The sequence below is a fragment of the Pseudomonas sp. NPDC087804 genome, from assembly GCF_044742965.1.
GTDB classification, from domain to species: domain Bacteria; phylum Pseudomonadota; class Gammaproteobacteria; order Pseudomonadales; family Pseudomonadaceae; genus Aquipseudomonas; species Aquipseudomonas rustica.
The window spans coordinates 2,802-55,016 of sequence record NZ_JBIUVN010000034.1; the positions used below are offsets into that span (position 1 = coordinate 2,802).

A 52,215-nucleotide genomic window follows, 5' to 3' on the forward strand; every position below is an offset into this window, starting at 1 on the left:
GGCATCCAGAGCAACCTTCATTCATTACCGGGGTCAACATCCTCGCGGCAAAAGAGCACTAGAAGACGTCGGAATTTATGGGATGCGTATGTAAACCACTCATCGCTCGGAATGCAAAGCCTCTGATCGAAAACCGCTGGTCGGGGCATCACGTGGCGACTATTATGCGCGCCTTCGAAGTCAGCCTAAACAAGGCGCAAACCCATGCTAGTACTGGGATTAGAAACCTCCTGCGACGAAACCGGCGTCGCATTATATGACAGTGAGCGCGGTCTGCTGGCCGACGCGCTGTTCAGCCAGATCGACCTGCACCGCGCCTATGGCGGTGTGGTGCCGGAGCTCGCCTCGCGTGACCACGTCAAACGCATGCTGCCCTTGATTCGTCAGGTGTTGGCCGAAGCGGACTGTGTACCCACCGAGATCGACGCGATCGCCTATACCGCGGGCCCTGGCCTGGTTGGCGCGTTGCTGGTCGGCGCTTCCTGCGCTCAGGCGCTGGCGTTTGCCTGGGGCATTCCGGCGCTCGGCGTGCACCACATGGAAGGGCATTTGCTCGCACCGATGCTGGAGCCAAAACCGCCGGAATTCCCGTTCGTCGCTTTGTTGGTCTCGGGCGGTCATACGCAGCTGGTTCAGGTCGATGGCATCGGTCAATACACCTTGCTCGGCGAGACGCTCGACGACGCTGCCGGCGAAGCATTCGACAAAACCGCGAAAATGATGGGCCTGAATTATCCGGGCGGGCCGGAAATCGCCAAGTTGGCGGAGAAGGGCGTTGCAGGACGTTTTACCTTTCCGCGTCCGATGTGTGATCGCCCGGGTCTGCAATTCAGCTTCAGCGGTCTGAAAACCTCCGCGCTCAACGCCTGGCAGCAGTGCGTCAGCGCCGGGGACGACAACGAGCAAGCCCGTTGCGACATCGCGCTGGCGTTCCAGCAGGCCGTGGTGGAGACTTTGACCATCAAGTGCAAGCGCGCCCTGAAACAGGCGGGCATGAAGCGTCTGGTGATCGCTGGCGGCGTCAGCGCCAACAAGGCTTTGCGCGTTTCGCTGGAGAAAATGCTCGGCGACATGAAGGGCGATGTGTTTTATGCGCGTCCGGAGTTCTGCACCGACAACGGCGCGATGATCGCCTTTGCCGGTTGTCAGCGTTTGCAGGCAGGTCAGCAGGAAAGTCTGGCGATCAGCGTGCAGGCGCGTTGGCCGATGGAGCAGTTGTCCCGGCTTTGATGAGCGGCGCTCATGGACGGTATTTAAAAATGCCGTTCGCGCCCGGCAAACAGGTCGCGTAGATTGCCGCGGTGGCGCCAGACGATCAGCAGTGTCAGCGCGCTCATCGGCAACAGCGCCTCCGGTTCTTGCCAGGCCAGCAGTGGCAGGGTCAGCGGCGTGGCGATCAGTGCCGCCAGCGAGCTGGTGCGGGTCAGGTAGAACGTCAGCAGCCAGGCACACACGGCCAGCAGCGCGGCGGGCGGATACAGGCCCAGCAGCATGCCGGCGGCGGTGGCGACACCTTTGCCACCACGGAAGCGGAAATACAGCGGGAACAGGTGACCGATCACGGCACACACGCCGATCCACGCCTGCTCCTGCAGCGAAAGGCCGACAGCCGAGGCAATCAGCACCGGCACCAGGCCTTTGCACAGATCACCCAGCAGGGTCAGGATCGCCAGTTTGCGACCGACCAGGCGGAGCATGTTGGTGGCGCCGGCATTACCCGAGCCACTCATTCGCGGATCTGGATTTCCGGTCAGGCGGCTGAGCAAAATGGCGAAGGACAGCGAGCCGAGCAGGTAGGCGAGAGTCGCCAGTAACCAAAACATGCTAACTATTCCGGGCGAGGACGCCCTGATTCTAACGGCGCATTGCGCCCTTGTCGTGCAGCGGAGAGAAGTGCTTGGACAGAGTGTTTATCGAGGGCCTGGAAGTCGATACCGTGATCGGTGCCTACGACTGGGAGCGCGGCATCCGCCAGTGCCTGCGTCTTGATCTGAGCTTCGCCTGGGACAATCGCCCGGCCGCCGCCGGTGACGACCTGACCCTGGCGCTCGATTACGCCAGCGTTTCCACACGGATTCAGGCTTTCGCCGAGCAAGCGCAGTTTCAACTGGTCGAGACGTTCGCCGAGCGTCTGGTCGAAGTGCTGATGAGTGAATTCAACATCAATTGGGTTCGGCTGAAGCTGACCAAGCCTGGCGCGGTGCCAGCGGCCAAGGGCGGCGTGGGTGTGGAGATCGAGCGCGGATGTCGCTGACTCAGGTCTACCTCGGGCTCGGTAGCAATATCGAGCGCGAAACCCATTTGCGTGCAGGTCTCGATGCATTGGCGACATTTCTGGTGGATATCCGCTGTTCGGCGGTGTTCGAGAGCCAGCCAGTCGGGATCAAAAGCGGGCCGTTCTTCAATTTTGTGGTGTCGGCGTTTACCGATCTGCCATTGATTGAACTGGATCGTCGCTTAAAGTTTATTGAGGCGAATAACGGTCGATATGCCCCGGATCGCAAGGGCTTGCCGCTGGATATCGACGTGCTGTTGTACGGCGATCTGGCGGGCAATTTCGACGGTCTGGTGTTGCCGCGTGCGGAAATTCTGAAAAATGCTTTTGTGTTGTGGCCGTTGTCGCTGATTGCGCCGGATCGCGTGCATCCGGGTGTGGGAAAAAGCTTCGCGACGTTGTGGGCGGAGGCGCAGATTGATCAGGTGTTGGCGCCGGTCGAGTTTGAGTGGCGCGGGCAGCAGCTCACGCCTTCGGATCTTTAAAAGCAAAAGATCGCAGCCCGCGGCACCTCCTACAGAGAAACGCGTATTCCCATGTAGGAGCTGCCGAAGGCTGCGATCTTTTGATCTTGCTTCAGGCTTTCTCTTTGTAGGCCTTCAACGCTTTCAGTCGCTCACGCTTCAGCGCCTCACCCAACTCCGGCCCCTTGAATCCCTTCTCCAGCAACGGCTGAACCGCAACCTCCCGTGCAACCTTCGCTGCACCGCGCAAATAATCCGCTTGTGGATAACTTCTCTGCTCCAGCCCCTTGCGGCCCCGGGCATCCATTTCGCACGCAGCGATAAATTCTTCAAACCGCTGCGGCCGGCGATACACGTCAAAACTCTGCAACAACTCCAGCAACGTCGAAGCCTTCAGCTCCAGCGCTCGGTGCCCATGGGTGTGGTATTTGCCAACCAGCAAGGCCAGTTCCTGGCAATCCTTCGGCGCTTTAAAGCGTTCATTGACCGCTTTGATCAGCTTCAGCCCGGTGTGCTCATGGGCGATATGCCGTGGCCATTCCTCTTCCGGTGTCAGGCCTTTACCAAGATCGTGCAGCAGACAGGCCCAGCGTACGGTCAGCGGTTGTTTGTGCTGCGCTGATTGCTCCAGCACGCTGAGCGTGTGCAGCCCGGTGTCGATTTCCGGGTGATGCGCTTCCGGTTGCGGCACGCCGAACAGCGCATCCACTTCCGGCATCAAGACTTTCAGCGCGCCGCAATCACGAAGCACCTGAATGAATACCTGTGGTTGCTCTTCCATCAGCGCGCGGGAGATTTCTTTCCAACTGCGCTCAGCGGTCAGTGCCTCCAGTTCACCGGACTCACTGAGTTGACGCATCAACTCAAGCGTTTCCGGCGCAACGCTAAAACCGAGCCCGGCATAACGCGCCGCAAAGCGGGCTACACGCAGGACACGCAGGGGATCTTCGGCGAACGCCGGGGATACGTGACGCAGGATTCGCGCTTCAAGATCGCGCTGACCGTGGTATGGATCGGTCAGATTTTGCTGATCGTCTTCAGCGATGGCGTTGATGGTCAGGTCGCGACGAATCAGGTCTTCTTCAAGCGTCACTTCGGGACTGGCGTGAAAGGTGAAGCCGCCATAGCCGCGACCGCTTTTACGTTCGGTGCGGGCGAGGGCGTATTCCTCGCCGGTTTTCGGATGAAGAAACACCGGGAAATCCGCGCCGACCGGACGAAACCCCTGCGCGAGCATTTCCTCGGTCGTGGCGCCGACCACCACTCGATCGACATCTGTAACCGGCAACCCCAGTAGACGATCACGAACCGCGCCGCCAACCTTGAAAATCTGCATAAAAAACCTCCGTTAGCCCGACAGGATAACCCTTGCGCTGGACTTTCGGAGGCCAGAACCGTTTCAAAGATGAATGACGGCCAGGTCGAGCCGACCGTAATCCCCTTCGCTGTGTTCACTGCGCGGCGGCACGTGATGGGTTTTCATGATCTGGTCGCCCTGCAGCGTTTCCAGATGAATATCGAAGCCCCACAAACGGTGCAAATGTTTGAGCACCTCTTCAGTGGAATCGCCCAACGGTTTGCGGTCGTGCTGCTGATGACGCAGGGTCAGTGAGCGGTCGCCACGTCGATCGATGCTGTAAATCTGCACGTTCGGTTCACGGTTGCCGAGGTTGTATTGCGCGGCCAGGGTTTCGCGGATGATCCGGTAACCGGGCTCGTCATGGATCGCCGGCACCAGCAAATCGTCCTTCTGATCGTCATCCATGATGCTGAACAGTTTCAGATCGCGAATCACCTTCGGTGACAAATATTGCAGGATGAAGCTCTCGTCCTTGAAGCTGCTCATGGCGAATTTGATGGTCGACAGCCAGTCGCTCCCGGCGATGTCCGGAAACCAGTGGCGATCCTCTTCGGTAGGTTCTTCACACATGCGCCGGATGTCGCGGTACATGGCGAAACCCAATGCGTACGGGTTGATGCCGCTGTAGTAAGGGCTATCGAAACCTGGCTGGAACACTACGCTGGTGTGTGAGGTGAGGAACTCCATCATGAAACCGTCGGTGACCAGGCCCTCGTCGTACAGGTCGTTCATCAGCGTGTAGTGCCAGAACGTTGCCCAGCCTTCGTTCATCACCTGTGTCTGGCGCTGTGGATAAAAATACTGGGCAATCTTGCGCACGATACGCACGATCTCGCGCTGCCAAGGCTCGAGCAATGGCGCGTGTTTCTCGATGAAGTAGAGGATGTTTTCCTGCGGCTCGGCCGGGAAGCGTGCGTTGTCCTTGTCGCTGTATTTGTCCGCGCCTTTGGGAATGGTGCGCCACAGATCGTTGATCTGCTTCTGCATGTGTTCTTCGCGATCCTTTTGCCGCCGGCGTTCTTCTTCGGCGGAAATAGGGTAGGGGCGTTTGTAGCGGTCGACACCGTAATTCATCAGCGCGTGGCAGGAGTCGAGCAAGTCCTCCACCGCGTCGATGCCGTGGCGCTCTTCGCACTGCATGATGTACTGCTTGGCGAACACCAGATAATCGATGATCGAACTGGCGTCGGTCCAGGTGCGGAACAGGTAATTGCCCTTGAAGAAACTGTTGTGGCCATAGCACGCGTGCGCCACCACGAGCGCCTGCATGCAGATGGTGTTTTCTTCCATCAGGTAGGCGATGCACGGATCCGAGTTGATCACGATCTCGTACGCCAGGCCCATCTGCCCGCGGCTGTAGGATTTTTCGGTGCTGAGGAAGTGTTTGCCATAGGACCAGTGGTGATAACCCAGCGGCATGCCCACCGAGGCATAGGCGTCCATCATCTGCTCGGCGGTGATCACTTCGATCTGGTTGGGGTAGGTGTCCAGCGCATAGCCGGCCGCGATACGGGCGATTTCGCGGTCGTAGGTCTGGATCAGCTCGAACGTCCATTCAGAGCCGGTGGAAATGGGTTGGCGCTTCTGCTCTTTGGCGGTCATGTCACTAACCTGCGCTGGAAGAGTTCACGGAAGACCGGATAGATATCCCCGGCCGAGACCAGTTGCTGCTGGGCAAAAGTGTCAGAAAAGGCGTCGGCGATGCGTTCGTACTCGTACCACAAAGCCTGATGTTCGCGCGGGGTGATCTCCACGTAAGTGTAGTACTGCACAAACGGCATGATCTGATTGATCAGGATGTCGCGGCAGATCGGCGAGTCATCGTTCCAGTTGTCGCCGTCGGAAGCCTGCGCCGCGTAGATGTTCCATTCGTTGCTCGGATAACGCTCGGCCATGATCTCCTGCATCAGTTTCAACGCACTGGAAACGATGGTGCCGCCGGTTTCCCGTGAATAGAAAAACTCTTCTTCGTCGACTTCGCGCGCACTGGTGTGGTGACGGATGAACACCACGTCGATCTTGTCGTAGTTCCGCTTGAGGAACAGGTACAACAGGATGAAAAAGCGTTTGGCGATATCCTTGGTCGCCTGGGTCATGGAGCCGGACACGTCCATCAGGCAGAACATCACGGCTTTCGAGCTGGGATTTGGTTGCTTGATCAGCAGGTTGTATTTCAGGTCGAAGGTGTCGAGGAACGGTACGCGATGAATGCGCGCGCTGAGTTTCTCGATTTCTGCTTCGAGTTCCTGAATATCGCCGAAGTTATCTGGCTCTTCGCGTTTCAGCCGCTCGAGTTCTGCTTTGGCTTCGCGCAGTTTCGCCCGGCTACTGCCAGACAAAGCAATGCGCCGCGCGTGGGCCGAACGCAGGGTGCGGATGATGTTGATCCGGGACGGGTTGCCTTCGTTACTGATGCCGGCGCGCACGGTTTTGAAAGTGTCGGTGCCGCTCAGGTTGCGTTTGACCAGGTTCGGCAGTTCGAGATCTTCGAACATGAATTCGAGAAACTCTTCCTGAGTGATCTGGAAGACGAACTCGTCCATGCCTTCGCCGGAATTACCGGCCTTGCCGGGGCCGCGCCCGCCGCCACCACCCGGTGGCCTAGCGATGTGTTCGCCGGCGGTGAACTCCTTGTTACCGGGATGAACCACGGTCTGCTTGCCGCCGCGCCCGTGGTGAAGCACCGGTTCGTCGATGTCGCGACCGGGAATACTGATCTGTTCGCCATGCTCCATATCGGTGATGGAGCGCCGGCTGACTGCCTCTTCGACAGCCTTTTTGATGTGGTCACGGTAACGCCGCAGGAAACGCTGGCGGTTTACCGTGCTCTTGTTCTTGCCATTCAATCGTCGGTCGATCACATAACTCATAGGAAGCCCTCCGGGCAGCTTCAAGTTGTGAGCTTCAAGCTGCAAGTAAAAGCAGGTTCCCGGGCATCAGTGGGTTACGCGCTTTGTTCTTGCAGCTCGTAGCTAGAAGCTTGCTGCTGCTTCACTGCGACTTCCGTACCCGTAGGTACCATTCGGAAAGAAGCCGTACCTGTTTGTCGGTGTAGCCGCGTTCGACCATTCGAGTGACGAAGTCGTTGTGCTTTTGCTGATCCTCCTTGCTGGCCTTGGCGTTGAAGCTGATGACCGGCAGCAGATCCTCGGTGTTCGAGAACATTTTCTTCTCGATGACCACGCGCAGTTTTTCGTAGCTGAGCCAGGTCGGGTTCTTGCCGTTGTTGTTGGCCCGGGCGCGCAGGACGAAGTTGACGATTTCGTTGCGGAAATCCTTCGGATTGCTGATGCCGGCCGGTTTTTCGATTTTCTCCAGTTCTTCGTTCAGGGCGACCCGGTTGAGGATCTCGCCGGTTTCCGGATCGCGGTATTCCTGATCCTGAATCCAGAAGTCTGCGTACAGCACGTAGCGGTCGAAGATGTTCTGGCCGTACTCGCTGTAAGACTCGAGGTAAGCGGTCTGGATCTCCTTGCCGATGAATTCGATATAACGCGGTGCCAGGTATTCTTTCAGGTAGCGCAGATAGCGTTCGCGGGTTTCGGCCTGGAATTGTTCCTGTTCGATCTGCTGTTCCAGCACATAGAGCAGGTGCACCGGGTTGGCGGCGATTTCATGCGGATCGAAGTTGAAGACCTTGGAGAGGATCTTGAACGCAAAGCGCGTCGACAGACCGTTCATGCCCTCATCAACGCCTGCCGAGTCGCGGTATTCCTGAATCGACTTGGCTTTCGGATCGGTGTCTTTGAGGTTTTCACCGTCGTAGACGCGCATCTTCGAATAAATGTTGGAGTTTTCCGGCTCCTTGAGGCGTGACAGCACAGTGAACTGCGCGAGCATTTTCAGGGTGTCGGGCGCGCAATGCGCTTTGGCCAGAGAACTGTTGAACAGCAGTTTGTCGTAGATCTTCACTTCGTCGCTGACGCGCAGGCAATACGGCACTTTGACGATGTAGATCCGGTCGATGAAGGCTTCGTTGTTCTTGTTGTTGCGGAAGGTGTGCCACTCCGACTCGTTGGAGTGAGCGAGCAGGATCCCGGTGAACGGAATCGCGCCGAGGCCTTCGGTACTGTTGTAGTTGCCTTCCTGAGTCGCGGTCAGCAACGGGTGCAGCACCTTGATCGGTGCCTTGAACATTTCGACGAATTCCATCAGGCCTTGGTTGGCCCGGCACAGCGCACCGGAGTAGCTGTAAGCGTCGGCGTCGTTCTGTGGGTATTCCTCGAGTTTGCGGATATCGACTTTACCGACCAGCGCCGAGATGTCCTGGTTGTTCTCGTCCCCCGGTTCGGTTTTGGCTACGGCGATCTGATTGAGGATCGACGGGTACAGTTTGACCACGCGGAACTGGCTGATGTCGCCGCCGAATTCGGCCAGACGTTTGGTCGCCCAGGGCGACATGATGGTGTTCAGGTAGCGCCGTGGAATACCGAAATCTTCTTCGAGGATCGCGCCATCTTCGGTGGCGTTGAACAGACCCAAAGGCGATTCGAATACCGGCGAGCCCTTGATCGCGTAGAAGGGCACTTTCTCGATCAGCTGTTTCAGCTTCTCGGCCAGGGACGATTTACCGCCACCGACGGGGCCGAGCAGGTAAAGGATTTGTTTCTTCTCTTCCAGGCCTTGGGCGGCGTGGCGGAAATACGAAACGATCTGGTCGATGCATTCTTCCATCCCGTGGAAGTCTTCAAAGGCCGGATAGCGACGGATCACCTTGTTGGAGAAGATGCGTGACAGCCTCGAATTGGTCGAGGTGTCGAGCAGTTCCGGTTCGCCGATGGCCAGCAATAGACGCTCGGCGGCGGAAACGTAGGCGCTACGGTCTTTCTTGCACAGCTCCAGGTACTCTTGCAGCGAGAGTTCTTCCTGGCGTGTGGACTCGAAGCGTTGTTGGAAGTGGCTAAAGATACTCATGACGTCACCTCGCTCGATACGTGGAGCCGACGCCGGATCACTCAGTCGATGCTGGCAAACAACCGTTTTGGCAGCTGTTTGTTTACCCCCCAGAACACTTCCACGATCGACAATCGCGAAAGTCACTCCCGATGACCCGTGCGCCGGTGTACCGGCTCTCCCCTGTTTTGGATGGCCTGGGCTTAAGGATAGTTGGGAATTCAGGAGGTAAAGGCGAGATACGTAATTAGTTGTGGCAAGACCGTTCGTCTGCCCGCGCAGGCCCACGGCAGCCGGGGCCTGCGCGTGACAAAAAAATTATTCGGCGGTGCCTTGCGCGGTTTCCGCAGGATAAGTCGTACGCCACAACTCGAAGCCGCCGTCCATGCTGTAGACGTCGGAAAAGCCTTGGCTGATCAGGTAGGCCGCAGCGCCCTGGCTGGAATTGCCGTGGTAGCAGACGACCACGGTCGGTGCATCAAGGTCAGCGCCTTGAATGAAGGCGTGCAGGGAATGATTGTCCAGATGCTTCGAGCCGCTGATGTGCAGGGCAGCGAAAGTCGCCGGATCACGGACGTCGACGACGACGGCACCTTGCTCACGCAGGGCCTGGGCCTGTTCCGGGGGGATTCGTTTGAATTCGCTCATGGCGGGTTCCTGTTGCTCGGCTGAAAGCGCAGTTTAACGCGGTGCGTTGACTGGCGAAGTTTCGGGGATAAGTGGTGCGACGGTTGGCGCGAGACCACCGTGTTCATCGCATTTGCATGACAGGCGTTCGCCGCTGTCGACGTTCATCAGGGTCAGGCTGCCGCCCCAGACACAACCGGTGTCCAGCGCCGAGATGCCTGGCTCATGGATATTGCCTTCAAGGGCCGCCCAGTGACCAAAGATGATGCGCAGGCCTTTGGTCTTGCGCTCTTTGTGCTGGAACCACGGTTTGTAGCCGGGCGGTGCAGTATCGAGGCCTTCCTTGCTCTTGAGGTCGAGCTTGCCCTCAGCGGTGCAGAAACGCATGCGCGTGAAGTAGTTGGTGATCACGCGCAGGCGAGTCACGCCTTTGAGGTCGTTGTCCCATTTCGCCGGATCGTTGCCGTACATGCCGTCGAGGTAGGCGGGGAACAGGTTGTCGTCGCGCAGCGCTGTTTCGACTTCATCCGCGCACTTCAAGGCGCGGCGCAGTGACCATTGCGGTGGAATGCCGGCGTGAACCATGGCGACATCACGCATTTCGTCGTAGTGCATCAGCTTCTGCTGACGCACCCACTCAAGCAGTTCGGCACAGTCCGGTGCGTCGAGAATCTCGCGCAAGGTGTCGGACTTCTTCAAACGCTCGATATTTTTGGCGGCAGCCAGCAGATGCAGATCGTGATTGCCCAACACGCAGACCAGCGACTCGCGCATGCCGTACAGAAAGCGCAGGGTTTCCAGCGACTGCGGGCCTCGGTTGACCAGATCGCCGACCAGCCATAGCCGATCGAGCGTCGGGTCGAACGCGACTTGCTTGAGCAGACACTTCAGCGGTTCGAGGCAGCCTTGCAGGTCGCCGACGGCATAGGTTGCCATCAGTGCAAGGCCCCGGGCACGGCCAGGCGGAAAGGTTTGATGATGGCATCGAAATGTTTGCCGTCGTCGGCGACCATTTCATAAGTGCCTTGCATGGTGCCGACCTTGGTGGTCATCACCGTGCCGCTGCTGTAGGTGTGGCTTTGCCCGGCATTGATCAGTGGTTGCTGACCCACCACGCCGGCGCCGCGTACTTCTTCGACGTGGCCGTCACCATCGGTGATCACCCAGTGCCGCGACAGCAGTTTGGCCGGGATCGCGCCATTGTTCTGCACGGTGATGGTGTAGGCGAAGGCGAAACGGTCGTGCTCGGGTTGCGATTGGTCTGCCAGATAGCGGGTAACGACGCTGACATCGACCTGGTAACGGGAATCGGACATGCAAGGGGCCTTAACGAAGCGGAACGCGGGGCGTAGCTGATGGGGAATCAGTCTAGGCAAGTATCGGGCAGTAAACCAGAGTGGCGTCCTGCCCGATAGCGTTCATCGTATGTCAGTCGGCGGCGGGGGAGGCCGGGACTTGTACTGCGAGCTGATCGGCCAGGCGCACGAATGCGGCCAGATCCAGTTGCTCCGGACGCAGGCTGCCATCAACGCCAGCGGCTTCGATCTCGGCATTGCTGAGCAATTGTTTGAGGGTGTTGCGCAGGGTTTTGCGACGCTGGTTGAAGGCTTCGCGTACAACGCGCTCCAGCAACTTGTGATCCTTGGCCGGGTGCGGCAGCACGGCGTGCGGCACCAGACGAACAATCGCCGAATCTACTTTTGGCGGCGGGTTGAACGCGCCCGGGCCAACGTTGAACAGATGTTCTACGCGGCAGTGGTACTGAACCATGATCGACAGACGACCCCAGTCACCACCGCCAGGGCCTGCGGCCAGACGCTCGACCACTTCTTTCTGCAGCATGAAGTGCATGTCGCGAATGATGCCGGCGTTGTTCAACAGGTGAAAAATCAGCGGCGTCGAAATGTTGTACGGCAGGTTACCGACCACCCGCAGGCTGTTTGGCGCGGCGTTGAGCGTGTTGAAGTCGAACTTCAGCGCATCGCCCTGGTGCAGGTTGAAATTGCTCTTGCCGGCGAATTGCTGATTGAGGATCGGGATCAGATCCTTGTCCAGTTCCACCACGTCGAGCTGCCCGCCGGAATTCAGCAGACCGGCGGTCAGTGCGCCTTGGCCCGGGCCGATTTCCAGCAAGCGATCGTCAGGCTTGGCGCTGATGGAGCGCAGGATGCGGTCGATAACGCCGGCATCGTGCAGGAAGTTCTGGCCAAAGCGTTTGCGCGCCTTGTGTTGGTATTGCTCGGTCATAAACGGGTCTCGGCCATCTGGTAGGCGGTTTCCAGGGCGACTTGCAGGCTGCCGGTGTCGATCTTGCCGCTGCCGGCCAGATCCAGGGCAGTGCCGTGGTCGACCGATGTGCGGATGATCGGCAGGCCCAGGGTCACGTTGACGGCAGCGCCGAAGCCTTTGTACTTAAGCACAGGCAGGCCCTGGTCGTGGTACATCGCCAGCACTGCGTCGCAGTGCTCCAGATATTTGGGGGTAAACAGAGTGTCGGCAGGCAGCGGGCCACGAAGGTCCATGCCCTCGCCGCGCAGGCGCTCTAATGTCGGTTCAATGATGTCGATTTCTTCATGGCCCAGGTGGCCGCCTTCACCGGCGTGCGGGTTGAGTCCGCACACCAGAATGCGTGGCTGGGCGATGCCGAATTTGTTTTGCAGATCGCTGTGCAGAATTCGCGTGATCCGTTCCAGCCGTTCCGGCGTGATCGCATCGGCAATCTCGCGCAGGGGCAGGTGAGTGGTGACCAGTGCCACGCGTAAACCGCGTGTCGCCAGCATCATCACAACCTGTGCGGTATGGGTCAGGTCAGCGAGAAATTCCGTATGCCCGGAGAACGCGATGCCCGATTCGTTGATCACGCCTTTGTGTACCGGTGCGGTGATCATCCCGGCGAAATCGCCGTTCACGCAGCCGTTGCCGGCACGGGTCAGGGTTTCAAGGACGAAAGCAGCGTTGGCCTTGTCCAGTTGCCCGGCCACCACGGGGGCGCTGAGCGGTGTATCCCAGACGTACAGGCTGTTGGCGGGCGCCGGGGCGTCCGGCCAGTGATTCGGGCCGACATCCAGCAAGTTGACGGCCAGCCCCAGCTGCGCGGCCCGCTCATTGAGCAGGTCGCGGCTGGTGATGGCAATCAGGGGATGTGGCTGGGCTTGCGAGGCGAGCAGCAGGCACAGGTCGGGACCGATGCCGGCTGGTTCGCCGGGTGTCAGCGCGAAACGCTTGGGTTTCACTGCGCTGCCTGGTCTGCACCAGGGAGTTTGATCTCTACGTACGCTTCGTCACGGATCTGACGCAACCAGGTTTGCAGCTCTTCGTCGTATTTGCGGTTACGCAGTACGGTCATGGCTTGCTGCTCGCGGGCCTGTTCGGTGCTGTCAGTGGCACGACGGCCAAGGACTTCCAGAACGTGCCAGCCGTATTGGGTCTGGAATGGCTTGGACAGCTGACCTTGTGGGGTCTTGGCCATCACTTCGCGGAATTCCGGCACCAGTGCGCCCGGATCGATCCAGTTCAGGTCGCCGCCGTTGAGCGCCGAACCCGGGTCTTCGGAGTAGCTTTTCGCCAGTTCAGCGAAGTCTTCACCGGCCACGATGCGGTCATACAGCGACTGCACCAGGGCTTTGGTTTTGGCTTCGTCGCGAATCGGGCTTGGCTTCACCAGAATATGGCGGACATGCACTTCGTCTCGCATCTGGGTCTCGCCACCACGCTTGGCCAGCAGCTTGAGGATGATGAAACCACCCGGTGTGCGCGCTGGTTGAGTGATGTCGCCTACGGCCATACTGCTCAGCTCGCGGTCGAACGGAGGTGGCAATTGAGCAGCTTTACGCCAGCCCATGTCGCCGCCTTCCAATGCGTTGTCGCTGGCGGATTTGGCCACGGCCAATTGACCGAAGTCGGCGCCTTGCTTGAGTTGCTGGTAAACATCCATGGCCTGACGGGCAGCGTTCTGAATTGCTTCAGAGTTAGCGCTTTCCGGGGTTGGAATCAGGATATTGGCCAGGTGCAGTTCTTCGGACAGCTGCATTTTGCCCAGATCGGAAGCGAGGAAGTTTTTCACTTCCTGCTCGGAGACCTGGATGCGTTCTGCCACACGACGCTGACGTACACGGCTGATGACCATTTCACGGCGGATCTGGTCACGGGCGTCGTCGTAAGACAGACCGTCGTGAGCCAGGGCAGCGCGGAATTGATCCACAGTCATATTGTTGCGTTGAGCAATGGTGCCGACAGCCTGGTTCAGCTCTTCATCGGTGATGCGGATACCGGAACGTTCGCCGATCTGCAGTTGCAGGTTTTCGACGATCAGGCGCTCAAGCACCTGTTGATCCAGTACGCCCGGAGGCGGCTGGCCGCCTCCACGCTTGGCGATGGTCTGCTGAACTTCATGGACGCGTTGATCCAGTTGGCTCTGCATGACCACGTCGTTGTCGACGATCGCGACCACTTTATCGATGGACTGAACGGCGGCGTTACCCGCCGTACTCAGGAACAGCGCGCCCAGCATCAGCGGGCGCAGACAATCAGAAAGCTTGGTCTTCACGTTGACGATAACCTTGGATGCCTTTGTCGAGGAAACTCTCAGCCTTGGCGCCAGTCAGGCCGCCCAGTCCCTTCAGAACAATTTGGAGGAAGACGCCGTGGTCGCCTTTTTCGTTTTGCGGAGCTTCCTGACTGAATTCGTCGTAGGAAACCCAGTAACGGTTGATCAGGCGCAGTTTCCAGCAGCAGTTGTCGTATTCGAAACCACCGAAGGCTTCCAGCGTACGGTTGCGGTTGTAGTCGTACTGCCAGCGGCTGATCGCGCTCCACTGCGGAACGATCGGCCAGATGACCGAGAAATCATGCTGCTGGATCTTGTAGTAGTCCTTCACGTAGCCAGGCTGCCCCGGAGTACCGTAATCGCCGCCGCCCACAGTCCATTTACCGGTGTTCTGGTCGAAACGAACCTGGTCATTACGGTAGCGATAGCCAAGGTTGACGATCTTGTTCGGATTGTCTTCAGGCTGGTAGTGGAACATCGCACTGCCGGAGCGTGGGCTGCGGCTGTCCGGATCCCAGTTGTAATCGGCAGTGGTGCGCCAATCGCGGTTCCAGCGGTATTCATATTCCAATGCGTATGGCGAAACGTTGGACTTTGCATCATCACGGTCAGCAAAGTTGATGCCTGGCAACTGAACCTTGCGATCCTTGAAGTACAGGGCCTGGCCGACGCTGACGCGTTGACGCTCGAAGCCGTCGTCTTCAATCCAGCGACTGGTCACCCCTAGCGACAGTTTGTTCTCGTCGCCGACACGGTCGGAACCGGAGAAGCGGTTGTCACGGAACAGCGACGCATAGTTGAAGGTGTATTCGCTGGTATCGAATACCGGAATATCTTCCTGATCTTTCTCTGGTACGTAGAGGTAGTACAGGCGTGGTTCCAGAGTCTGATTGTAATTCTTGCCAAAGTAGGAAGTCTTACGATCGAAATACAGGCCGCTGTCGATGCTGGCGATTGGCACACCACGGTTTTGATTGCTGTCGAACGTGCCGTTCAGTTTGTCCTGCTCAGCATTTTGCGCGGCAATTTGCGATTTGCCGGTGTTGTCCAGATCAAGTTGATACTGGGTGTACTGGTACTTCAGCGATGGCTTCACGAAGCCATAGGTCCAGTTCATCGGCAGGCTGATGCCAGGCTTCAGGTTCAAACGGTCTCCGTTTGCGCGAGCCAGGCCTTGAATGTTGTTATCCAGTCGAGGCTGCGGGTCTGAGCCATCCTTGTCCGTATAAGTGCCATTCAGAAGATCCCGATCAAAACGAACCAGCTCGGTTTCGTAATCGAAGTTCAAGCCTTCAGGATGAACCGGCAACTGACCATTGAAAGTGATCTGCGGCAGACGATCATACGGTGTGGTGTTCGCTACGGTGGCCAGTTGATAAGCCTGGGCATTCAAACGCGCCGTGTAGCTGTCGCCACGATAAGTGACAGAACCCTGCTGGTTTACGTAGTCAGCACTTTTCACGCCGATCTGATCGGTTTCCAGATCCTGAAAGTAGTAAGGATCGCTGATCTTGGTGTAGTCGACTTGCGTCAGGATGCGCGAATCCAGGCCACCCTTGTGTTGCCAGTTGTACATGTAGCGGGTCGACTTGGAATCCGTCTGCTTGTCGCGATCGTCATCCTCGTCGTTGAGGAACGCCGCGCCGAACTGACCTTCGCTCGACTTGGTCAGGTAGCGGAATTCGCCTTCGACCAGCATGCCGCGCTTGCTCATGTAACGCGGATACAACGTGGCGTCGTAGTTTGGCGCCAGGTTGAAGTAGTACGGGGTTACCAGCATGAAGCCGGTATCGGTGCCTGTGCCGATGGTCGGCGGCAGGAAACCGGACTGACGACGGTCGTCGATCGGGAAGTAGATGTACGGGGTGTACAGGATCGGAATGTCCTTGACCCGCAGTGTCACGTTGGTCGCGGTACCGAAACCGGTGGCCGGGTTCAAGGTGATGTTGTTGCCCTTGAGCTGCCAGGCGTTGCTGTTCGGTTCGCACGTGGTGTACGTGCCGTCCTTCAAGCGGATGATCGCGTTCTCGGCGCGCTTGGCGTACAACGCGCTGCCGCGGATACGCGATTTGTGCATCACGTATTCGGCGTTGTCGACCTTGGCTTCACCGGTGTCGAGCTGTACATCGGCGTGGTCGCCGACGATCAGCGCGCCGTTGTCGCGGATACGAACATCGCCCGCGAGTTCGGCGCGGCTCTCGGCCTGGTACAGGCTCGCCTCGTCGGATTCAACCTGCATGCTGCCCTGACGCAAGACTACATCACCGGCCAACGTACCGACTTGATCATCGGTGTTATAGCGCGAGGCTTTTGCGCCGATAAAGGTAGGCGCATCGCTTTTGCTCGTCTTGTCATTCATGCCAGGACGAGTCGGCTCGATGTAGGCACCGGAGCAATACGGGCCGGTTTCGGCCAGTTGCGCGGCAGTCAGCTTCTCGCGCGGAACCCAGTCGAGGTGACTGTAGTCTTCGCTACGGGCCTTCAGGCCGCGGCCTTTGGCTTCGGTGACGAGTGCTGTTTTAGGGCCGGTGTCGGCGGTCGAACCGTTATCGGTCGCAGCGTCGCCGGCAGCGCTGACGGCACTGCCGTCATGCACTGGGCGCGGAGGCAATGCAGCCGCCGTCGCCTTGGGCGCACAGGCCCAACCACCCGTTGCCGAGACGGAGCAGTCATACTGCTCGGCGGCAACAACGAATTGACTGGCCAGAGGTTGCATAGCCAGCAGACTGCCGGTTACCAACAACGGAAATTTTTTACGAAACGCGGGGGATTTCAATGCCATCTTATTAGTCCGGGCTTCCTGCGTGCCATCTGCCCGCGGTGTGGGCCGCACGCCTCTCGATGGTCTGAAAAAGATGCTGGATAATAAAGCATGACCCGCTTGACGGCTAGCGCCGTCGGAGACCCTTGCAATGCCTGACCAAGATGTACGCTTGCAACACCTGAAAGTTTGGCTCGATGAACAGCTGGCAATCCTCTTTGCAGATCAGGGTTGGGGCGCTGTGCCCCCGGCCACGTTGACTGCGGCCAGCAGCGACGCGAGTTTCCGCCGTTACTTCCGTTGGGAAGGCGAGGGCAAAAGCTTTGTCGTCATGGACGCTCCGCCACCCCAGGAAAACTGCAAACCGTTCGTGGATATCGCTTTTTTGCTGGCGAAATCCGGAATAAATGTGCCGATAATTTACGCAGAAGACCTCGAGCGCGGTTTTCTTTTGCTCAATGACCTGGGCAACAAGACCTATCTCGACGTGATCGATGGCGGAAATGCCGACGCATTATTCAGCGATGCCCTGCAAGCACTGCTGGCATTTCAGCAACTGCCGATGGTCGCGCCGCTGCCGAGTTACGACGTCGCCTTGCTGCGCCGTGAGCTGGAACTGTTCCCCGAGTGGTATGTGAAGCGTGAACTCGGCGTCGAATTCGATTCGGCCCAGCAACAACAGTGGCAGCAGATCAGCGATCTGTTGATCGACAGCGCCCTGGCCCAGCCGAAAGTGCTGGTGCACCGCGACTACATGCCGCGCAACCTGATGCGCAGCGAGCCGAATCCCGGCGTGCTGGATTTCCAGGACGCGGTCTACGGCCCGGTCACCTACGACGTCACCTGCCTGTTCAAGGATGCGTTCCTCAGTTGGCCTGAAGAACGTGTGCGCGGTTGGCTGGAAAATTACTGGCAGCAAGCCTCGGCATTGAATATCCCGGTGCAGTCGAACTTCGAAGACTTCCTGCGCGCGAGCGACCTGATGGGCGTGCAGCGGCATCTGAAAGTCATCGGCATCTTCGCGCGCATCTGTCATCGCGATGGCAAGCCGCGTTACCTGGCCGACGTGCCGCGCTTCTTCTCCTATATAGAAGCAGTGATCGCCCGTCGTCCGGAACTGGCCGAGTTGCAAGCGCTGTTCACCAGCCTGCGGGGTGGAGCCACAGCATGAAGGCAATGATTCTGGCGGCAGGCAAAGGCGAGCGCATGCGCCCGCTGACCCTGACCACTCCTAAACCGCTGGTGCGCGCCGGCGGCGTGCCCTTGATCGAATATCACCTGCGCGCCCTCGCGGCCGCAGGATTCAGCGAGATCGTGATCAACCATGCCTGGCTCGGCCAGCAGATCGAGGATCACCTCGGTGACGGTTCGCAATTCGGTCTGAGCATCCAGTACTCGCCGGAAGGTGAGCCGCTGGAAACCGGCGGCGGGATTTTTCGCGCGCTGCCGTTGTTGGGTGACGATGCGTTTCTGGTGGTCAACGGTGATATCTGGACGGATTACGACTTCAGCGTGCTGCACCAGCCGATTAACGGTCTGGCGCATCTGGTGCTGGCGGACAACCCGGCGCATCACCCGACTGGAGACTTTTCTCTGGTCGATGGGCAGGTGAACGACGGCCAGGCCGATGCTGCGACTTTGACCTACAGCGGTATCGCGGTACTGCATCCGCAACTGTTCGACGGTTGCACGGACGGCGCCTTCAAACTCGCGCCGCTGCTGCGCAAAGCCATGGCCGAAGGCGAAGTCACTGGCGAACGTCTCAAAGGTCACTGGGTGGATGTCGGCACCCACGAGCGTCTCGCGGAAGCGGAAACCTTGATAGAAGCGAGTCGCTGACATGTTGTGGCCAGGGACTCTGATTGGAGCCGGAGCGGGTTTTGCGATCGCCAGCATTCCGGGGGCCATGCTTGGGGCGTTGTTGGGGCAGGCGCTGGATCGGCGTCTGCACTTGCAGAGCTGGGGGCATTTGCGCGAAAAGCTCGGCGGTCGACCGATGTTGCGCAACGACGAATTGTTGTTTGTGTTGCTCGGGCGTCTGGCCAAGAGCGATGGGCGCGTCACTGACGGGCATATCCAGCAGGCGCGCAATGAAATGCGTGCGCTGGAAATGAGTGATCCGGCAATGCGTCGGGCGATTGCCGCGTTCAATCGCGGCAAGTCGGGTAACGACAGTCTGCGCGGGTATCTGCGTCGGCTCAGCGGCCAGCCCCATGCTGCCGAAGGTGTGTTGCGCGCCTGTTGGCGGATGGTCTGGGCCGATGGTCGCGCCGGTGTCAGCGAGCGTGAATTGTTGGCGCAGTGGGGTAAGTGGCTGGGCTGGACAGTGCAGCAGGTGCAGGCGCTGGCCAGTGATTACGAGTCCGGCAAGCGGCCAATTGTCAGTGCGGCTGTGAGTTATCAGGAAGCGATGCGTTTGCTCGGGGTGTCGGCCAATAGCGAACCGGCGCAGATCAAACGGGCGTACCGGCGGCTGTTGAGTCGGCATCACCCGGACAAGATTGCCGGCACGGGAGCAACGACGGCGCAGGTGCGTGAGGCAACCGAGCGTACGCGTGAGTTGCACAATGCCTACACATTGATTCGTGAGCGGCGGGATTTTCGCTGACCGTTGAAGATCAAAAGATCGCAGCCTTCGGCAGCTCCTACCTTGGAATACGTTTCCTGTAGGAGCTGCCGCAGGCTGCGATCTTTTTGCTTTATCAGTCGGTATTCTGCGGATTCAACCAGCCGCGCACCCGGCGGAACAACTGTTCCTGCTCAGCCTTTTTATCCGGCAACGCCTGCAACGCCACCTGGCTAAACGCCGAGGTCTTCAACCGCTTGCTCGCCTGCATACGCTCCAGCGCTGCGTTGCGATCCAGTGCCTTGTCCATGTAGAAAATATCCGCGGTCGGCACTTTCAATGTCGGTGTCAGTTCCGCCAATGCCGGTTTGGCTTTGGCCGGTGTCTGCGCATCGACCATCACAAACTTCTCCACCTGCGCGGTCTGCTTCTCGCTCAGATAACGCGCCGCCCAATAAGCCCCGGTGCCATGACCGAGCACGACAATGCTGCGCGCGCTCTGCTGTTCGGCATAGGCAATGGCCGCGTCGATGCGGGCAAAGATGCGCTCGCCGTCAGCCTTTTCCTGTTCCTCCACGGTGTCGGCCGCAACTTGATCGGCGACCTCGGCTTCACCGCCGGCGGCCTGCTCAATCGGCTGCGCGGTGGTGGCATCCTTGCTGCCGGTTTCCGGCGCTTTCGGCGCGGCGACGGGCTCGACGACGCGCGGTGCGATGGCATCGCTTTGCAGATCGGGCAGGGTGATACTCAGGCTGCTCCACTTGGCGTCGGGCAATTTCTGCCGCAACGGGCCGATTGCTTGCGGCCAGTCAGCGGTTTCGCCGGCGCCGGGGATGATAATCACCGCGCCCTTGGGTTCGGCGGTGTTGGCGGTTTTCCACAGGGCGAGGAAGGTGTCGCTGCCGGCCTGCAACTGTTGCTGCTCTTGCGCCGGAACCGTACGGCCGAGTGCGGCGGCTTCTTCCTGACTACGCTCAAGCAGTGGCTGGCGTTCGACGGGTTTCGCTTCGGCAGGTTTTTCCGCCGAGGCGGCAGGCGCCGGATCGGCGGCTTCGACGGAAAACGCACAAGGCAGGATCAGCGACAGGCACAATGCTGGCATTGCCAGGCGGTAGACAGAGGGCATCGGTTATTCCAGGCCAGAAATGTATCCCGGCAGCCTAATGGGTTGGTCAGAATTTGTCAGTGTATGAGACTTCAATGAAGCGATTTTGCTGCCTCTGGTTTATCGGCTGGTTGTGCTTTCCCTTGATCGCCTGGGCGGTGCCTGAGCCGTCGGCGCACGCTGCGCAATTGACGGCGAGCCAGCAACAGTGGCTGGCGCAACACAAAGAGCTGCGCGTCGGTCTGGTGTTGCAGGCGCCGTTTGCGCAATACGACCGGCGTTTGCAAAAGCTGTCCGGGGCCAACGTCGAACTGATGAAGTCGCTGGCCAAGGTGCTCAATGTCGAACTGAGCTGGCGCAATTTTCAAGACCTCGCGCAACTGGAAGCCGCGGTGCGCGAAGGTGAAATCGACATCGCCCCCGGCCTGATGCAAACCCCGAGCGCGCTGCGTCTCTGGCAGTTTTCCGACCCCTACATGCGCGTGCCGCAACTGGTGGTCAGCGATCAGAAAGCCAGCGGCACGATCGATCTGGAAAAACTCGATAGCCAGACCCGCGTCGCCGTGCGCATGCCCAGCGCGACTGCCGATTATCTGCGCGGCAACTATCCCCACCTCAATCTGCAAGGCGTGCCGCTGGAACGTCAGGCGTTGCAGTTGCTGTTGAGTCAGCAGGCGTCCTATGCGGTGGTCGATGAAGCGCAACTGGGGCGACTGTCGGTGGAGCCGGAATTTGCCGAACTGGTAGTGGTTGGCGATATCGGTCTACCGCAATTGTTGCGGGTTGCTTCGCGACGGGATTGGCCGGAGCTGGCCGGCATCGTCCAAAGCGCTTTGCGCGCGATCCCGGCGAAAGATCTGGAGCGCCTGCACAATCAATGGCTGCAACCGAAATACCCGCGATTGTCGGAGTCGCCGGGCTTCTGGCAAAACCTCGCGCTGTTGTTTGCGGTGATGTTGCTCAGTTGCGTGGCGATCGTGTTCTGGCAACGGCGCCAGCAGCACAGCCTCGAACAACGGTTGCTCGCCGCCCGGGAAGACATTGCCTTGCGCGCCGCCAGCGAAGAAGCGCTGCGGCTGACGCAATTTTCCATCGATCAAAGCACCGTCGGCATCCTCTGGGTCAACTGGGACAGCCATGTGCGCTACGCCAATCGCGCGGCGGAAAACATGCTCGGTTATCCCTCGGGCGGGTTGATCGAGCGGCCGCTGATCGACTTCGAACCGGGTCTGCACATGGATCGCTGGCTCAATCTCTGGAAGCGTGCGCGAGCCAGCGAGGAAGGGCCGTTGAGTTTTGAAACCAGTTGCTTGCGTGCCGACGGCAGTATTTTGCCAGCGGATGTGTCGCTGAGTTTTCTGCGTTTTCGCGACAGTGAATACCTGGTGGTCTACCTCACCGACGTCACCGACCGCCGTCGCGCACTGGCCGCGTTGCAGGAAAGTGAGGCGCGGCTGCAAGGCATCGCCGCCAACGTTCCGGGATTGGTGTTCCGGCTGGAGCGCGCGCCGGTGACCGGGCAGATCGACTTTGCCTACATCAGCGAGGGTAGCGAAAGTCTGGTCGGCTACGCGCCGGCCGCCATCGCCCATCGCGACATGGGCCTGCGCAGTCTGGTGCACCCGGACGACAAGGCCAGTTATCACCGCACCCAGGATCAGGCGCTGGACACCGACAGCGACTGGTCGTGGCAGGGCAGAATTGTTACGCGACAGGGCCAGCAGCGCTGGGCCGAAATCAAGGCGATCACCCGGCAACTGGAGGATGGCGCGTACGTCTGGGACGGCATCGTCTGGGACATTACCGAGAGCAAACGCATTGAACTGGAACTGGCCGATTCTCGTGAACAGCTGCGCGAACTGTCGGCGCACCTTGAAAGCGTGCGCGAAGAAGAGAAGGCGCGCATTGCCCGCGAAGTGCACGATGAGCTGGGGCAGATGCTCACGGTGCTGAAACTGGAGACATCGATGTGCGAATTGGCCTACGCGCAACTCGACCCCGGTTTGAACGAACGGCTCAACAGCATGAAGCGCCTGATCGCCCAGTTGTTTCAGTTAGTGCGTGATGTGGCGACGGCGCTGCGGCCACCGATTCTGGATGCCGGGATCGCGTCGGCGATCGAATGGCAGGCGCGACGATTTGAAGCGCGTACGCAGATTCCCTGTCTGGTGCAGGTGCCGGAGAATCTGCCGGCGCTGAGTGATGCCAAGGCGATCGGGTTGTTCCGGATTTTGCAGGAAGCGCTGACCAACGTGATGCGTCACGCTCAGGCGCATACTGTGGAACTGACGCTGGCGCTGGAGGGCGATGAGTTGTGCCTGACGGTTGCCGATGATGGCGTAGGATTTGTCGCCGCTACGGGCAGGCCGACTTCGTTTGGTTTGGTCGGCATGCGCGAGCGGGTGTTGATCATGGGTGGGCGGTTGGTGCTGGAGAGTGAACCGGGGGAGGGTACTAGCCTGAATGTTTGGGTGCCTTTGGATCGCTAGAAGATCGCAGCCTTCGGCAGCTCCTACAGGGGAGTGCGATCAATGTAGGAGCTGCCGCAGGCTGCGATCTTTTGCCCTTAAAAACAACAACCGAGGAGAGTGCAAGTGATCCGTGTACTGGTAGCCGAAGACCACACCATCGTCCGTGAGGGCATCAAGCAATTGATCGGCCTGGCCAAGGATCTGCAAGTGGTGGGCGAGGCGAGCAATGGCGAACAACTGCTGGAAACCCTGCGCCATGTGCCGTGCGAAGTGGTGCTGCTCGATATCTCCATGCCCGGGGTCAATGGCCTGGAGGCGATCCCTCGGATCCGCGCACTGAACAATCCGCCAGCGATTCTGGTGCTGTCGATGCATGACGAAGCGCAGATGGCAGCTCGCGCGTTGAAGGTCGGCGCGGCCGGTTATGCGACCAAGGACAGCGATCCGGCACTGTTGCTCACGGCGATCCGCAAGGTCGCGGCGGGTGGGCGTTACATCGATCCGGATCTGGCGGATCGGATGGTTTTTGAAGTCGGTTTGACCGATGCCAGGCCATTGCACTCTCTTCTCTCCGAGCGTGAATTTTCAGTTTTCGAGCGCCTGGCCCAAGGCGCCAATGTCAACGACATCGCCCAGCAACTGGCGCTGAGCAGCAAAACCATCAGCACCCACAAGGCGCGGCTGATGCAGAAGCTCAACATCACCTCGCTGGCCGAACTGGTCAAATACGCGATGGAACACAAACTCCTCTGAACCCGCCCCCTGTAGGAGCTGCCGAAGGCTGCGATCTTTTGATTTTGCTGTTTATAAAGTCAAAAGATCGCAGCCTTCGGCAGCTCCTACAGTAGACCGTGTTGGCATATCTGTGAGCGACAGGGGCTTTTGCTTGTTCTTGCGGCTCGCAGCTTGTCCCTCGCCACTGCCGTATCCGTTAGCGCCATCGTTGTAGGGCAATCCCTACCCCCAACCTTCCATCCGGCTGAGGCGATTCTCTCCTGCGCCCCGATTTGCGTGCCTGTCAGCAACCACTAGGCTTAATCCACAAGCAGTCATCAACAACAAAGGTGTGGGTATGAGCCAGGTCGATTCAAACGCAGGGGCCAGTGATGTGCTGGTCAGCTTTCGTGGAGTGCAGAAGAGCTACGACGGCGAGAACCTGATCGTCAAAGACCTCAACCTGGACATTCGCAAAGGCGAATTCCTCACCCTGCTCGGGCCGTCCGGTTCCGGGAAAACCACCAGCCTGATGATGCTCGCCGGTTTCGAAACGCCGACTGCCGGCGAAATTCTGCTGGCCGGGCGTTCGATCAATAACGTGCCGCCGCACAAACGCGACATCGGCATGGTCTTTCAGAACTACGCGCTGTTCCCGCACATGACCGTCGCTGAAAACCTCGCGTTCCCGCTGACCGTCCGAGGCCTGAACAAAAGCGACGTCAACGACAAGGTCAAGAAAGTCCTGAGCATGGTGCAGCTTGACGCATTCGCCTCGCGCTACCCGGCGCAGTTGTCCGGTGGTCAGCAACAACGTGTGGCATTGGCCCGCGCGCTGGTGTTCGAACCGCAACTGGTGCTGATGGACGAACCCCTCGGCGCCCTCGACAAACAATTGCGTGAACACATGCAGATGGAAATCAAACACCTGCACCAGCGCCTCGGCGTGACTGTGGTCTACGTGACCCACGATCAGGGTGAAGCGCTGACCATGTCTGACCGCGTCGCGGTCTTTCATCAGGGCGAAATCCAGCAGATTGCTCCGCCGCGCAGCCTCTACGAAGAACCGAAAAACACCTTCGTCGCCAACTTCATCGGCGAGAACAACCGCCTCAACGGCCGTCTGCTCAGCCAGAGCGGCGAGCGTTGCGTGGTCGAGTTGGGCCGTGGCGAAAAAGTCGAGGCACTGGCGGTCAACGTCGGCAAGACCGGCGAACCGGTGACCCTGTCGATCCGTCCGGAGCGCGTCAGCCTCAACGGTTCGAGCGATCAATGCGTTAACCGCTTCTCAGGGAGGGTGGCGGAATTCATCTATCTGGGCGACCACGTCCGGGTGCGCCTGGAAGTCTGCGGCAAGACCGACTTCTTCGTGAAACAACCGATTGCCGAGCTCGATCCCGCGCTCGCCGTCGGTGACGTGGTACCGCTTGGCTGGCAGGTCGAGCACGTTCGCGCGCTTGATCCGCTTTTAGAGGCGAACTGATCGCCCCGGCAATACCAACACCAACCCTGCACGTGGAGAGAACAATAAATGTTGAGATCCCTGAAGTTCACCGCCCTGACCCTGGGCCTGATGGGTGCGACCAGCGCAATGGCCGCTGGCCCAGATTTGACCGTGGTGTCGTTTGGCGGGGCGAACAAGGCGGCGCAAGTCAAAGCCTTCTATGCACCGTGGGAAGCAGCGGGCAACGGCAAGATCGTCGCTGGCGAATACAACGGCGAAATGGCCAAGGTCAAAGCCATGGTCGACACCAAGAGCGTGTCGTGGGACCTGGTCGAAGTTGAATCGCCAGAACTGTCCCGTGGTTGCGACGAAGACATGTTCGAACAACTCGACCCGGCGCTGTTCGGCAAATCCGAAGACTACGTCAAAGGCGCGATTCAGCCGTGCGGCGTAGGTTTCTTTGTGTGGTCGACCGTGCTGGCTTACAACGCCGACAAGCTGAAAACCGCACCGACCAGTTGGGCGGATTTCTGGGACACCAAGCAGTTCCCGGGCAAACGTGGCCTGCGTAAAGGTGCCAAGTACACCCTCGAATTCGCCTTGATGGCCGATGGCGTGGCGCCGAAAGACGTCTACAAAGTGCTGGCGAGCAAGGACGGTCAGGATCGTGCGTTCAAGAAACTCGATGAGCTGAAACCGAGCATCCAGTGGTGGGAAGCTGGCGCGCAACCACCGCAATACCTCGCTTCCGGTGACGTGGTGATGAGCTCGGCTTACAACGGGCGCATCGCGGCGGTGCAAAAAGAATCCAACCTGAAAGTGGTGTGGAACGGCGGCATCTACGACTTCGACGCCTGGGCCATCCCGAAAGGTCTCGACGCCAAGCGTGCCGAAGCGGCGAAGAAGTTCATCGCCTACTCCGTACAGCCGCAGCAGCAGAAGACCTACTCGGAAAACATCGCCTACGGCCCGGCCAACACCCAAGCCGTGCCGCTGCTGGCCAAGGACGTCCTGAAAGACATGCCGACCACCCCGGAAAACATCGCCAACCAGGTGCAGATCGACGTCAGCTTCTGGGCTGACAACGGCGAGCAACTGGAGCAGCGCTTCAACTCCTGGGCTGCGAAATAAGCACTGTTTCATCTGCGAGGGATGGCGAGGGTGAATTTGTGGCGAGGGGATTTATCCCCGTTGGGTTGCGAAGCAGCCCCAAAGCCATACCCGCTCGGTGGGTCAGATAAACCGCATTCTCAGGTTTTACGACTGCTGCGCAGCCGAACGGGGATAAATCCCCTCGCCACAAGGCTCGCTCCCACAGGTAGCTGTGTTTCAACACAACAGAGGTGGTTCGCCGCCTCTGTAACGATCAAAGATTTGCGGAGTACGTCATGGCCATCGCCGTTCCCCTGAACGAGGGCAACAGCCCCACCTTGAAGCAGAAGCTCAAGCGCGCCGAGCGGGTCAACCGCTGGAAGGCTCAAGCGCTGATCGCGCCGTTGGTGCTGTTTCTGTTGTTGGTGTTTCTGGTGCCGATCGTGGCGCTGCTCTACAAAAGCGTCGGCAACCCCGAAGTGGTCGGCGGCATGCCGCGCACGGTGGCGGCCATCGCCAGTTGGGACGGCCGCGGCCTGCCCGCTGAACCGGTCTACAAGGCCGCCGGCGAAGACCTCGCCGAAGCACGTAAAAACCAGACGCTGGGCGATCTGTCCAAGCGCTTGAACATGGAGTTGGCCGGCTACCGCAGCCTGCTGACCAAAACCGCCCGGGCGCTGCCTTTCGCCAGCGAACCGGCCTCTTATAAAGAAGCGCTGGAAGCACTCGACGAACGTTGGGGCGATCCGGCGTACTGGCAAGCGGTCAAACGCAACACCAGCAGCATCACGCCTTATTACTTGCTGGCGTCCGTCGATCACCGCATCGACGACCTCGGCGAAATCGCCCCGGCCACCCCGGATCAGGCGATCTACCTCGACATCTTTGCCCGCACGTTCTGGATGGGCCTGGTGATCACAGTGATCTGCCTGTTGCTCGCCTATCCACTGGCCTACCTGCTGGCGAATCTGCCATCGCGGCAGAGCAACCTGCTGATGATTCTGGTGCTGCTGCCGTTCTGGACGTCGATTCTGGTGCGCGTTGCTGCGTGGATCGTGCTGCTGCAATCCGGCGGTCTGATCAACAGTGGCCTGATGGCCATGGGCATCATCGATAAACCGCTGGAACTGGTGTTCAACCGCACCGGCGTGTACATCTCGATGGTGCACATTCTGCTGCCATTCATGATCCTGCCGATCTACAGCGTGATGAAAGGCATCTCGCCGACCTACATGCGTGCCGCAATTTCCCTCGGCTGCCACCCGTTCGCCAGTTTCTGGCGGGTGTACTTCCCGCAGACCTACGCCGGTGTCGGCGCCGGGTGTCTGTTGGTGTTCATCCTCGCCATTGGCTACTACATCACCCCGGCGCTGCTCGGCAGCCCCAACGATCAAATGGTCAGCTACTTCGTCGCCTTCTACACCAACACCAGCATCAACTGGGGCATGGCCACCGCACTCGGCGGGCTGTTGCTGCTGGCGACCGTGGTGCTTTATCTGATTTACAGCTGGCTGGTCGGCGCCAGTCGCCTGCGCCTGAGCTAAGGGGAATTCGAGATGCTGAGTCCTTACATGTCGCCCATTGAACGGGTGTGGTTCTACAGCCTGCGGATCCTCTGCGGCCTGATTCTGTTGTTCCTGATCCTGCCGGTGCTGGTGATTATTCCGCTGTCGTTCAACTCGGGAAGTTTTCTGGTCTATCCGCTACAGGGTTTTTCGCTGCAGTGGTACCACGACTTCTTCGCCTCGGCGGAATGGATGCGCGCGCTGAAGAACAGCATCATCGTTGCTCCGGCGGCGACGGTGCTGGCGATGATCTTCGGTACGCTGGCGGCGATTGGCCTGACTCGCGGTGACTTCCCCGGTAAAGCGCTGGTGATGGCGCTGGTGATTTCGCCGATGGTGGTGCCGGTGGTGATCATTGGTGTGGCGAGTTATCTGTTCTTTGCGCCGTTGGGGTTGGGTAACAGTTTCTTCTCGTTGATTGTGGTGCACGCGGTGTTGGGTGTGCCGTTTGTGATCATCACGGTGTCGGCGACGTTGCAGGGGTTTAATCACAATCTGGTGCGGGCGGCGGCGAGTCTCGGTGCATCACCGCTGACCGCGTTTCGTCGGGTGACGTTGCCGCTGATCGCGCCGGGGGTGATTTCCGGGGCGCTGTTCGCGTTTGCGACTTCGTTTGATGAGGTGGTGGTGACGTTGTTTCTTGCGGGGCCTGAACAGGCGACGTTGCCTCGGCAGATGTTTAGCGGGATTCGCGAGAACCTCAGTCCGACGATTGCCGCTGCTGCGACGTTGCTGATTGCGTTCTCGGTCATCCTGTTGCTGACTCTGGAATGGCTACGTGGCCGCAGCGAAAAACTGCGTACTGCTCAGGTTTAAGGGCCAGATCAAGAGCTTACCCCCTCACCCCAGCCCTCTCCCCGAAGGGGGCGAGGGGGAAAGGGAGCAGATCGTTGTGCTTTTCAAAACCTGAGTTCGACTCGGTATTTCAGGTCGGTGTACTTTGAAAGTACAGCGCGGTCAGTCCCCTCTCCCTCTGGGAGAGGGCTAGGGTGAGGGGCTCTTGATCTTGCGCTCAATGCGTCATTCACCACCTGAATAGCAGACAACCCCAAATCCCCAGCTAATCTTGTGCCCAGCTCCCACATCTATAAGAGGCTGCGCACGATGAGTCTGTCCCAGTTCAAAATCGCTCACAAACTGATCACCGGCGCCGCCGCCATCGAGCAACTGGCCGCCGAACTCACGCGCCTCGACATCGACAACCCGCTGATCGTCACCGACGCCGCGCTGGTCAAATCCGGCACGGTCGAGCTGGCGTTGTGCCAATTGGGCGGGCGCGAGTACGAGATTTTCGACCGCGTATTGCCAGACCCGGAAATCGCCATCGTCGAAGACTGCATGCGCGTGTACCGCGAGGGCGGGCATGACGGCTTGATCGGCCTCGGTGGCGGCAGTGCTATCGACATCGCCAAAAGCGTCGCCGCGTACGCCGGTTACCACGGCGCGCTGGAAGATCTGTTCGGCGTCGATCAGGTGCCGCGCAAAGGCCCGCCGCTGATCGCCATCCCGACCACCGCCGGCACCGGTTCCGAAGTGACCAACGTCGCCATCCTTTCGGACAAAGTCGCGCAACTGAAGAAAGGCATCGTCAGCGACTATCTGTTACCCGACGTCGCGCTGGTCAGCCCGCAAATGACCCTGACCTGCCCACGCAGCGTCACCGCCGCCAGTGGCGTCGATGCGTTGGTGCACGCCATCGAATCCTATCTGTCGGTCAACGCCTCGCCGATCACCGACTCACTGGCGATCGGCGCGATCAAACTGATCGCCAAAGCCCTGCCCAAGGCCTACGCCAACGGCGCCAACTTGCAAGCCCGCGAAGACATGGCCACCGCCAGCCTGATGGCCGGCATGGCGTTCGGCAATGCCGGGGTCGGCGCGGTGCATGCGCTGGCGTATCCGCTGGGCGGGCGATTCAACATTGCCCATGGCGTCAGCAATGCCTTGCTGCTGCCGTATGTCATGACCTGGAACAAGATGGCCTGCGTCGAGCGCATGCAGGATATTGCCGAAGCCATGGGCGTGAAGACTGCTCATCTGAGTGCAGCCGAGGCGGCGGACAAAGCCGTGCAGGCGATGACCGACCTGTGCGCAGCGGTGGAAATTCCTGCCGGGCTGCGCAGTTTCGGTGTGCCGGAAGAAGCGATCCCGGCCATGGCGGTGGAAGCCGCGGGGATCGAGCGCCTGATGCGCAATAACCCGCGCAAACTCAGCGCTGTCGACATCGAGAAGATCTACCGCGCGGCGTATTGAGTCAGCGCCGGTCATCCGTCATGGCACAACCCAATCATCGCGGTCACGGTGCGCGCTTGGAAACTTGAGGTATACAATGCGCGCCATCGTGATTTAGCTCAGAAAAGGTGCGTCATGCAGCCCTTCGTAATTGCTCCGTCGATTCTCTCCGCCGACTTCGCCCGCCTCGGCGAGGAAGTGGACAATGTTCTCGCCGCTGGCGCCGACTTCGTCCACTTCGACGTCATGGACAACCACTACGTACCCAACCTGACCATCGGCCCGATGGTTTGCGCGGCGTTGCGCAAGTACGGCGTCACCGCGCCGATCGACGCGCACCTGATGGTCAGCCCGGTGGATCGCATCGTTGGCGACTTCATCGAAGCCGGCGCGACCTACATCACCTTTCACCCGGAAGCCACGCTGCACGTTGATCGCTCGCTGCAGCTGATCCGTGAAGGCGGCTGCAAATCCGGTCTGGTGTTCAACCCGGCAACCCCGCTGGACGTGCTCAAGTACGTGATCGACAAGGTCGACATGGTCTTGCTGATGAGCGTCAACCCAGGCTTCGGCGGGCAGAAATTCATTCCTGGTACCCTCGACAAACTGCGCGAAGCGCGGGCGATCATCGATGCTTCGGGCCGTGACATCCGTCTGGAAATCGACGGCGGCGTCAACGTCAACAACATCCGCGAAATCGCCGCGGCTGGCGCTGACACCTTTGTCGCCGGCTCGGCAATCTTCAATGCGCCGAACTACCAGGAGGTCATCGACAAGATGCGCTCCGAACTGGCGCTGGCGCGCCCATGAGCGGATTTGAGCAGCTGTTCCCGGGAAAACTGCCACGGCTGGTGATGTTCGATCTGGATGGCACGCTGATCGACTCGGTTCCAGACCTGGCAGCGGCGGTGGACACCATGCTGCTCTCCCTCGGCCGCCAGCCTGCCGGCATCGAAGCGGTGCGCGAGTGGGTTGGCAACGGCGCGCCGGTTCTGGTGCGCCGTGCTTTGGCCGGTGGCATCGATCATTCGGCGGTGGATGACGTCGAGGCCGAGCACGCGCTGGAAGTGTTCATGGAGGCTTACGGCGCCAGCCATGAGCTGACCGTGGTCTATCCCGGCGTGCGCGACACCCTCAAGTGGCTGCAAAAGCAAGGCGTGGCCATGGCGCTGATCACCAACAAGCCGGAGCGCTTTGTCGCGCCGCTGCTGGATCAGATGAAGATCGGCCGCTACTTCAAGTGGATCATCGGCGGCGATACCTTGCCGCAGAAGAAGCCTGATCCGGCGGCGCTGTTTTTCGTGATGAAAATGGCCAACATCCCGGCCTCGCAATCGTTGTTCGTCGGCGACTCGCGCAGCGATGTGCTGGCGGCGAAAGCGGCGGGGGTCAAATGCGTGGCGCTGAGTTATGGCTACAACCATGGCCGACCGATTGCCGAAGAATCGCCGGCGCTGGTGATCGACGATCTGCGCAAGCTAATTCCCGGTTGCCTCGGTTCGGCCGCTGAGATAACGTTGCCCGACGCTTCTCAATCCCATTCTGGAAACGCCATCGTGGTGGTCACTCGCAAACTCTGGATGAAAGTCATCAAGGCCCTGGCCCGCTGGCGTTGGCGCGCCTGACTTTTTTCTGGCCGGCCTGCCGGCGCGTTTGCATACCTGACTGATAGCACCTCACACCACGAGGCACCTTATGATCCGCGAAGAATTCCTGCGCTTGGCCGCTGACGGCTACAACCGCATTCCGTTGGCCTGCGAAACCCTGGCCGACTTCGACACGCCGCTGTCGATCTACCTGAAACTGGCCGACCAGCCCAACTCCTACCTGCTCGAATCGGTGCAGGGCGGCGAGAAATGGGGCCGTTACTCGATCATCGGCCTGCCGTGCCGCACGGTCATGCGCGTTCATGATCATCACGTCAGCATCACTGTTGACGGCGTCGAGACCGAAAGCCACGACGTTGAAGACCCACTGGCCTTTGTCGAATCCTTCAAGGCGCGTTACAACGTGCCGACCATTGCAGGCCTGCCGCGCTTCAACGGTGGTCTGGTGGGTTACTTCGGTTACGACTGCGTGCGTTATGTCGAGAAGCGCTTGGGCAAGTGCCCTAACCCGGATCCATTGGGTGTGCCGGATATTTTGCTGATGGTTTCCGACGCCGTCGTGGTGTTCGACAACCTTGCCGGCAAGATGCACGCGATTGTCCTCGCCGACCCTGCGCAGGAAGATGCTTTCGAACAAGGTCAGGCACGTTTGCAGGAATTGCTCGAGCAACTGCGCCAGCCGATCACCCCGCGCCGTGGCCTGGATTTCAGCAAGCAGCAATCGGCTGATCCGGTATTCCGTTCCAGTTTTACTCAGGACGATTACGAAAAAGCCGTCGACACCATCAAGGAATACATCCTTGCCGGTGACTGCATGCAGGTCGTGCCGTCGCAGCGTATGTCGATCGACTTCAAGGCTGCACCGATCGATTTGTACCGCGCGCTGCGCTGCTTCAACCCGACGCCGTACATGTACTTCTTCAACTTTGGCGACTTCCATGTGGTCGGCAGTTCGCCGGAAGTGCTGGTGCGCGTCGAAGACAATTTGATTACCGTGCGCCCGATCGCCGGCACACGCCCACGTGGCGCGACCGAAGAAGCCGATCTGGCGCTGGAAGAAGACCTGCTGTCGGACGACAAAGAGATCGCCGAGCACTTGATGCTCATCGATTTGGGGCGTAACGATACGGGGCGCGTTTCGGAAATCGGTTCGGTGAAGCTCACCGAGAAGATGGTTATCGAGCGTTATTCCAACGTGATGCACATTGTGTCCAACGTCACCGGTCAGTTGAAAGAAGGCCTGACGGCGATGGACGCACTGCGGGCGATTCTGCCGGCGGGCACCTTGTCCGGTGCGCCGAAGATTCGTGCGATGGAAATCATCGACGAGCTGGAACCGGTCAAGCGTGGTGTGTATGGCGGTGCAGTCGGTTACTTCGCCTGGAACGGCAACATGGACACCGCGATTGCCATCCGCACCGCAGTGATCAAAAACGGCGAACTGCACGTGCAGGCCGGTGGCGGCATCGTCGCCGACTCGGTGCCGGCCCTGGAATGGGAAGAAACCCTGAACAAACGCCGCGCGATGTTCCGCGCCGTCGCCCTGGCCGAACAAACCCCTGACTGATCGCAGATCCCTTATGGGAGAGGCCTTGTGTGGTAAGGGGATTTATCTGTGGTGTGGGGATTCATTGTGGCGAGGGGATTTATCCCCGATGGGGCGCGAAGCGGCCCTTAAACCTGCAACACGGATTTCTTCAGGTGTACCGTGCGCAATGGCTTTGCGACTGCTGCGCAGCCGGTCGGGGATAAATCCCCTCACCACAGGTAGATGTTCCCTCCAGAAAATATCAGTCATAAAAAAAGCGGCGCCTGTGAGGGCGCCACTTTTTTCATGCCCTGCAACAACCCCCTGTAGGAGCTGCCGCAGGCTGCGATCTTTTGCTCTACCGCTTAAAAATCCAACACCACCCCAACATTCACGCCCTGTTGGGTAAAGTCATCATCCTTGCGGAACGAATACCCGCCACGCAACGCCAGATCCGCCGTCAGCTTATGGCTAACACCCAAACTCAAACGGTTCAAATGGCTCTGCGGCGTATAACCCTCAAGTTTGAAGTCATTCGCCGGCAAGGTATTCAGCGCGATATTGACCTTCTGCACGTCATCCTCGTACTCGCGTTCATGCGCATACTCACCAAACACCTGCGTTTGCGGCGTGAAGTTGTACTTGCCCTGAATACCAACACCCAGACGTTTCGAATCGCGGGTCTGATCATCGAAGGTCAGCGCTGTAGCGCGGTTGCTCTTCTCTGAATAACCATCGACATCAACACTGGCGTAATCAGCGCTGACGAACGGCGACAGATGCCATTCGCTGCCCGGCTGGGCAATGTCATAACCGATGCGCGTGCTGAACGCCCAGAGGCTGCCGTCGGTATCACCTTTCTCCGCACCTTCGCTGGCGCCCAGATCAAACTTGCGCTTGAGGTTGTCGTAGTCGAGTTTGCCGCCGGTCAACGCCGCGTCAGCCCACCAGCGATTCTGCTGGAACTGGGCAAATGCCGTGGCCATGTAGCTGTTGAGTTTGTAGTCCGAATCGTTATGCCCGGCCTCCAGGTTCTGCCGGTAGAAACCACCCGCCACACCGACACGCCACGCGTCATTCAGACGATAGCTGCCCCCGACATTGAGGTTGTAACCGCTGCCGTCTGCACTGGCGCCGCTGCTTTGGCTGTCGACATCCAGATGCTGGCCACCGGCGGAAACGATCGCGCGCCATTGGCCGACCGCTTGCCAGTTTTCCCAATCCGCCTGCCATTGGCTGCGCAGTTCATCCTGATGCGCACGCACGGTGGCGTGGGCCATTTCCGGCAGCAGTGTCAGTTCCCAAGGCGCGGCCAGTAGGGAATAGGCGTAGTCGGAGATCAGTTTCTGCCCGGCTTCGGTCGGGTGCACGCCGTCGTTGTAAATCAGCTTGGTCGGATCTGGCGTCGCACTGTTGATGCCGTAACGGGCGTTTTCCGGGCAACCGCTGCCGCTGAAGCACGTCGCTGTGAGGTTCTGATCAGTGGCCAGACCAAAACGGCCCGGATCGGCGAACACTTCCGACAGCAATACAGGAATGTTCAGCGGAATGATTTCCGCGTTGATGCCTTGCAGACGACTGACCAACTGGCTGTTGAATTGCGCGGCGAGTTGGCTGCTGAACGCTTGCAGCGGCGTGCCGTTGATGGCCGGGGTCAGACCGACGTCAGGCAACAGCCAGACCATCACGTATTTGGCACCGGCCGATTGCAACGCTTGCACGCTGTCAGCCAGTCGATCGGCACCGGCGTTGGCTTGCGGCAGGCTGAGGATGCGGCCCTGGAGGAAGTCGTTACCGCCGCCGGAAATGTAATACAGCGCATTCGGGTCAGCACGGAAGCCGTTCGAGGGCAGATAACCGGTGCGAGTGCGTTCACCGGTGGCCGATTGCGAGGTGATCGAATCGAGAATCTGGTCGGTGCGATAACCGCCGACCGCCCAATTGTTGCCGTCGACCTGACCGTTTTCGACGCGCACTTGCGAGCTGGAAGAGGCGGTCTGATCCGGGGTGAAGCCGAGTCGGCCACCGAGCAATTGCGTGGAGTTCAGATCACGGGATTCGCCGCTGCCGTCCAGATAGATTGGCCCGGTACGGTTGGTATAGCGCTGGGTAGCGCTGGCAGGGCCGCCGGTGTCGCGGAAGGTGCCGGCATCGTTGAGACTGTCGCCAAACACCACGAAATTCGAGTAAGGATTGGGGGCGGCATTCGCCTGGGCGCAGGCCAGTGCGAGCAAGCATCCAGCCAGCGGTACAAACAACGTCTGTTTGATCATGAGCAAGTCCGTTTATTTATTGTTGTAGGTGAACGAAACGACAGTACCAAAAACTTCCGGCCTTTTGCCATCGGTCGCGAACCCTCGCGTAGATTTAACCCCCAAACGCCCGGCCATATTGCACGCTCCGCCCAGCTAAGTTACTGTGCCGGAACGTATGAACGAGACCTTCCCCGTGTTGATCACCAGCAAACTTCTGGATCAAGTCATCAAGGCACACGCCCGCTGGCGTTGGCGCGCCTGAATCTTTTCTGCCGGCCCCGCCGGATCTGTATCGCTTTGCCTTCCTTGCCTGTTTGAAATGCCGCTGTGCCGACGCGTCTACCCGCGTCCGACATCGTGCAGCGCCCTGCGGGCAAGTCATCTGAAGGCTGTCTCCAAGTCAGAATTCAAGAGGTTCGAATCGCCATGTTGCTGATGATCGACAACTACGACTCCTTTACTTACAACGTTGTGCAATACCTCGGCGAACTGGGTGCCGAGGTCAAAGTCGTGCGCAACGACGAATTGACCGTCGCCGAAATCGAAGCGCTGAAACCCGAGCGCATTGTGGTCTCCCCAGGCCCTTGCACCCCGACCGAAGCCGGCATCTCCATCGAAGCCATCAAGCACTTCGCCGGCAAACTGCCGATCCTCGGTGTCTGCCTTGGCCACCAATCGATCGGCCAGGCGTTTGGCGGCGATGTAGTCCGCGCCCGCCAAGTGATGCACGGTAAGACTAGCCCGGTATTCCACGAGGACAAGGGCGTTTTCCAAGGCCTGAATCATCCGCTGACGGTTACCCGCTACCACTCGCTCATCGTCAAGCACGATACTTTGCCCGATTGCCTGGAACTGACCGCGTGGACGCAACACGACGACGGTTCGGTCGACGAAATCATGGGCCTGCGTCACAAGACCCTGAACATTGAGGGCGTACAGTTCCACCCCGAGTCGATCCTGACCGAGCAGGGTCATGAACTGTTTGCCAACTTCCTCAAACAAACCGGCGGCACGCGCTAAGGACTTCCCATGAATATCAAGACAGCCCTGAGCCGTATCGTCGAGCACCTCGATCTCAGCACCGATGAAATGCGCGATGTGATGCGCGAAATCATGACCGGACAATGCAGCGACGCGCAGATCGGCGCGTTCATGATGGCCATGCGCATGAAGAGCGAGAGCATCGACGAAATCGTCGGCGCCGTGTCGGTGATGCGTGAGCTGGCCGATCAGGTTGAACTGAAAACTCTCGACGGCGTGGTCGATGTGGTCGGCACCGGCGGTGACGGTGCGAACATCTTCAACGTGTCGACGGCTTCTTCGTTCGTCGTCGCGGCAGCCGGTTGCACTGTGGCCAAACACGGCAACCGCGCGGTCTCGGGTAAAAGCGGCAGCGCCGACTTGCTGGAAGCTGCCGGCATTTATCTGAACCTGACTCCGGTACAAGTCGCACGATGCATCGACAACGTCGGCATCGGTTTCATGTTCGCCCAGACCCACCACAAAGCCATGAAGTACGCCGCCGGCCCGCGCCGCGATCTCGGCCTGCGTACGTTGTTCAACATGCTCGGCCCGCTTACGAATCCGGCCGGTGTTAAGCATCAGGTAGTGGGCGTGTTCAACAAGGCACTGTGCCGGCCATTGGCCGAAGTGTTGCAGCGTCTGGGCAGCAAGCACGTGCTGGTGGTGCACTCGAAGGACGGTCTGGACGAGTTCAGCCTCGCCGCGCCGACTTTTGTCGCCGAGCTGAAGAACAACGAAATCACTGAGTATTGGGTCGAGCCGGAAGATCTCGGCATGAAGAGCCAGAGCCTGCATGGTCTGTCGGTCGACGGCCCGGAAGCATCGCTGGCGCTGATCCGCGATGCCCTCGGCAAGCGCAAAACCGAGAACGGCCAGAAAGCCGCCGAAATGATTGTGCTCAACGCCGGTGCCGCGCTGTACGCCGCCGACGTGGCGAGCAGTTTGAAACAGGGCGTGGAGCTCGCGCACGACGCTTTGCACACCGGCCTCGCTCGGGAAAAACTCGAGGAGCTGGGTGCCTTTACCGCGGTATTCAGAGTGGAGAATGAGGGATGAGTGTACCGACGGTTCTGGAAAACATTCTGGCCCGCAAAGTTCAGGAAGTTGCCGAGCGTAGCGCCCGCGTCAGCCTGAGTGAGCTGGAAAGTCTGGCCAAGGCGGCCGATGCACCCCGTGGTTTCGCCAACGCGCTGCTGGCGCAAGCGAAGAAAAAGCAGCCAGCGGTGATTGCCGAAATCAAAAAGGCTTCACCGAGCAAAGGCGTGATCCGCGAGAATTTTGTTCCGGCCGACATCGCCAAAAGCTACGAGAAGGGCGGGGCGACCTGTCTGTCCGTGCTGACCGACATCGATTACTTCCAGGGCGCCGATGCTTATCTGCAACAGGCGCGTGCCGCGTGCAGTCTGCCGGTGATCCGCAAGGACTTCATGATCGATCCGTACCAGATCGTCGAAGCCCGCGCGTTGGGCGCCGACTGCGTGCTGTTGATCGTCTCCGCACTGGATGACGTGAAAATGGCCGAGCTGGCCGCTGTCGCCAAAAGCGTCGGTCTCGATGTGTTGGTTGAAGTGCACGACGGCGATGAGCTGGAGCGCGCGTTGAAAACCCTCGACACGCCGTTGGTCGGGGTCAACAACCGTAACCTGCACACCTTCGACGTCAGCCTCGAAGTGACGCTCGACCTGTTGCCGCGTATTCCGCGCGACCGGTTGGTGATCACCGAGAGCGGAATCCTCAACCGTGCCGATGTCGAGTTGATGGAAATCAGCGACGTGTATTCGTTCCTGGTCGGCGAAGCGTTCATGCGCGCGGAAAACCCGGGCACTGAACTGCAGCGCCTGTTCTTCCCGGAGCGTGGCACCTCGATCAGCGGTTCGACCCTCGACTGATTCGCTTCAGACCGAGTCGACCCTTTCGCGAGCAGGCTCACTCCTACACTTGGAATGCGTTCCCCTTGTAGGAGTGAGCCTACTCGCGAAGGGGCCATCGAAACCGCTGAAGATTCTTATGTTGCCGGAGCCTGTTATGTCGCTGCCAACCCCCCTGACCATCGAAGCCGGCCTCCAGGCCGAACAAGACTTGCTGGCCTCGGTCTGCGCCGGCGACTCCGAATTCGGCCTTCTATTCTGGCAACCCAGCGATCGCGCATTGGTCATGCCACGCCGCCTCAATCGTCTGCCCGCATTCGACCACGCCTGCGAAGTCTCCGCCGCCGCCGGCTGGCCAGTCCTGCTGCGTGAAACCGGCGGCGAACCCGTCCCGCAATCCGCCGCCACCATCAACATCGCGTTGGTCTACGCACCACCGCGCAGCGAAGGCGATCTGAACCGCATCGAAACCGGTTACCGCCGTCTCTGCGATCCGATCTGTCAGTTGCTCGATGAGTTGGGTGGCACGTCTTCCTTGGGCGAAATCGACGGCGCATTCTGCGACGGTCGTTTCAACGTCAATCTCGACGGTCGCAAAATGGTCGGCACCGCCCAGCGCTGGCGCCAGAGTCAGGGCGGACAGCGTCCGGTCGGTCTGGTGCACGGGGCGATGCTGATGGATGACGAGCGCGAATCGATGGTTGCAGCGGTCAATCGCTTCAATGAAGCGTGCGGCCTGGAGCAGCGGGTGAGGGCGCAAAGCCACATCGCTTTGCATGAAAAATTCAACGCGCCACAGGCCTTGGCGCGTCTCGATGAGCTGTTTCGTCTGATGCTGGCGCAGATGTACGCTTAGCGCGTACCGAAGACCACCATGGTCTTGCCTTTCACATCGACCAGGTTGCGTTCCTCAAGATCCTTGAGCACGCGACCGACCATCTCCCGCGAACAACCGACAATCCGCCCGATTTCCTGACGCGTCACTTTGATCTGCATGCCGTCCGGGTGGGTCATTGCGTCTGGCTGTTTGCACAACTCCAGCAGGCAACGCGCTACGCGACCGGTCACATCAAAGAACGCCAGATCGCCGACCTTGCGCGTGGTGTTGCGCAGGCGTTGTGCGATTTGTCCGCTGAGGACGTAAAGAATGTCCGGATCCTGCTGCGACAATTCGCGGAACTTGGTGTAGCTGATTTCCGCAGTTTCGCATTCGACCTTGGCGCGCACCCAGGCACTGCGTTCCTGCTCCTGACCGGCTTGCTCGAACAGGCCCAACTCACCGAAGAAATCCCCGGCGTTCAGGTAGGCAATGATCATTTCGCGGCCGTCGTCATCCTCGATCAGGATCGTCACCGAACCCTTGATGATGAAATACAACGTATCGGAACGGTCGCCGGCGCAGATGATGTTGCTCTTGGCCGCATGACGACGGCGCTGACAATGCATCAGCAGCTTGTCGAGGTTCTTGATTTTGGGTGTGGGGGTAATAGCAACCATGGTTGTATCCCGAAAAGACTGCACGGTGATGTTTGGTTTTTTTATGAGGCGCTGAAGGCGGTCGCTGCACAGCTGGCATGGGCGCCAGCGAATTGGCGCCAGCTTAACAGACACTTCGTCGCAAATTCGAGAAATTACCTACGTCGTAGACGCATCCGTCCTAGGAACGACGCGCGCTGGCGGCACAATGCCCGTGCTAAGCTGGCGACCCTTTTTTCTACAGTGGAGTCTTGGCGATGAAGGCACGCATCCAATGGGCTGGCGAAGCCATGTTCCTCGGCGAATCCGGCAGCGGTCATGTCGTGGTGATGGACGGTCCGCCGGACGCCGGTGGTCGTAACCTGGGTGTTCGTCCGATGGAAATGCTCCTGCTCGGTGTGGGCGGTTGCAGCAATTTCGACGTGGTCAGCATTCTGAAGAAGTCGCGTCAGGCCGTGGAAAGCTGCGAAGCCTTTCTTGAAGCCGAACGCGCGACCGAAGATCCGAAAGTGTTCACCAAGATTCACATGCATTTCGTGGTCAAGGGCCGTGGCTTGAAAGAAGCCCAGGTCAAACGCGCGATCGAGCTGTCCGCCGAGAAATATTGCTCGGCCTCGATCATGCTCGGCGCCGCTGGCGTGGCCATCACCCACGATTACGAAATCGTCGAACTCGGTTGAAGCGACATTCAACTATCATAAAAGCAGTGCAGACTCTGGCGATCCCCCGCTGACGTCTGCATAATGCGCCACTTTTTTCAGGGCAGTGATCGGTCAACCGACGGATCATCCGCCTGAACAGATAACCAAAATCGCCATCGCGAAGAGGTGTTAACATTCATACGCATGTTCGTTGTTCTAACTTTACGTGAATGATTGTTCTCGCTGCTGCGTCTAATACATTGAGAGTTTTTTATGTTGTATTGCTTATTATTGCTCCACGGGTTCAATAACCTGACAAAGACCTTGAGCTTCAACATCTATGACATCTGCTACGCGGAAACCCCGCAAGACCAGCAGGCGTACGTCGAGTACATCAATAAAGAGTACAACGCGAAACGTCTGACGCAGATCCTCACGGAAGTTGTCGATATCATTGGTGCCAACATCCTGAACATCGCGAGTCAGGACTATGAACCCCAGGGCGCCAGCGTCACGATTCTGATCTCTGAAGAGCCGGTCACCCCGACCGACAGCCAGATCGAAGAATCGCCGGGCCCGTTGCCCGAAATTATCCTGGCCCACCTCGACAAGAGCCACATCACGGTGCACACCTATCCGGAAATTCATCCGGACGACGGTATTGCCACGTTCCGTGTGGACATCGACGTGTCGACGTGTGGTGTCATCTCACCGCTGAAAGCGCTCAATTTCCTCATTCACCAGTTCGATTCGGACATCGTGACTGTGGATTATCGTGTGCGCGGCTTCACCCGTGACGTTGAAGGCAACAAGCACTTCATCGACCACGAGATCAACTCGATCCAGAACTACCTCTCCGAAGACACTCGCGACGCGTACCAGATGACCGACGTGAACGTGTACCAGGAAAACCTGTTCCACACCAAAATGCTGCTGAAGAACTTTGAACTGGATAACTACCTGTTCGGCGATGCGACCAGCAGCCTGTCCTCCGAGCAGCGTGCTCAGGTGACCGACCGGGTGAAACACGAAATGCTGGAAATCTTCTACGCGCGCAACATGCCGACCTAAGATTCCCGCACACAAAAAAAGGCGACCTCTCGGTCGCCTTTTTTCATGTCTGCCATAACCCCCTTGTAGGAGCAAAGCTTGCTCGCGAAGGGTCCCTACGCAACAACACACAAACAGACCTCAAATCCGATAAGTACTCTTGGTCATCACCTTAGCCAAAATACTCATCCCGAACTTCACCGGCGCCGGAAAACGAAACCCTCCAGCCTCCAGCGCACTCTCCGCATGATGCTCTTCATCAATACGCATCTGCTCCAGAATCGCCCGGGACTTCTCGTCCTCCGCCGGCAATTGCTCCAAGTGTTCATTCAAATGTTTGCACACCTGATGCTCGGTCGCCGCCACAAAGCCCAGACTTACTTTGTCGCTGATCAACCCGGCCACCGCTCCAATCCCGAACGACATCCCGTAAAACAGCGGATTGAGCACACTGGTATGGCTGCCCAACTGGTGAATGCGCTGTTCGCACCAGACCAGATGATCAATCTCTTCTTCAGCCGCGTGCTCCATGGCTGCGCGCACTTGCGGCAGCTTGGCGGTCAATGCTTGCCCTTGATACAACGCCTGGGCACAGACTTCACCGGTGTGGTTGATGCGCATCAGACCGGCGACGTGGCGGGTGTCTTCGTCGCTCATCTGCGTGTCCGGCTGCAAGATCGCTGGCGACGGGCGGTACGGCTGGCCACTGGAGGGCAGCAGGGTACGCATCGCGGCATCGGCTTGCAGCAGAAGACGGTCAATCGGCGAGTAGTGACGTTGGGTAGTCATGCTGACCTCCGGGAAGAATCTCGGCGGCCAGTTTAACCGAATCGGCCGGGGAAGGTTTGCGCTGGGTCATTCGGCACGCTGCATGTGCTTTATGTGCTGGATGTACGGGTGTGCTTTATGTAGGAGCTGCTGAAGGCTGCGATCTTTTGATCTTGTTTTTGCTACCTCGAAGATCAAAAGATCGCAGCCTTCGGCAGCTCCTACAGGTGACAAGCCGCAGGCCTGGTCGGTGAATCTTAGCCCGGCGGCCAGTTCATCTGGCGCTGGCCAAGTACGTGCATATGAATGTGGTAAACCGTCTGGCCACCTTTTTCATTGCAGTTCATCACCACGCGGAAGCCTTCCTCGCAACCCAGTTCCAGTGCCAGACGCTGCGCAGTGAACAGGATATGCCCGGCCAAAGCCTTGTCGTCTTCGGTCAGGTCATTGAGGGTGCGCACCGGTTTCTTCGGGATCACCAGAAAATGCACCGGCGCTTGAGGGGCGATGTCGTGGAAGGCCAGAACCTGGTCGTCCTCGTAAATGATCTTGGCCGGGATTTCCCGGTTGATGATCTTGGTGAACAGAGTATCCACTGCTGTTTTCTCCGTTGTTTGGGCTGAATCGAGTGTACCGCGTTGAATCGTGCTGCTTCAGCGCGGGCAGTAAGCTTTATTAACCATGCCGACAATCGTGCGGTTAAGCCAGCGCGAACCCAGTCGCGGCAGGAACGCGAACCAGCGGTTGCGGCGCCCCGGAATGATGATCGCGCGGTTCTTGTCGAGGGCGCGCACGGTGTACAGCGCGACTTCCTCGGGGCTCATCAGCACGTTGCTGGCGTTGAGCTTTTCCGTGTTCAGCTGTGCGGTACGGAAGAAGGCAGTACGCGTCGGGCCGGGGCAGAGCACCGAGACCTTGACCGCGCACTTTTTCAGCTCGACCCGCAGCGCTTCGGAAAAGTGCAGTACATAAGCCTTGCTGGCGAAGTAAGTGCTCATCCACGGGCCGGGATTGAACGCTGCAACCGAAGCAACGTTGAGAATCTGCCCGCCACCTTGCAGTGCCATGCTGTTACCGATCGCATGGCAGAGGCGGGTGAGGGCGAGGATGTTCACCTCGATCAAATCCTGCTCGGTCATCCAGTCCTGCGCGAGGAACGGGCCGCAAGTGCCGATACCCGCACAGTTCACCAGCAGATCAATCTGCCGGTCACCTTCTTCCAGTTCCAGCAAAAAACCGGACAAGCGCAATGGCTCGCCCAGATCACAGGCGCGGAACAACACTTCGACGCCGAAGCGCTGGGTCAATTCGATCGCAATGCTTTCCAGCTGATCACGCTGTCGAGCCACCAGAATCAGGCTGCGGCCGCGCCGGGCCAGAGCTTCGGCCATGGCCAGGCCGATGCCGCTGGAGGCGCCGGTGATCAGAGCGTAACGGGTCATGCAATTCTCCATCGCAACAGCTCCGCGCCGGCGACGCGGGTGTCACGGCGGGGAGCGCTGTTCATTCTTTCGCAGAGTCTACAGGGGCCTGCGCCGGTTCGGCTGCCTCGTCGGCGGAATTCGCTGCAGGTTCGACCTCGACGTCGATTTCATCGGTGGTCACCGAACCGCTTTGGTAGCTGCTTTCCAGATTGCTTTCATATTCGTCCTGGACGGCCGAGAACCCGCCGAATATCCCACCGACAAAGATCAACGCGAAGAACACGATCCACAACGAGCACAGCACTTTGACCGCTGTGCTGTTCGGTGGCGGCGGCGGGCCGTAGCGATTGGCGCCGGTATTGCCTGGCACGACCATGATCACCAGCGGGAAGAAACTGCCCACCACCGGCACCAGGTTGAGCAACCAGAGCCAGCCCGACCAGCCGATATCGTGCAGGCGCTGAACGCTGAATAGAATGCTGACGATGAAAAAGCCGAGGAACAAAAAGAAGGCGAGAATCCCGCCGATGATCAAGCCAGTGGTCGATTCGCCGCTGACCAGCCCCAAGGCGATCAGTGCGAACACACCCACAATCGGTAGCGTCACCAGGCCGAGCACCATTGTCCAGGCGAGAAAACGCAGACGACCGATCCGGCCTTCGACCCCAAACGGCTTGAGCGTTGCGAAGGCCGGCAGGCTTTCGCCGACGCTGGCACGCGGCGGTGCATAAGGGGAATCAGGTTCGGCCACGGCGGGAGCGTGCTCGTGGACGTCATTGAGGTTCAGCTCGATGGCGGTTTCATTTTCAATGCGCGCATCAATCCCGGTTTTGTTCAGCGCTTGCAGGTACGTCTGCGCATCGCTGTGGGAAAGATCACGTTTGAGGGCGACGACGCTGCCATTGAAGAGGCGCTCAATGGCGGCCACATCGCTTTTGAATAGATTCGCCAGATTGAGTTTGGCGGTCGTGATATCGACACCGGGCTGTAGAGCACCGTCGAAAACGATCTTGTAACGGGGGTCGCTCATGGCCGAGGCATCCTTGTCGCGAATGATTGAGGTCAGCAGTGTAAGGCCAGTCAACGGGCGACTGGCCTGTTTTTATTGACGAGGCCAGCGTAGCGGTAGCTGTGCAGCGCGCTCCTGCGCCTGACGATACTCGGCGTCGAGTCGTGCGATCAACTGATCGACACTCGGCAGGTCATCGATCTGCCCGACACCTTGACCGGCAGACCATACGGTCTTCCAGGCCTTGGCCTCGTCATTGATCGGCTTGAGCTTGTCGCCAAAATTCACTTCGCCCTTGCCTTGCAGGGCAGCCGTATCGAAACCGGCGGCTTGCAGGCTCTGGCGCATGAAGCTGGCCGGAACCCCTGACACCGCTGGAGTATGAATGATGTCCGCAGCCTTGGCTGTCAGGAGCATCTCCTTGTAAGCGTCAGGCGCATGACTTTCAGTGGTGCCGATAAATCGCGTACCGAAGTAGGCCAAATCCGCGCCGAGCAGCTGTGCGGCGAGAATCTCATGGCCGTGGTTCAAACATCCTGCAAGCAACAGCGTCTTGTCGAAGAACTCACGGATCTCGGCGATCAACGCAAATGGGCTCCAGGTACCGGCATGGCCCCCGGCGCCAGCGGCGACCGCGATCAAACCATCGACCCCGGCCTCGACCGCTTTCTCGGCATGCCGGCGCGTGGTGACGTCATGGAAGACCAGGCCACCATAACTGTGCACCGCGTCGACCAACTCTTTCACCGCGCCGAGGCTGGTGATGACGATCGGCACTTTGTGTTCGACGCAGATGTTCAGATCCGCCTGCAAGCGCGGATTGCTGTTGTGTACGATCAGGTTCACTGCGTAGGGCGCGGGGTTCTCCAGTGTCGCAAGGCCCGCTTCGATCTGTTCCAGCCACGCTTTGAAGCCGCTGCTTTCGCGTTGGTTCAACGCGGGGAAACTGCCGACTACGCCATTACGGCAGCAGGCGAGCACCAACTCAGGGTTGGAAATCAGAAACATCGGCGCCGCCACTACGGGCAGACGCAGACGTTGTTCGAGCAAAGCGGGCAGCGACATGATGAATACCCCAAAGATCTGTTCTTGTTGAAGTTAGAACGGCTTGACCACGACCAGAATTACAATAGCCAGCAATATCAGAACCGGCACTTCATTGAACCAGCGATAAAAGACATGGCTGCGGGTGTTTTCGCCACGGGCAAAACGTTTTACCTGCGCGCCGCACATGTGGTGGTAGCCGATCAGCAAAACGACCAGAGTCAGTTTGGCGTGAATCCAGCCGCCCATGCTGAAGATGCTCGGATTGAGGTAGATCAGCCAGCCGCCGAAGATCAGCGTGGCAATCATCGCCGGGCCCATGATGCCGCGGTACAACTTGCGCTCCATGACGCTGAAGCGTTCTTTGCTGATCGTGTCTTCGCTTTGCGCGTGATACACGAACAGTCGCGGCAAGTAGAACAGTCCGGCAAACCAGCAAACGACGCTGACAATGTGAAAAGCTTTTATCCATAAATAGAGCATTTTTAGTTATTCCAGGTTCACGGTACCCGGATAGTAGAGGCTTGAGCGTCCGCACGTCACCTTGACGGTTGTCGCAGGGCCGCGCGGCCCCTATTATCGACGGCTTTCCAGTGGGTTCTTTGAGGGCAGGTTATGGTCAAGGTCGGTATCGTCGGCGGCACGGGTTACACCGGTGTCGAATTGCTGCGTCTGTTGGCACAGCATCCGCAGGCAGAAGTGGTTGTGATCACTTCCCGATCCGAGGCCGGTCTGGCCGTGGCTGATATGTACCCGAACCTGCGCGGTCACTACGACGGCCTGGCCTTCAGCGTGCCGGACATCAAAACCCTCGGCGCTTGCGACGTGGTGTTCTTCGCCACGCCGCACGGTGTGGCTCACGCACTGGCGGGCGAACTGCTGGCAGCGGGCACCAAGGTCATCGACCTGTCGGCGGACTTCCGTCTGCAAGACGCGGAAGAGTGGGCCAAGTGGTACGGCCAGCCGCACGGCGCGCCTGAACTGCTGGACGAAGCGGTTTACGGTCTGCCGGAAGTCAATCGCGAGCAGATCAAGAAAGCTCGCTTGATCGCGGTGCCGGGTTGCTATCCGACTGCGACGCAGCTGGGTTTCCTGCCTTTGCTTGAAGCGGGTCTGGCCGATACTTCGCGTCTGATCGCCGACTGCAAATCCGGTGTTAGCGGCGCCGGTCGCGGTGCGGCTGTAGGCTCGTTGTACTCCGAGACGTCGGAAAGCATGAAGGCGTACGCGGTAAAAGGTCACCGTCACCTGCCGGAAATTCGCCAGGGCTTGCGTCGCGCAGCGGGCAAAGATGTGGGACTGACCTTCGTTCCGCACCTGACGCCGATGATTCGTGGCATTCATTCCACGCTCTACGCGACCGTGGTTGATCGTTCGGTGGATCTGCAGGCGCTATTCGAAAAGCGTTATGCCAACGAACCGTTCGTCGACGTGATGCCAGCCGGTAGTCATCCGGAAACCCGCAGCGTGCGTGGCGCCAATGTCTGCCGCATCGCGGTGCACCGTCCGCAGGATGGCGACCTCGTCGTGGTGTTGTCGGTGATCGACAATCTGGTCAAAGGTGCGTCGGGTCAGGCAGTGCAAAACATGAACATCCTGTTCGGTCTGGACGAGCGCTTCGGTCTGTCTCATGCCGGTATGCTGCCGTAACACTTTAAGCCGCACAGCAAAAAGGCCCGTCAAACGGGCCTTTTTGCATTCTGAGCAGTTGATCGGGTTTATTGATATACCGTAACAATAGTTGACCGATTTTCTAGGAGAAGCGGATAATGCGCGTCATCACGCATTATGGCGGCGTAACGCCGGGAGATAGTCAGCATGAGCGTCGAATCCTTCACCCCCACGGCTTTGCAATTCACCCACGGTGCCGCGCACAAGGTGAAGAGCCTGGTCGATGAAGAGGGGAATGATCGCTTGAAGCTGCGCGTATTCGTTACGGGCGGCGGTTGTTCAGGGTTTCAATACGGTTTCACCTTCGATGAAGACGTGGCCGAGGACGACACCATCGTCGAGCGCGAAGGCGTGAGTCTGGTGGTTGATCCGATGAGCTTCCAGTACCTGGCCGGTGCTGAAGTGGATTACCAGGAAGGTCTGGAAGGTTCGCGCTTCGTGATCAAGAACCCGAACGCCACCACGACCTGTGGTTGCGGTTCTTCGTTCTCGATCTGACGCCTCTTCGTTTCAGATAACAAAACGCCGCAGAGCCTTTCGGTTCTGCGGCGTTTTGCTGTGTGCGGTTTGATCAAGCCGGGTAGATGGCGCCCAAGACGCGAAGACCGCGCGCGCCGGTGACGCTCGGGCGGTTGGCGGCGATGCCTTCGAGGCAGCAATGAGCGAGCCAGGCGAACGCCATGGCTTCAACCCAGTCCGGATCGACGCCGTGAGTGGCAGTGCTGGCTACGGTTGCGTTAGGCAGCAGGGCGGCCAAGCGCTTCATCAATGTGGCGTTATGCGCGCCGCCGCCGCAGACCAGCAACTCTTGGGTGTCGGACTGAGCGCTTTGCAGCGACTCGATGATGGTCAGCGCAGTCAGTTCAAGCAGCGTGGCCTGCACGTTTTCCGCAGCGAAGGCTGGCAACCGTGACAAGTGTTGCTCCAGCCAAGGCAGGTTGAACACTTCGCGACCGGTGCTTTTCGGGCCTTTGGTGACAAAGAATGGATCGCTGAGCAGCGCCTGCAACAGGGTTGGCTCAACAGCCCCTGATCTCGCCCAGTCGCCATTACGGTCGTAGTTTTCACCGCGTTGCTGCTGAATCCAGGCGTCCATCAGAACATTCCCAGGGCCACAGTCGAAACCGGCTACAGGCTTGGTCGGCTCTATCAGACTGAGATTGCTGAAACCGCCGACATTCAAGACTGCCTGGTTACCGGTACGCTCTTCGAACAAAGCTTCATGGAAGGCCGGAACCAGCGGCGCACCCTGGCCGCCGGCGGCGACATCGCGGCTGCGGAAGTCGCTGACCACGGTAATGCCGGTCAACTCGGTGAGCAGGGCAGGGTTGCCGATCTGCACCGTGAAGCCGCGCGCCGGTTCGTGGCGAATGGTCTGGCCGTGGCTGCCGATCGCACGAATGGCTTCGGGTTTGAGTTGCTGCTGATCGAGGAGAGTATGAATACCCTGCGCGGCGAGCTTCACCCAGTGTTGCTGGGCAATCGCCGAACGGGCGATTTCGTCGGGGCCGCTGGCGCACAAGCCAAGCAGCTCGGCGCGCAGGGATTCAGGCATGGGAATGTAGTGCGTGGCGATCAGTTTGATCGCCGAGGTCTGCTCAATCAGAGCAATGTCCAGACCGTCGAGGCTGGTTCCGGACATCACGCCGATATAAAGGGCCATGGCTTAACGCTTGCTCGAAGCCAGCATGGTGGCCTTCTCTTGATCCATGCGCGCCATCAGCGGTTGGCTCTGCGCGAGGAAGCGAGCACGCTCGGTTTTGGCGATCGGGTCAGCCATTGGCAGCTTCTGGCCCAGCGGATCGACGTGGACGCCGTTGACCTGGAACTCATAGTGCAAGTGCGGGCCAGTGGACAGGCCGGTGGTGCCGATATAACCGATCACCTGGCCCTGCTTGACGGTACCGCCGGTTTTCACGCCCTTAGCGAAGCCTTGCATGTGGCCGTAAAGGGTACGGTAAGTGTTGCCGTGCTGGATGATCACGGTGTTGCCGTAACCGCCGCGGCGGCCGGCCAGCAATACTTTACCGTCGCCGGCAGCCTTGATAGGCGTACCGCGTGGTGCTGCGTAGTCGACGCCTTTGTGGGCGCGGATCTTGTTGAGGATCGGGTGCTTGCGGCCCATGGAGAACTTCGAGCTGATGCGGGCGAAGTCCACCGGCGTACGGATAAACGCCTTGCGCATGCTGTTGCCGTCAGCGGTGTAGTAGCTGCTGTTGCCTTGTTTGTTGGTGTAACGCACGGCGGTGTAGGTCTTGCCGCGGTTGGTAAAGCGTGCAGAGAGGATCGGGCCAGTGCCGACGGCTTTGCCGTTGACCACTTTTTGCTCATAGATCACGTCGAATTCATCGCCCTGACGGATGTCCTGAGCGAAGTCTACGTCGTAACCAAACACGCTGGCCATGTCCATGGTCATGCTGTGCGAGAGGCCGGCGCGGGCGGCGGACTGGGACAGCGAGCTATTGATCACGCCGTGTACGTAAGCGGTGCGTACGGTGGGTTTTGCGGTAACCCGATTGAAGGCATAACCCTTGTCATTCTTGGTCAGGGTAATGGTTTCGACGTCGCTGACCTTGCTGTGCAGGCTGGTCAGTTGGCCTTCCGGGTTCAATTCGAATTCGAGCTTCTGGCCGTGTTTAAGTTGGCTGAACTGTTTGGCTTGTTTATCGCTGGCCAATACTTCGTGAACGGAAGCGGCGGGCAGACCGACCTTTTCAAACAAAGTGGACAGCGTATCGCCCTTGGCGACGACCACTTCGCGATGGCTGGCAGCCTTGGCTTTCTCTGCAGCCGGGGCAGGTGCCGGCTCGGTTTCAGCGGTTTGCGGGGCAGTTTCGTCGGTGTTTTCGATCTGTGCAAATGGCGAGCTGACAGGCTCATTTGTGGCTTGAGCGGCGTCAGCAGCGTCTTGATCTTGTGTCAGTTGTTCAGCAGGACTTTCCAGTTCAAGACTCAGGGTCGTCTTTTTGGCTTCAACATCACTGGAAGGGAATACCAGGAGCGCCAGACTGAGAAGGGCAGCGATTCCACTTGCAGCGAGCAGGTGGGTCTTCGGGTAAAGCGGAGGCGCTTTAGACGGTTCTGTGGTCATAAGTAGTTTTGACTTTGAAATATGATGAATTGGAAAAGATGAATGACATGATGAAGATGAAATAACTGTATAAAATATAACCAAATCATCTCTTAAGCAAGTCTACAGACAGCGCGTTTGTGGATTGGTGTCCGTGCGCCGGGCAAAACTTGTAATTGGTGCACGATCTTGTATGGTTGGTTCCCTTTGAATCTGAGCCTTGCGGGTCTGTTATGAAGTCGGTTGAAGAGCAGCTAGCGCTGATTAAACGTGGTGCGGAAGAACTATTGGTCGAGTCCGAGCTGATCGAGAAGCTCAAGCGCGGCCAACCGCTGCGTATCAAGGCTGGTTTCGATCCGACCGCTCCGGATCTGCACTTGGGTCACACGGTGCTTATTAATAAGCTGCGCCAGTTCCAGGAACTGGGGCATCAAGTGATCTTCCTTATCGGTGACTTCACCGGGATGATCGGTGATCCGAGCGGCAAGAGCGCGACGCGCCCACCGTTGACCCGTGAGCAAGTCCTGGAAAACGCCGAGACTTATAAGACTCAGGTGTTCAAGATTCTCGATCCGGCGAAAACCGAAGTTGCCTTCAACTCCACCTGGATGGACCAGATGGGGCCGGCGGACTTCATTCGTCTGACTTCGCAGTACACCGTTGCTCGCATGCTTGAGCGCGATGACTTCGATAAGCGCTACACCACCAATCAACCGATCGCTATTCACGAGTTCCTCTATCCGCTGGTTCAGGGTTACGACTCGGTGGCCTTGCGTGCGGACGTTGAGTTGGGCGGTACCGATCAGAAGTTCAACTTGCTGATGGGGCGCGAGCTTCAGCGTGGTTACGGTCAGGAAGCTCAATGCATTCTGACCATGCCGCTGCTAGAAGGACTGGATGGCGTGAAGAAGATGTCCAAGTCGTTGGGCAACTACGTCGGCATTCAGGAAGCGCCGGGCGTCATGTACAGCAAACTGGTTTCGATCCCGGATGCATTGATGTGGCGTTACTTCGAGTTGCTTAGCTTCCGCTCGATGGACGAGATCAATGCGCTGCGTGCTGATGTAGAAGCAGGCGCCAATCCGCGTGACGTCAAAATCAAGCTGGCTGAAGAAATCGTTGCGCGCTTCCATGGTGAAGAGGCTGCGGCCAATGCTCATCGCGCGGCGGGCAATCGCATGAAGGATGGCGAGCTGCCGGATGACCTGCCAGAGATCGAGCTGGCTTCTGCTGAAGACATGCCGATCGCCGCTGTCCTTAATAAGGCAGGCCTGGTGAAGAACTCGGCTGCGGCGCGCGACCTGTTGGCGTCGGGTGGTGTACGTGTTGATGGTGAGGTGGTTGATCGCTCCTTTATATATGTACTGGGCGCGACTCACGTTTGCCAGGCAGGCAAGAAGGCATTTGCACGGATTACGCTGAAATCCAAGTAAAGCTGCAAATAGGGGTTGACGGCGAATTCTAGATGTCTATAATTCGCCCCACTTCCGGCGCAGTCGAAACGGAAAACTCCTTGAGATTCAATGAGTTATGTAGGTTTCGGCAGCAAGTGCTTCAGTTCATCGAAGCCGAAAGGAAGTTGAAAAAGAGGTGTTGACAGCAGCGTGTAACGCTGTAGAATTCGCCTCCCGCTGACGAGAGATCTGAAGCGCAAGTGGTTGAAGTT

General features: G+C 58.9%; 48 protein-coding genes. 25 read left to right on the top strand and 23 right to left on the bottom strand.

Annotation, left to right across the window (positions count from 1 at the left end):
• The first annotated feature begins 204 nt into the window (after positions 1 to 204).
• Positions 205 to 1,230 (top strand): tRNA (adenosine(37)-N6)-threonylcarbamoyltransferase complex transferase subunit TsaD, encoded by a 1,026-nt coding sequence (tsaD, locus tag ACIOMO_RS25245; RefSeq protein WP_401244187.1) that lies wholly within the window; start codon positions 205 to 207, stop codon positions 1,228 to 1,230.
• A 23-nt stretch (positions 1,231 to 1,253) separates the two neighbouring features.
• Here tsaD and plsY read toward each other — a convergent pair whose 3' ends face one another.
• The gene (gene plsY / locus ACIOMO_RS25250) at positions 1,254 to 1,823 is read right to left on the bottom strand and encodes a glycerol-3-phosphate 1-O-acyltransferase PlsY (protein WP_053124414.1); all 570 of its coding nucleotides are present in this window, start codon (positions 1,821 to 1,823) and stop codon (positions 1,254 to 1,256) included.
• 74 nt (positions 1,824 to 1,897) lie between these two features.
• Here plsY and folB point away from each other — a divergent pair, with 74 nt between their 5' ends.
• Complete coding sequence (gene folB, locus ACIOMO_RS25255) at positions 1,898 to 2,254, top strand: dihydroneopterin aldolase (protein ID WP_401244189.1); 357 nt, start codon at positions 1,898 to 1,900, stop codon at positions 2,252 to 2,254.
• On the top strand, positions 2,245 to 2,760 hold the full coding sequence (folK, locus tag ACIOMO_RS25260; RefSeq protein ID WP_401244191.1) for a 2-amino-4-hydroxy-6-hydroxymethyldihydropteridine diphosphokinase: 516 nt from the start codon (positions 2,245 to 2,247) through the stop codon (positions 2,758 to 2,760). Before folB ends, folK begins: the two co-directional genes overlap by 10 nt.
• A 91-nt stretch (positions 2,761 to 2,851) precedes the next feature.
• On the opposite strand, the gene ACIOMO_RS25265 is transcribed toward folK, so the two are convergent.
• From ACIOMO_RS25265 to ACIOMO_RS25315, 11 genes are all read right to left on the bottom strand, one after another.
• The gene (locus ACIOMO_RS25265) at positions 2,852 to 4,075 is read right to left on the bottom strand and encodes a multifunctional CCA addition/repair protein (RefSeq protein ID WP_401244193.1); all 1,224 of its coding nucleotides are present in this window, start codon (positions 4,073 to 4,075) and stop codon (positions 2,852 to 2,854) included.
• A 63-nt stretch (positions 4,076 to 4,138) separates the two neighbouring features.
• Positions 4,139 to 5,701, bottom strand: a complete 1,563-nt coding sequence (locus ACIOMO_RS25270; protein WP_053124404.1) for a SpoVR family protein — start codon at positions 5,699 to 5,701, stop codon at positions 4,139 to 4,141.
• The gene (locus tag ACIOMO_RS25275; protein ID WP_053124403.1) at positions 5,698 to 6,969 is read right to left on the bottom strand and encodes a YeaH/YhbH family protein; all 1,272 of its coding nucleotides are present in this window, start codon (positions 6,967 to 6,969) and stop codon (positions 5,698 to 5,700) included. Before ACIOMO_RS25275 ends, ACIOMO_RS25270 begins: the two co-directional genes overlap by 4 nt.
• Before the next feature lie 121 nt (positions 6,970 to 7,090).
• Positions 7,091 to 9,013 carry a PrkA family serine protein kinase gene (locus ACIOMO_RS25280; RefSeq protein WP_007910115.1) on the bottom strand — a complete coding sequence of 641 codons (1,923 nt, stop codon included), beginning with the start codon at positions 9,011 to 9,013 and terminating at the stop codon, positions 7,091 to 7,093.
• A gap of 297 nt (positions 9,014 to 9,310) precedes the next feature.
• The gene (gene glpE, locus ACIOMO_RS25285) at positions 9,311 to 9,640 is read right to left on the bottom strand and encodes a thiosulfate sulfurtransferase GlpE (protein ID WP_016983139.1); all 330 of its coding nucleotides are present in this window, start codon (positions 9,638 to 9,640) and stop codon (positions 9,311 to 9,313) included.
• 33 nt (positions 9,641 to 9,673) lie between these two features.
• Positions 9,674 to 10,555 (bottom strand): symmetrical bis(5'-nucleosyl)-tetraphosphatase, encoded by an 882-nt coding sequence (locus ACIOMO_RS25290; protein ID WP_159814854.1) that lies wholly within the window; start codon positions 10,553 to 10,555, stop codon positions 9,674 to 9,676.
• Complete coding sequence (apaG, locus tag ACIOMO_RS25295) at positions 10,555 to 10,935, bottom strand: Co2+/Mg2+ efflux protein ApaG (RefSeq protein ID WP_016983136.1); 381 nt, start codon at positions 10,933 to 10,935, stop codon at positions 10,555 to 10,557. Before apaG ends, ACIOMO_RS25290 begins: the two co-directional genes overlap by 1 nt.
• A gap of 112 nt (positions 10,936 to 11,047) precedes the next feature.
• The gene (rsmA, locus tag ACIOMO_RS25300) at positions 11,048 to 11,866 is read right to left on the bottom strand and encodes a 16S rRNA (adenine(1518)-N(6)/adenine(1519)-N(6))-dimethyltransferase RsmA (RefSeq protein WP_053124397.1); all 819 of its coding nucleotides are present in this window, start codon (positions 11,864 to 11,866) and stop codon (positions 11,048 to 11,050) included.
• Positions 11,863 to 12,852 carry a 4-hydroxythreonine-4-phosphate dehydrogenase PdxA gene (gene pdxA, locus ACIOMO_RS25305; RefSeq protein WP_401244197.1) on the bottom strand — a complete coding sequence of 330 codons (990 nt, stop codon included), beginning with the start codon at positions 12,850 to 12,852 and terminating at the stop codon, positions 11,863 to 11,865. Before pdxA ends, rsmA begins: the two co-directional genes overlap by 4 nt.
• Entirely contained in the window at positions 12,849 to 14,165 is a 1,317-nt protein-coding gene (surA, locus tag ACIOMO_RS25310) for a peptidylprolyl isomerase SurA (protein ID WP_156316189.1), read from the bottom strand. The genes pdxA and surA overlap by 4 nt, the downstream gene beginning before the upstream one ends.
• Positions 14,146 to 16,947 carry an LPS-assembly protein LptD gene (locus ACIOMO_RS25315; protein ID WP_401244199.1) on the bottom strand — a complete coding sequence of 934 codons (2,802 nt, stop codon included), beginning with the start codon at positions 16,945 to 16,947 and terminating at the stop codon, positions 14,146 to 14,148. Before ACIOMO_RS25315 ends, surA begins: the two co-directional genes overlap by 20 nt.
• A 130-nt stretch (positions 16,948 to 17,077) precedes the next feature.
• Between ACIOMO_RS25315 and ACIOMO_RS25320 the strand changes: the two genes are divergently transcribed.
• The 3 genes from ACIOMO_RS25320 to ACIOMO_RS25330 are packed head-to-tail and all read left to right on the top strand — an operon-like array spanning position 17,078 to position 19,534.
• The gene (locus tag ACIOMO_RS25320; protein ID WP_401244201.1) at positions 17,078 to 18,097 is read left to right on the top strand and encodes an aminoglycoside phosphotransferase family protein; all 1,020 of its coding nucleotides are present in this window, start codon (positions 17,078 to 17,080) and stop codon (positions 18,095 to 18,097) included.
• The gene (gene murU, locus ACIOMO_RS25325; RefSeq protein WP_401244203.1) at positions 18,094 to 18,765 is read left to right on the top strand and encodes an N-acetylmuramate alpha-1-phosphate uridylyltransferase MurU; all 672 of its coding nucleotides are present in this window, start codon (positions 18,094 to 18,096) and stop codon (positions 18,763 to 18,765) included. The genes ACIOMO_RS25320 and murU overlap by 4 nt, the downstream gene beginning before the upstream one ends.
• 1 nt (position 18,766) lies before the next feature.
• Entirely contained in the window at positions 18,767 to 19,534 is a 768-nt protein-coding gene (locus ACIOMO_RS25330; protein ID WP_401244205.1) for a TerB family tellurite resistance protein, read from the top strand.
• Positions 19,535 to 19,628: 94 nt separating this feature from the next.
• Here ACIOMO_RS25330 and ACIOMO_RS25335 read toward each other — a convergent pair whose 3' ends face one another.
• Positions 19,629 to 20,618: an alpha/beta hydrolase family protein gene (locus ACIOMO_RS25335; RefSeq protein ID WP_401244207.1), complete on the bottom strand. Its 990-nt coding sequence runs from the start codon at positions 20,616 to 20,618 to the stop codon at positions 19,629 to 19,631.
• 74 nt (positions 20,619 to 20,692) lie between these two features.
• Between ACIOMO_RS25335 and ACIOMO_RS25340 the strand changes: the two genes are divergently transcribed.
• The 10 genes from ACIOMO_RS25340 (at position 20,693) to trpE (ending at position 33,289) form a co-directional block, all read left to right on the top strand.
• The gene (locus ACIOMO_RS25340) at positions 20,693 to 23,086 is read left to right on the top strand and encodes a PAS domain S-box protein (RefSeq protein WP_401244209.1); all 2,394 of its coding nucleotides are present in this window, start codon (positions 20,693 to 20,695) and stop codon (positions 23,084 to 23,086) included.
• A gap of 105 nt (positions 23,087 to 23,191) precedes the next feature.
• A complete protein-coding gene (locus ACIOMO_RS25345) occupies positions 23,192 to 23,821 on the top strand; it encodes a response regulator transcription factor (protein WP_008085218.1) in 630 nt (209 codons plus the stop codon).
• Between the two features lie 319 nt (positions 23,822 to 24,140).
• Positions 24,141 to 25,265 carry an ABC transporter ATP-binding protein gene (locus tag ACIOMO_RS25350; RefSeq protein ID WP_401244211.1) on the top strand — a complete coding sequence of 375 codons (1,125 nt, stop codon included), beginning with the start codon at positions 24,141 to 24,143 and terminating at the stop codon, positions 25,263 to 25,265.
• Positions 25,266 to 25,313: 48 nt separating this feature from the next.
• Entirely contained in the window at positions 25,314 to 26,357 is a 1,044-nt protein-coding gene (locus tag ACIOMO_RS25355; protein WP_400650591.1) for an ABC transporter substrate-binding protein, read from the top strand.
• 257 nt (positions 26,358 to 26,614) lie between these two features.
• Positions 26,615 to 27,862 (top strand): ABC transporter permease, encoded by a 1,248-nt coding sequence (locus ACIOMO_RS25360; RefSeq protein ID WP_008084125.1) that lies wholly within the window; start codon positions 26,615 to 26,617, stop codon positions 27,860 to 27,862.
• 12 nt (positions 27,863 to 27,874) lie between these two features.
• Positions 27,875 to 28,699, top strand: coding sequence for an ABC transporter permease (locus ACIOMO_RS25365; protein WP_008084123.1), 825 nt, complete (start codon positions 27,875 to 27,877; stop codon positions 28,697 to 28,699).
• A 288-nt stretch (positions 28,700 to 28,987) separates the two neighbouring features.
• Positions 28,988 to 30,136, top strand: a complete 1,149-nt coding sequence (locus ACIOMO_RS25370) for an iron-containing alcohol dehydrogenase (RefSeq protein WP_401244213.1) — start codon at positions 28,988 to 28,990, stop codon at positions 30,134 to 30,136.
• A gap of 114 nt (positions 30,137 to 30,250) precedes the next feature.
• Positions 30,251 to 30,925, top strand: a complete 675-nt coding sequence (gene rpe, locus ACIOMO_RS25375; protein WP_007918813.1) for a ribulose-phosphate 3-epimerase — start codon at positions 30,251 to 30,253, stop codon at positions 30,923 to 30,925.
• Positions 30,922 to 31,740: a phosphoglycolate phosphatase gene (locus ACIOMO_RS25380; protein WP_212550057.1), complete on the top strand. Its 819-nt coding sequence runs from the start codon at positions 30,922 to 30,924 to the stop codon at positions 31,738 to 31,740. Before rpe ends, ACIOMO_RS25380 begins: the two co-directional genes overlap by 4 nt.
• A gap of 70 nt (positions 31,741 to 31,810) precedes the next feature.
• Positions 31,811 to 33,289, top strand: a complete 1,479-nt coding sequence (trpE, locus tag ACIOMO_RS25385; RefSeq protein WP_401244215.1) for an anthranilate synthase component I — start codon at positions 31,811 to 31,813, stop codon at positions 33,287 to 33,289.
• Positions 33,290 to 33,615: 326 nt separating this feature from the next.
• Here the strand turns inward: trpE and estP are convergent, their stop codons facing one another.
• A complete protein-coding gene (gene estP / locus ACIOMO_RS25390) occupies positions 33,616 to 35,523 on the bottom strand; it encodes an esterase EstP (RefSeq protein ID WP_401244217.1) in 1,908 nt (635 codons plus the stop codon).
• A gap of 408 nt (positions 35,524 to 35,931) precedes the next feature.
• On the opposite strand from estP, the gene ACIOMO_RS25395 reads away from it, so the two are divergent.
• From ACIOMO_RS25395 to ACIOMO_RS25410, 4 genes are all read left to right on the top strand, one after another.
• Positions 35,932 to 36,525, top strand: coding sequence for an aminodeoxychorismate/anthranilate synthase component II (locus ACIOMO_RS25395; protein ID WP_034155101.1), 594 nt, complete (start codon positions 35,932 to 35,934; stop codon positions 36,523 to 36,525).
• Positions 36,526 to 36,534: 9 nt separating this feature from the next.
• The gene (gene trpD, locus ACIOMO_RS25400; protein ID WP_150793331.1) at positions 36,535 to 37,584 is read left to right on the top strand and encodes an anthranilate phosphoribosyltransferase; all 1,050 of its coding nucleotides are present in this window, start codon (positions 36,535 to 36,537) and stop codon (positions 37,582 to 37,584) included.
• Positions 37,581 to 38,417 carry an indole-3-glycerol phosphate synthase TrpC gene (trpC, locus tag ACIOMO_RS25405; protein ID WP_053124365.1) on the top strand — a complete coding sequence of 279 codons (837 nt, stop codon included), beginning with the start codon at positions 37,581 to 37,583 and terminating at the stop codon, positions 38,415 to 38,417. The genes trpD and trpC overlap by 4 nt, the downstream gene beginning before the upstream one ends.
• A 136-nt stretch (positions 38,418 to 38,553) precedes the next feature.
• The gene (locus ACIOMO_RS25410) at positions 38,554 to 39,252 is read left to right on the top strand and encodes a biotin/lipoate A/B protein ligase family protein (RefSeq protein ID WP_401244220.1); all 699 of its coding nucleotides are present in this window, start codon (positions 38,554 to 38,556) and stop codon (positions 39,250 to 39,252) included.
• Here the strand turns inward: ACIOMO_RS25410 and crp are convergent.
• A complete protein-coding gene (gene crp, locus ACIOMO_RS25415) occupies positions 39,249 to 39,893 on the bottom strand; it encodes a cAMP-activated global transcriptional regulator CRP (RefSeq protein WP_401244222.1) in 645 nt (214 codons plus the stop codon). The genes ACIOMO_RS25410 and crp overlap by 4 nt on opposite strands.
• Before the next feature lie 236 nt (positions 39,894 to 40,129).
• On the opposite strand from crp, the gene ACIOMO_RS25420 reads away from it, so the two are divergent.
• Together ACIOMO_RS25420 and speD are read left to right on the top strand one after the other, a co-directional pair.
• A complete protein-coding gene (locus tag ACIOMO_RS25420) occupies positions 40,130 to 40,552 on the top strand; it encodes an OsmC family protein (RefSeq protein WP_003228794.1) in 423 nt (140 codons plus the stop codon).
• A gap of 234 nt (positions 40,553 to 40,786) precedes the next feature.
• The gene (speD, locus tag ACIOMO_RS25425; protein WP_401244224.1) at positions 40,787 to 41,584 is read left to right on the top strand and encodes an adenosylmethionine decarboxylase; all 798 of its coding nucleotides are present in this window, start codon (positions 40,787 to 40,789) and stop codon (positions 41,582 to 41,584) included.
• Positions 41,585 to 41,704: 120 nt separating this feature from the next.
• Here the strand turns inward: speD and coq7 are convergent, their stop codons facing one another.
• From coq7 to hemJ, 6 genes are all read right to left on the bottom strand, one after another.
• Positions 41,705 to 42,352: a 2-polyprenyl-3-methyl-6-methoxy-1,4-benzoquinone monooxygenase gene (gene coq7 / locus ACIOMO_RS25430; protein WP_053124355.1), complete on the bottom strand. Its 648-nt coding sequence runs from the start codon at positions 42,350 to 42,352 to the stop codon at positions 41,705 to 41,707.
• 236 nt (positions 42,353 to 42,588) lie between these two features.
• Entirely contained in the window at positions 42,589 to 42,927 is a 339-nt protein-coding gene (locus ACIOMO_RS25435) for a histidine triad nucleotide-binding protein (protein WP_003228789.1), read from the bottom strand.
• 57 nt (positions 42,928 to 42,984) lie between these two features.
• Positions 42,985 to 43,773: an SDR family oxidoreductase gene (locus tag ACIOMO_RS25440; RefSeq protein WP_053124351.1), complete on the bottom strand. Its 789-nt coding sequence runs from the start codon at positions 43,771 to 43,773 to the stop codon at positions 42,985 to 42,987.
• A 61-nt stretch (positions 43,774 to 43,834) separates the two neighbouring features.
• Entirely contained in the window at positions 43,835 to 44,785 is a 951-nt protein-coding gene (locus ACIOMO_RS25445; protein WP_053124349.1) for a DUF805 domain-containing protein, read from the bottom strand.
• Between the two features lie 72 nt (positions 44,786 to 44,857).
• On the bottom strand, positions 44,858 to 45,829 hold the full coding sequence (locus ACIOMO_RS25450) for an NAD(P)H-dependent flavin oxidoreductase (protein WP_401244227.1): 972 nt from the start codon (positions 45,827 to 45,829) through the stop codon (positions 44,858 to 44,860).
• A gap of 33 nt (positions 45,830 to 45,862) precedes the next feature.
• Complete coding sequence (gene hemJ / locus ACIOMO_RS25455) at positions 45,863 to 46,291, bottom strand: protoporphyrinogen oxidase HemJ (protein ID WP_053124346.1); 429 nt, start codon at positions 46,289 to 46,291, stop codon at positions 45,863 to 45,865.
• Between the two features lie 132 nt (positions 46,292 to 46,423).
• On the opposite strand from hemJ, the gene argC reads away from it, so the two are divergent.
• A complete protein-coding gene (gene argC, locus ACIOMO_RS25460; RefSeq protein WP_034155112.1) occupies positions 46,424 to 47,458 on the top strand; it encodes an N-acetyl-gamma-glutamyl-phosphate reductase in 1,035 nt (344 codons plus the stop codon).
• Positions 47,459 to 47,626: 168 nt separating this feature from the next.
• Entirely contained in the window at positions 47,627 to 47,977 is a 351-nt protein-coding gene (gene erpA, locus ACIOMO_RS25465; protein WP_008077999.1) for an iron-sulfur cluster insertion protein ErpA, read from the top strand.
• Between the two features lie 73 nt (positions 47,978 to 48,050).
• On the opposite strand, the gene ACIOMO_RS25470 is transcribed toward erpA, so the two are convergent.
• Both ACIOMO_RS25470 and ACIOMO_RS25475 read right to left on the bottom strand, forming a co-directional pair.
• The gene (locus ACIOMO_RS25470; protein WP_400652128.1) at positions 48,051 to 49,142 is read right to left on the bottom strand and encodes an anhydro-N-acetylmuramic acid kinase; all 1,092 of its coding nucleotides are present in this window, start codon (positions 49,140 to 49,142) and stop codon (positions 48,051 to 48,053) included.
• 3 nt (positions 49,143 to 49,145) lie between these two features.
• Positions 49,146 to 50,570: a peptidoglycan DD-metalloendopeptidase family protein gene (locus tag ACIOMO_RS25475; protein WP_401244230.1), complete on the bottom strand. Its 1,425-nt coding sequence runs from the start codon at positions 50,568 to 50,570 to the stop codon at positions 49,146 to 49,148.
• Positions 50,571 to 50,782: 212 nt separating this feature from the next.
• Here ACIOMO_RS25475 and tyrS point away from each other — a divergent pair, with 212 nt between their 5' ends.
• Entirely contained in the window at positions 50,783 to 51,982 is a 1,200-nt protein-coding gene (gene tyrS / locus ACIOMO_RS25480) for a tyrosine--tRNA ligase (RefSeq protein ID WP_401244232.1), read from the top strand.
• Positions 51,983 to 52,215: the final 233 nt, after the last annotated feature.

Bases quoted from the DNA above. Each gene is read 5' to 3' on its own strand.
- plsY (WP_053124414.1), bottom strand. From the start codon at position 1,823: ATGTTTTGGTTACTGGCGACTCTCGCCTACCTGCTCGGCTCGCTGTCC.
- ACIOMO_RS25380 (WP_212550057.1), top strand. From the start codon at position 30,922: ATGAGCGGATTTGAGCAGCTGTTCCCGGGAAAACTGCCACGGCTGGTG.
- tyrS (WP_401244232.1), top strand. From the start codon at position 50,783: ATGAAGTCGGTTGAAGAGCAGCTAGCGCTGATTAAACGTGGTGCGGAA.
- ACIOMO_RS25450 (WP_401244227.1), bottom strand. From the start codon at position 45,829: ATGTCGCTGCCCGCTTTGCTCGAACAACGTCTGCGTCTGCCCGTAGTG.
- erpA (WP_008077999.1), top strand. From the start codon at position 47,627: ATGAGCGTCGAATCCTTCACCCCCACGGCTTTGCAATTCACCCACGGT.
- speD (WP_401244224.1), top strand. From the start codon at position 40,787: ATGTTGTATTGCTTATTATTGCTCCACGGGTTCAATAACCTGACAAAG.
- ACIOMO_RS25270 (WP_053124404.1), bottom strand. From the start codon at position 5,701: ATGACCGCCAAAGAGCAGAAGCGCCAACCCATTTCCACCGGCTCTGAA.
- ACIOMO_RS25330 (WP_401244205.1), top strand. From the start codon at position 18,767: ATGTTGTGGCCAGGGACTCTGATTGGAGCCGGAGCGGGTTTTGCGATC.
- rsmA (WP_053124397.1), bottom strand. From the start codon at position 11,866: ATGACCGAGCAATACCAACACAAGGCGCGCAAACGCTTTGGCCAGAAC.
- ACIOMO_RS25315 (WP_401244199.1), bottom strand. From the start codon at position 16,947: ATGGCATTGAAATCCCCCGCGTTTCGTAAAAAATTTCCGTTGTTGGTA.
- hemJ (WP_053124346.1), bottom strand. From the start codon at position 46,291: ATGCTCTATTTATGGATAAAAGCTTTTCACATTGTCAGCGTCGTTTGC.
- trpC (WP_053124365.1), top strand. From the start codon at position 37,581: ATGAGTGTACCGACGGTTCTGGAAAACATTCTGGCCCGCAAAGTTCAG.
- folK (WP_401244191.1), top strand. From the start codon at position 2,245: ATGTCGCTGACTCAGGTCTACCTCGGGCTCGGTAGCAATATCGAGCGC.
- estP (WP_401244217.1), bottom strand. From the start codon at position 35,523: ATGATCAAACAGACGTTGTTTGTACCGCTGGCTGGATGCTTGCTCGCA.
- glpE (WP_016983139.1), bottom strand. From the start codon at position 9,640: ATGAGCGAATTCAAACGAATCCCCCCGGAACAGGCCCAGGCCCTGCGT.
- argC (WP_034155112.1), top strand. From the start codon at position 46,424: ATGGTCAAGGTCGGTATCGTCGGCGGCACGGGTTACACCGGTGTCGAA.
- ACIOMO_RS25410 (WP_401244220.1), top strand. From the start codon at position 38,554: ATGTCGCTGCCAACCCCCCTGACCATCGAAGCCGGCCTCCAGGCCGAA.
- ACIOMO_RS25280 (WP_007910115.1), bottom strand. From the start codon at position 9,013: ATGAGTATCTTTAGCCACTTCCAACAACGCTTCGAGTCCACACGCCAG.
- ACIOMO_RS25365 (WP_008084123.1), top strand. From the start codon at position 27,875: ATGCTGAGTCCTTACATGTCGCCCATTGAACGGGTGTGGTTCTACAGC.
- ACIOMO_RS25290 (WP_159814854.1), bottom strand. From the start codon at position 10,555: ATGGCAACCTATGCCGTCGGCGACCTGCAAGGCTGCCTCGAACCGCTG.
- ACIOMO_RS25420 (WP_003228794.1), top strand. From the start codon at position 40,130: ATGAAGGCACGCATCCAATGGGCTGGCGAAGCCATGTTCCTCGGCGAA.
- ACIOMO_RS25360 (WP_008084125.1), top strand. From the start codon at position 26,615: ATGGCCATCGCCGTTCCCCTGAACGAGGGCAACAGCCCCACCTTGAAG.
- ACIOMO_RS25340 (WP_401244209.1), top strand. From the start codon at position 20,693: ATGAAGCGATTTTGCTGCCTCTGGTTTATCGGCTGGTTGTGCTTTCCC.
- ACIOMO_RS25440 (WP_053124351.1), bottom strand. From the start codon at position 43,773: ATGACCCGTTACGCTCTGATCACCGGCGCCTCCAGCGGCATCGGCCTG.
- ACIOMO_RS25335 (WP_401244207.1), bottom strand. From the start codon at position 20,618: ATGCCCTCTGTCTACCGCCTGGCAATGCCAGCATTGTGCCTGTCGCTG.
- trpE (WP_401244215.1), top strand. From the start codon at position 31,811: ATGATCCGCGAAGAATTCCTGCGCTTGGCCGCTGACGGCTACAACCGC.
- apaG (WP_016983136.1), bottom strand. From the start codon at position 10,935: ATGTCCGATTCCCGTTACCAGGTCGATGTCAGCGTCGTTACCCGCTAT.
- trpD (WP_150793331.1), top strand. From the start codon at position 36,535: ATGAATATCAAGACAGCCCTGAGCCGTATCGTCGAGCACCTCGATCTC.
- crp (WP_401244222.1), bottom strand. From the start codon at position 39,893: ATGGTTGCTATTACCCCCACACCCAAAATCAAGAACCTCGACAAGCTG.
- murU (WP_401244203.1), top strand. From the start codon at position 18,094: ATGAAGGCAATGATTCTGGCGGCAGGCAAAGGCGAGCGCATGCGCCCG.
- tsaD (WP_401244187.1), top strand. From the start codon at position 205: ATGCTAGTACTGGGATTAGAAACCTCCTGCGACGAAACCGGCGTCGCA.
- ACIOMO_RS25265 (WP_401244193.1), bottom strand. From the start codon at position 4,075: ATGCAGATTTTCAAGGTTGGCGGCGCGGTTCGTGATCGTCTACTGGGG.
- ACIOMO_RS25475 (WP_401244230.1), bottom strand. From the start codon at position 50,570: ATGACCACAGAACCGTCTAAAGCGCCTCCGCTTTACCCGAAGACCCAC.
- ACIOMO_RS25320 (WP_401244201.1), top strand. From the start codon at position 17,078: ATGCCTGACCAAGATGTACGCTTGCAACACCTGAAAGTTTGGCTCGAT.
- coq7 (WP_053124355.1), bottom strand. From the start codon at position 42,352: ATGACTACCCAACGTCACTACTCGCCGATTGACCGTCTTCTGCTGCAA.
- rpe (WP_007918813.1), top strand. From the start codon at position 30,251: ATGCAGCCCTTCGTAATTGCTCCGTCGATTCTCTCCGCCGACTTCGCC.
- ACIOMO_RS25355 (WP_400650591.1), top strand. From the start codon at position 25,314: ATGTTGAGATCCCTGAAGTTCACCGCCCTGACCCTGGGCCTGATGGGT.
- ACIOMO_RS25445 (WP_053124349.1), bottom strand. From the start codon at position 44,785: ATGAGCGACCCCCGTTACAAGATCGTTTTCGACGGTGCTCTACAGCCC.
- ACIOMO_RS25370 (WP_401244213.1), top strand. From the start codon at position 28,988: ATGAGTCTGTCCCAGTTCAAAATCGCTCACAAACTGATCACCGGCGCC.
- ACIOMO_RS25470 (WP_400652128.1), bottom strand. From the start codon at position 49,142: ATGGCCCTTTATATCGGCGTGATGTCCGGAACCAGCCTCGACGGTCTG.
- ACIOMO_RS25350 (WP_401244211.1), top strand. From the start codon at position 24,141: ATGAGCCAGGTCGATTCAAACGCAGGGGCCAGTGATGTGCTGGTCAGC.
- ACIOMO_RS25395 (WP_034155101.1), top strand. From the start codon at position 35,932: ATGTTGCTGATGATCGACAACTACGACTCCTTTACTTACAACGTTGTG.
- ACIOMO_RS25275 (WP_053124403.1), bottom strand. From the start codon at position 6,969: ATGAGTTATGTGATCGACCGACGATTGAATGGCAAGAACAAGAGCACG.